The 56210-nt window shown below is 70.4% G+C and carries 55 protein-coding genes (2 of these 55 running past the window's edge); 27 read left to right on the forward strand and 28 right to left on the reverse strand.

Features of this window, described 5'->3' with window-relative positions:
* Positions 1-1878, reverse strand: partial view of a proline dehydrogenase family protein gene (locus JNB62_RS11950; RefSeq protein WP_223231110.1) — the beginning only. Its footprint begins 1953 nt before the window's first position; only the first 1878 of its 3831 coding nucleotides appear in the window; the start codon lies at positions 1876-1878; its stop codon lies beyond the left edge, outside the window.
* An 83-nt stretch (positions 1879-1961) separates the two neighbouring features.
* On the opposite strand from JNB62_RS11950, the gene JNB62_RS11955 reads away from it, so the two are divergent.
* Genes JNB62_RS11955 through JNB62_RS11970 form a run of 4 tightly spaced genes read left to right on the forward strand, consistent with a single transcriptional unit; the run spans position 1962 to position 4658 of the window.
* Positions 1962-2861 (forward strand): LysR substrate-binding domain-containing protein, encoded by a 900-nt coding sequence (locus tag JNB62_RS11955; RefSeq protein ID WP_220301109.1) that lies wholly within the window; start codon positions 1962-1964, stop codon positions 2859-2861.
* A 9-nt stretch (positions 2862-2870) separates the two neighbouring features.
* Positions 2871-3536: a hypothetical protein gene (locus JNB62_RS11960; RefSeq protein WP_220301110.1), complete on the forward strand. Its 666-nt coding sequence runs from the start codon at positions 2871-2873 to the stop codon at positions 3534-3536.
* Between the two features lie 4 nt (positions 3537-3540).
* Positions 3541-4149, forward strand: coding sequence for a hypothetical protein (locus JNB62_RS11965; protein WP_308291795.1), 609 nt, complete (start codon positions 3541-3543; stop codon positions 4147-4149).
* A complete protein-coding gene (locus tag JNB62_RS11970; protein WP_220301112.1) occupies positions 4146-4658 on the forward strand; it encodes a hypothetical protein in 513 nt (170 codons plus the stop codon). The genes JNB62_RS11965 and JNB62_RS11970 overlap by 4 nt, the downstream gene beginning before the upstream one ends.
* Here JNB62_RS11970 and JNB62_RS11975 read toward each other — a convergent pair.
* Positions 4562-5968: a hypothetical protein gene (locus tag JNB62_RS11975; RefSeq protein ID WP_220301113.1), complete on the reverse strand. Its 1407-nt coding sequence runs from the start codon at positions 5966-5968 to the stop codon at positions 4562-4564. The genes JNB62_RS11970 and JNB62_RS11975 overlap by 97 nt on opposite strands.
* Before the next feature lie 85 nt (positions 5969-6053).
* On the reverse strand, positions 6054-6668 hold the full coding sequence (locus tag JNB62_RS11980) for a hypothetical protein (RefSeq protein WP_220301114.1): 615 nt from the start codon (positions 6666-6668) through the stop codon (positions 6054-6056).
* Between the two features lie 216 nt (positions 6669-6884).
* Between JNB62_RS11980 and JNB62_RS11985 the strand changes: the two genes are divergently transcribed.
* Positions 6885-8837, forward strand: coding sequence for a bifunctional diguanylate cyclase/phosphodiesterase (locus JNB62_RS11985; protein ID WP_220301115.1), 1953 nt, complete (start codon positions 6885-6887; stop codon positions 8835-8837).
* Here the strand turns inward: JNB62_RS11985 and JNB62_RS11990 are convergent.
* On the reverse strand, positions 8829-9131 hold the full coding sequence (locus JNB62_RS11990; protein ID WP_220301116.1) for a DUF7882 family protein: 303 nt from the start codon (positions 9129-9131) through the stop codon (positions 8829-8831). The two genes, JNB62_RS11985 and JNB62_RS11990, sit on opposite strands and share 9 nt — an antisense overlap.
* Before the next feature lie 42 nt (positions 9132-9173).
* Here JNB62_RS11990 and JNB62_RS11995 point away from each other — a divergent pair, with 42 nt between their 5' ends.
* Positions 9174-9431, forward strand: coding sequence for a hypothetical protein (locus tag JNB62_RS11995; protein ID WP_220301117.1), 258 nt, complete (start codon positions 9174-9176; stop codon positions 9429-9431).
* 26 nt (positions 9432-9457) lie between these two features.
* Here JNB62_RS11995 and JNB62_RS12000 read toward each other — a convergent pair whose 3' ends face one another.
* Complete coding sequence (locus JNB62_RS12000) at positions 9458-10261, reverse strand: EAL domain-containing protein (protein ID WP_220301118.1); 804 nt, start codon at positions 10259-10261, stop codon at positions 9458-9460.
* Between the two features lie 126 nt (positions 10262-10387).
* Between JNB62_RS12000 and JNB62_RS12005 the strand changes: the two genes are divergently transcribed.
* Positions 10388-10729 carry a DUF7882 family protein gene (locus JNB62_RS12005; RefSeq protein WP_220301119.1) on the forward strand — a complete coding sequence of 114 codons (342 nt, stop codon included), beginning with the start codon at positions 10388-10390 and terminating at the stop codon, positions 10727-10729.
* Between the two features lie 63 nt (positions 10730-10792).
* Positions 10793-11104, forward strand: a complete 312-nt coding sequence (locus JNB62_RS12010) for a hypothetical protein (protein WP_220301120.1) — start codon at positions 10793-10795, stop codon at positions 11102-11104.
* A 16-nt stretch (positions 11105-11120) separates the two neighbouring features.
* On the opposite strand, the gene JNB62_RS12015 is transcribed toward JNB62_RS12010, so the two are convergent.
* The gene (locus JNB62_RS12015; RefSeq protein ID WP_220301121.1) at positions 11121-11681 is read right to left on the reverse strand and encodes an acyl-CoA thioesterase; all 561 of its coding nucleotides are present in this window, start codon (positions 11679-11681) and stop codon (positions 11121-11123) included.
* A 182-nt stretch (positions 11682-11863) separates the two neighbouring features.
* Between JNB62_RS12015 and JNB62_RS12020 the strand changes: the two genes are divergently transcribed.
* The 3 genes from JNB62_RS12020 (at position 11864) to JNB62_RS12030 (ending at position 13976) form a co-directional block, all read left to right on the forward strand.
* Positions 11864-12370: a GNAT family N-acetyltransferase gene (locus JNB62_RS12020; protein WP_220301122.1), complete on the forward strand. Its 507-nt coding sequence runs from the start codon at positions 11864-11866 to the stop codon at positions 12368-12370.
* Positions 12371-12485: 115 nt separating this feature from the next.
* A complete protein-coding gene (gene cofE / locus JNB62_RS12025; RefSeq protein ID WP_220301123.1) occupies positions 12486-13283 on the forward strand; it encodes a coenzyme F420-0:L-glutamate ligase in 798 nt (265 codons plus the stop codon).
* Positions 13284-13292: 9 nt separating this feature from the next.
* Positions 13293-13976 (forward strand): pentapeptide repeat-containing protein, encoded by a 684-nt coding sequence (locus JNB62_RS12030; RefSeq protein WP_220301124.1) that lies wholly within the window; start codon positions 13293-13295, stop codon positions 13974-13976.
* A gap of 4 nt (positions 13977-13980) precedes the next feature.
* On the opposite strand, the gene JNB62_RS12035 is transcribed toward JNB62_RS12030, so the two are convergent.
* The 3 genes from JNB62_RS12035 to JNB62_RS12045 form a co-directional block, all read right to left on the reverse strand.
* Positions 13981-15474, reverse strand: a complete 1494-nt coding sequence (locus JNB62_RS12035; protein WP_308291796.1) for a cytochrome b/b6 domain-containing protein — start codon at positions 15472-15474, stop codon at positions 13981-13983.
* A gap of 227 nt (positions 15475-15701) precedes the next feature.
* Positions 15702-16667: an electron transfer flavoprotein subunit alpha/FixB family protein gene (locus JNB62_RS12040; protein WP_220301126.1), complete on the reverse strand. Its 966-nt coding sequence runs from the start codon at positions 16665-16667 to the stop codon at positions 15702-15704.
* A gap of 9 nt (positions 16668-16676) precedes the next feature.
* Positions 16677-17453, reverse strand: a complete 777-nt coding sequence (locus JNB62_RS12045) for an electron transfer flavoprotein subunit beta/FixA family protein (protein WP_220301127.1) — start codon at positions 17451-17453, stop codon at positions 16677-16679.
* Positions 17454-17585: 132 nt separating this feature from the next.
* Between JNB62_RS12045 and JNB62_RS12050 the strand changes: the two genes are divergently transcribed.
* Positions 17586-18122 (forward strand): MarR family winged helix-turn-helix transcriptional regulator, encoded by a 537-nt coding sequence (locus JNB62_RS12050; RefSeq protein ID WP_220301128.1) that lies wholly within the window; start codon positions 17586-17588, stop codon positions 18120-18122.
* Positions 18123-18133: 11 nt separating this feature from the next.
* On the opposite strand, the gene JNB62_RS12055 is transcribed toward JNB62_RS12050, so the two are convergent.
* On the reverse strand, positions 18134-18910 hold the full coding sequence (locus JNB62_RS12055) for an enoyl-CoA hydratase (RefSeq protein WP_220301129.1): 777 nt from the start codon (positions 18908-18910) through the stop codon (positions 18134-18136).
* Positions 18911-19050: 140 nt separating this feature from the next.
* Here JNB62_RS12055 and JNB62_RS12060 point away from each other — a divergent pair, with 140 nt between their 5' ends.
* The 6 genes from JNB62_RS12060 (at position 19051) to JNB62_RS12085 (ending at position 23116) form a co-directional block, all read left to right on the forward strand.
* Complete coding sequence (locus JNB62_RS12060; protein ID WP_220301130.1) at positions 19051-19338, forward strand: WXG100 family type VII secretion target; 288 nt, start codon at positions 19051-19053, stop codon at positions 19336-19338.
* A gap of 75 nt (positions 19339-19413) precedes the next feature.
* A complete protein-coding gene (locus JNB62_RS12065) occupies positions 19414-19740 on the forward strand; it encodes a hypothetical protein (RefSeq protein WP_220301131.1) in 327 nt (108 codons plus the stop codon).
* Positions 19741-19748: 8 nt separating this feature from the next.
* Positions 19749-21104 (forward strand): hypothetical protein, encoded by a 1356-nt coding sequence (locus JNB62_RS12070; protein ID WP_220301132.1) that lies wholly within the window; start codon positions 19749-19751, stop codon positions 21102-21104.
* A 10-nt stretch (positions 21105-21114) separates the two neighbouring features.
* Positions 21115-21708: a hypothetical protein gene (locus tag JNB62_RS12075; protein ID WP_220301133.1), complete on the forward strand. Its 594-nt coding sequence runs from the start codon at positions 21115-21117 to the stop codon at positions 21706-21708.
* Positions 21705-22250 (forward strand): hypothetical protein, encoded by a 546-nt coding sequence (locus JNB62_RS12080; protein ID WP_220301134.1) that lies wholly within the window; start codon positions 21705-21707, stop codon positions 22248-22250. Before JNB62_RS12075 ends, JNB62_RS12080 begins: the two co-directional genes overlap by 4 nt.
* Positions 22247-23116, forward strand: a complete 870-nt coding sequence (locus JNB62_RS12085) for a hypothetical protein (RefSeq protein WP_220301135.1) — start codon at positions 22247-22249, stop codon at positions 23114-23116. The genes JNB62_RS12080 and JNB62_RS12085 overlap by 4 nt, the downstream gene beginning before the upstream one ends.
* A 36-nt stretch (positions 23117-23152) precedes the next feature.
* On the opposite strand, the gene mmsB is transcribed toward JNB62_RS12085, so the two are convergent.
* The 4 genes from mmsB to JNB62_RS12105 form a co-directional block, all read right to left on the reverse strand.
* A complete protein-coding gene (mmsB, locus tag JNB62_RS12090) occupies positions 23153-24052 on the reverse strand; it encodes a 3-hydroxyisobutyrate dehydrogenase (RefSeq protein ID WP_220301136.1) in 900 nt (299 codons plus the stop codon).
* 37 nt (positions 24053-24089) lie between these two features.
* Positions 24090-25280: an acyl-CoA dehydrogenase family protein gene (locus tag JNB62_RS12095; protein WP_220301137.1), complete on the reverse strand. Its 1191-nt coding sequence runs from the start codon at positions 25278-25280 to the stop codon at positions 24090-24092.
* A gap of 214 nt (positions 25281-25494) precedes the next feature.
* The gene (locus JNB62_RS12100; protein ID WP_220301138.1) at positions 25495-25866 is read right to left on the reverse strand and encodes a YciI family protein; all 372 of its coding nucleotides are present in this window, start codon (positions 25864-25866) and stop codon (positions 25495-25497) included.
* Positions 25867-25986: 120 nt separating this feature from the next.
* Positions 25987-26313 carry an L-rhamnose mutarotase gene (locus tag JNB62_RS12105; RefSeq protein ID WP_220301139.1) on the reverse strand — a complete coding sequence of 109 codons (327 nt, stop codon included), beginning with the start codon at positions 26311-26313 and terminating at the stop codon, positions 25987-25989.
* 135 nt (positions 26314-26448) lie between these two features.
* Between JNB62_RS12105 and JNB62_RS12110 the strand changes: the two genes are divergently transcribed.
* Entirely contained in the window at positions 26449-26628 is a 180-nt protein-coding gene (locus JNB62_RS12110; RefSeq protein ID WP_220301140.1) for a hypothetical protein, read from the forward strand.
* A 74-nt stretch (positions 26629-26702) separates the two neighbouring features.
* Here the strand turns inward: JNB62_RS12110 and pulA are convergent, their stop codons facing one another.
* Positions 26703-32477, reverse strand: coding sequence for a pullulanase-type alpha-1,6-glucosidase (pulA, locus tag JNB62_RS12115; protein ID WP_220301141.1), 5775 nt, complete (start codon positions 32475-32477; stop codon positions 26703-26705).
* Positions 32478-32728: 251 nt separating this feature from the next.
* Here pulA and JNB62_RS12120 point away from each other — a divergent pair, with 251 nt between their 5' ends.
* Together JNB62_RS12120 and JNB62_RS12125 are read left to right on the forward strand one after the other, a co-directional pair.
* Positions 32729-34324, forward strand: a complete 1596-nt coding sequence (locus JNB62_RS12120; protein ID WP_220301142.1) for a type I restriction-modification system subunit M — start codon at positions 32729-32731, stop codon at positions 34322-34324.
* Complete coding sequence (locus JNB62_RS12125; RefSeq protein ID WP_220301143.1) at positions 34321-35508, forward strand: restriction endonuclease subunit S; 1188 nt, start codon at positions 34321-34323, stop codon at positions 35506-35508. The genes JNB62_RS12120 and JNB62_RS12125 overlap by 4 nt, the downstream gene beginning before the upstream one ends.
* 105 nt (positions 35509-35613) lie before the next feature.
* On the opposite strand, the gene JNB62_RS12130 is transcribed toward JNB62_RS12125, so the two are convergent.
* Positions 35614-36495: an Ltp family lipoprotein gene (locus JNB62_RS12130; protein WP_220301144.1), complete on the reverse strand. Its 882-nt coding sequence runs from the start codon at positions 36493-36495 to the stop codon at positions 35614-35616.
* Positions 36496-36607: 112 nt separating this feature from the next.
* Positions 36608-38017, reverse strand: a complete 1410-nt coding sequence (locus JNB62_RS12135; RefSeq protein WP_220301145.1) for an HNH endonuclease signature motif containing protein — start codon at positions 38015-38017, stop codon at positions 36608-36610.
* Between the two features lie 319 nt (positions 38018-38336).
* On the opposite strand from JNB62_RS12135, the gene JNB62_RS19605 reads away from it, so the two are divergent.
* Positions 38337-41726: a DEAD/DEAH box helicase family protein gene (locus JNB62_RS19605; protein ID WP_220301146.1), complete on the forward strand. Its 3390-nt coding sequence runs from the start codon at positions 38337-38339 to the stop codon at positions 41724-41726.
* A gap of 77 nt (positions 41727-41803) precedes the next feature.
* On the opposite strand, the gene JNB62_RS12145 is transcribed toward JNB62_RS19605, so the two are convergent.
* Positions 41804-42787 carry a helix-turn-helix transcriptional regulator gene (locus JNB62_RS12145; RefSeq protein WP_220301147.1) on the reverse strand — a complete coding sequence of 328 codons (984 nt, stop codon included), beginning with the start codon at positions 42785-42787 and terminating at the stop codon, positions 41804-41806.
* Between the two features lie 109 nt (positions 42788-42896).
* On the opposite strand from JNB62_RS12145, the gene JNB62_RS12150 reads away from it, so the two are divergent.
* On the forward strand, positions 42897-43355 hold the full coding sequence (locus tag JNB62_RS12150; RefSeq protein ID WP_220301148.1) for a VOC family protein: 459 nt from the start codon (positions 42897-42899) through the stop codon (positions 43353-43355).
* A gap of 58 nt (positions 43356-43413) precedes the next feature.
* Here the strand turns inward: JNB62_RS12150 and JNB62_RS12155 are convergent, their stop codons facing one another.
* From JNB62_RS12155 to JNB62_RS12180, 6 genes are all read right to left on the reverse strand, one after another.
* A complete protein-coding gene (locus tag JNB62_RS12155; protein ID WP_220301149.1) occupies positions 43414-44592 on the reverse strand; it encodes a thiolase family protein in 1179 nt (392 codons plus the stop codon).
* Between the two features lie 22 nt (positions 44593-44614).
* Entirely contained in the window at positions 44615-45082 is a 468-nt protein-coding gene (locus tag JNB62_RS12160; protein ID WP_220301150.1) for a hotdog fold thioesterase, read from the reverse strand.
* On the reverse strand, positions 45079-46269 hold the full coding sequence (locus tag JNB62_RS12165) for a bifunctional 2-methylcitrate synthase/citrate synthase (RefSeq protein WP_220301151.1): 1191 nt from the start codon (positions 46267-46269) through the stop codon (positions 45079-45081). Before JNB62_RS12165 ends, JNB62_RS12160 begins: the two co-directional genes overlap by 4 nt.
* Positions 46270-46357: 88 nt before the next feature.
* The gene (gene prpB / locus JNB62_RS12170) at positions 46358-47260 is read right to left on the reverse strand and encodes a methylisocitrate lyase (RefSeq protein WP_220301152.1); all 903 of its coding nucleotides are present in this window, start codon (positions 47258-47260) and stop codon (positions 46358-46360) included.
* Between the two features lie 70 nt (positions 47261-47330).
* Complete coding sequence (locus JNB62_RS12175; RefSeq protein ID WP_220301153.1) at positions 47331-48851, reverse strand: MmgE/PrpD family protein; 1521 nt, start codon at positions 48849-48851, stop codon at positions 47331-47333.
* Complete coding sequence (locus JNB62_RS12180) at positions 48848-49495, reverse strand: GntR family transcriptional regulator (RefSeq protein ID WP_220301181.1); 648 nt, start codon at positions 49493-49495, stop codon at positions 48848-48850. Before JNB62_RS12180 ends, JNB62_RS12175 begins: the two co-directional genes overlap by 4 nt.
* Before the next feature lie 164 nt (positions 49496-49659).
* Between JNB62_RS12180 and JNB62_RS12185 the strand changes: the two genes are divergently transcribed.
* From JNB62_RS12185 to JNB62_RS12200, 4 genes are all read left to right on the forward strand, one after another.
* The gene (locus JNB62_RS12185) at positions 49660-50613 is read left to right on the forward strand and encodes an ABC transporter ATP-binding protein (protein ID WP_220301154.1); all 954 of its coding nucleotides are present in this window, start codon (positions 49660-49662) and stop codon (positions 50611-50613) included.
* Entirely contained in the window at positions 50610-52223 is a 1614-nt protein-coding gene (locus tag JNB62_RS12190; RefSeq protein ID WP_220301155.1) for an ABC transporter permease, read from the forward strand. Before JNB62_RS12185 ends, JNB62_RS12190 begins: the two co-directional genes overlap by 4 nt.
* Positions 52224-52243: 20 nt before the next feature.
* A complete protein-coding gene (locus tag JNB62_RS12195) occupies positions 52244-52720 on the forward strand; it encodes a GbsR/MarR family transcriptional regulator (RefSeq protein ID WP_220301156.1) in 477 nt (158 codons plus the stop codon).
* A gap of 220 nt (positions 52721-52940) precedes the next feature.
* Entirely contained in the window at positions 52941-53471 is a 531-nt protein-coding gene (locus tag JNB62_RS12200) for a ribonuclease H family protein (RefSeq protein WP_220301157.1), read from the forward strand.
* Between the two features lie 7 nt (positions 53472-53478).
* On the opposite strand, the gene JNB62_RS12205 is transcribed toward JNB62_RS12200, so the two are convergent.
* The 4 genes from JNB62_RS12205 to JNB62_RS12220 all read right to left on the reverse strand — a co-directional run.
* Positions 53479-53844, reverse strand: a complete 366-nt coding sequence (locus JNB62_RS12205; RefSeq protein ID WP_220301158.1) for a VOC family protein — start codon at positions 53842-53844, stop codon at positions 53479-53481.
* 81 nt (positions 53845-53925) lie between these two features.
* Entirely contained in the window at positions 53926-54405 is a 480-nt protein-coding gene (locus tag JNB62_RS12210; protein WP_220301159.1) for an NUDIX domain-containing protein, read from the reverse strand.
* A gap of 4 nt (positions 54406-54409) precedes the next feature.
* Entirely contained in the window at positions 54410-55423 is a 1014-nt protein-coding gene (locus JNB62_RS12215; protein WP_220301160.1) for an aldo/keto reductase family protein, read from the reverse strand.
* A gap of 67 nt (positions 55424-55490) precedes the next feature.
* A protein-coding gene (locus JNB62_RS12220; protein ID WP_222856017.1) for an ABC transporter ATP-binding protein crosses the window boundary here: on the reverse strand, positions 55491-56210 show its 3' portion. It continues 1401 nt past the right edge of the window; only the last 720 of its 2121 coding nucleotides appear in the window; its start codon lies off the right edge, out of view; its stop codon occupies positions 55491-55493.

Consider the following 56210-nt stretch of genomic DNA (forward strand, 5'->3'; position numbering starts at 1 on the left):
GATCGCCTGCAGGGCCGGCTCGTCGGTGACGCGGGCGGCGGCGATCGTCGCATCGCCGGCACGCGACGTCTCGATGCGCGACAGGATGCCGCGCGCCCATGCGCGGTTGCCGGGCAGAGCGGGGTCGCTGTCGGCCGTGTTGCGGAACCCCGGCGCCCCGGCCGCACGCGCGTCGGTCTGGCGCGGCGCGAACACCGCCGTCTCGACGAACGCCTCCGCACCGAACACCTGCTCGGGCACGGCCGGCTCCAGCGGGGCCGTGTCGGACGTCACGGCCGACCGCGCGATGCCCATCACGACCTGCGTGAGTCCGTCCTCGTCGGCCGCGGCACGACGCAGCCGGGCGCGGGTGCGCGGCGCCTCGTCGCCGACGCCCGCCTCGGAGCCCTCGAGCGCCGCGGCCTCGGCGACACGGTCCTGCTCGCGTCGTGGCCCGATCGCGAGCGCCGGGTCATCGGCGCGCTCGATCGACGCGACGAAGCGGTCGCGCTCGCGGGCGAACATCGCCGGGTCGTCGGCGAGGTCGAACGCGGCCGACAGGAAGTTGTCGCTCGACGCGTTCTCTTCCAGGCGCCGCACGAGGTAGCTGATCGCGACGTCGAACTCGTCGGGGCGCACGACCGGCACGTACAGCAGCACGTGCCCGACCTCGCGCGCGACGGCGGCGACCTGCCCCTGCGCCATGCCGAGCAGCATCTCGAACTCGACCTCGGCGCGCACGCCCGTGATTCCCGCGAGCAGCCACGCGTACGCGATGTCGAAGAGGTTGTGGCCGGCGACGCCGATCCGCACCGCGCGCGTGCGCGCCGGGTCGAGGGCGGCGCGCAGGCAGCGCACGTAGTTGGCGTCGGAGTCGAGCTTGGAGTCGTAGGTGGCGAGCGTCCACCCGTGCATGACGGCATCCACTCGCTCCATCGCGAGGTTCGCACCCTTCACGAGCCGCACCTTGATGCGCGCGCCGCCGGCGTCGACGCGCTCGAGCGCCCAAGCGGTGAGCCGGTCGAGGGCGGGCAGGGCGTCGGGAAGGTACGCCTGCAGCACGATGCCGGCCTCGAGCGTGCGCAGCCGCGGGTCCTCGAGGATGCGCGTGAACACCGCGATCGTCAGGTCGAGGTCGCGGTACTCCTCCATGTCGAGGTTGATGAACGTGCCATCGGCCGCGGCCGTCAGATACAGCGGGCGCAGGCGCTCGACGACCTTGTCGACGACCTCGTCGAACGCCCACATCGAGATGTGGCTGGCGATGGCCGACACCTTGACCGACACGTAGTCGACGTCGGGTCGCCGGATGAGCTCATGGATGCCGTCGAGCCGGCGCAGCGCCTCGTCCTCGCCGAGTACCGCCTCGCCGAGCAGGTTGAGGTTGAGCCGGGCATCGCCGCCGCGCAGCTGCTCGATGGCCGCGCCCAGCTTCTCGGGTCGCGCGTCGACCACGAGGTGCCCCACCATCTCCCGCAGCACGCGGCGGGCGATGGGCACGACGGGCGCCGGCAGCACGGGCGCCACGGCACCGCCCACGCGCACGGCCGAACGCAGGTACCACGGCAGGAACCCGGGCACGAGCGGTGCGACGCGGTTCAGATGGGATGCCGCGGCCGACAGGCTCTCGGGCCGCATGACGCCGTCGACGAAGCCGATCGTGAACGGCAGCCCGTTGGGGTCCTTCAGCACGCCGGCGAGACGCTCGGCGGCGGGGTCGGCCTGCACCTCGGCGCTCTCGCGCGTCCACCGCTGTGCCAGCGCGACGGCTTCGTCGACCAGGCGGCGCTCGGTCTCGGGATCCCTGCGCACTTCGCTCACTTGTTCGTTCACCTCTGCGTTCACGTGTGTCACTCCAGCCTGCACCTCTTCGTGCACGATCGGTTCGACCTGTGCCATGAGGTCAAGGGTGCGGCATCCATTCATTCATGAAAAGCGACCATCTATGATCTGTATCGTTCGATTCTGTCGATGGGATGCCGGTGTTCGAACTTCGCCGTCTCAGGCTGCTGCACGAACTCTCGTTGCGCGGCACGCTCGCGGCCGTCGCTGACGCCCTGTCGTACAGCCCGTCGACGATCTCGCAGCAGCTCGCCCTGCTCGAGAAGGAGGCGGGCGTCGCGCTGCTCGCCCCGGACGGCCGTCGCGTGCGACTCACCGAGCACGGCCGCGTGCTCGCCGCCCACGCCGCGCGTGCCCTCGACCTCGACGAGCGTGCCAGAGGCGAGCTGGAGTCGCTGGCGCCCGGCCTCGCGCCGGTGCGCGTCGCGGTGATGCAGACGGCGACGCTCGCGCTGCTCCCCACCGCGCTCGCGCTGCTCGGCGAGCGCGCACCCGGGCTGCGGGTCGAGCTCGTTCAGCTGCCGCCCGAGCGGGGCCTGTTCGAGCTGACGGCGCGCGGGGTCGACCTCGTGATCGCCGAGCAGTACCCCGGTCACACCCGCGCACACGTCGAGGGGCTCGAGCGCGAGGTGCTCGGCACGGATCCCATCCGCCTCGCCGTCGCCCCCGCGGACGCCGCGCGGACGCTCGCCGATCTGCGGGGGCGCGCGTGGGCCATGGAACCCGCAGGCACCGCGGCACGCGACTGGGCCGTGCAGCAGTGCCGGGCCGCCGGTTTCGAACCGGACGTGCGCTTCGAGCTCGCCGATCTGACCGCGCACGCCCGGCTGGTCGCGACAGGACACGCCGTCGCGGTGCTGCCCGATCTGCTGTGGGCCGGCGCCCCCGCGCCGGTGCGGCTGCTGGACCTGCCCCAGCATCCTGCCCGCGAGGTCTTCCTGGCGCTGCGCGACGCCTCGCGCGACCGTGCCGGCATCGCCGAGGTGCGCCGCGCGCTGCGCGACGCCTTCGCCGCCACGGGCCGCACGGCGGGCCCCTAGGCTGGGCTCGTGTCTGAGCAGCCTCGCGTCCGCCGTGCGCGCAAGAGCCGCTTCACGTGGATACGAGCGGCAGCCGATCGCGTGCCGACGGCCTGGTTCGCAGCGATCGGCACCGGCGTCTTCCTCGCTGCGACGGCTGCGTTCGGCGGGCTTGCGACGGCCGCCGAGCCGCCGCTGCCGCACCTCAGGAAGGGCACCGCGCACGTGAACGACATGCGGTCGCTCACGGTCGAGCGGGCTGTGCTCATCGACGAACTGCCGGGGTCGGGCACTGTCCCGGAAGACGACGAGCGCGTCCTGGCGATCGTCGTGGACGTCGAGAACAACTGGGACCGGCCGCTCTCCACGACCGACGATCTCAACGGGGTCGCGGCGTCGTTCAGCGTTGCGGGGCTGGACGAGCCGTCGTCGTCTGCGCGGATGGACGACGCGACGATCGGCCCGGTCCTGCAGCCCGGTGTCCCCGCGCAGCTCGTGTACACGTGGGCGGTCGCCGCGGACGACTACGCCGCGGGCGACAGACTGTCGGTCACGCTCAGCGACATGTCGCTGTACACGGCGTCCTTCGTCTCGAAGGGGACGTACTGGCAGGATCCGACTCCCTCTGCGACGCTCACGCTCGTGCTGAAGGACGTCGGAGCCGGTGTCGATGCGGAGGCCGGGGATGAAGGCTGACGCCGTGACCTCATCGACCGCACCCCATGAGGGTGCGCAGACCGCGGACGCCCCGGCCGTCCAGCGCCTGCCGACGTGGGCGACGTGGACGATCGGCATCGCCTGCATCGTCGCCGCCTGGTTCGTTGCTCTCGCGACACCCGGAGAGCACGACGCTCAGGCGCCCTTCGAGATACCGGCGGCCATCGGCGAGACGGCGACCGGCCGCAACCTCGTGGTGACGGTCACCGACGTTCGTCGCGCGTCCGAGGTGAACGCGGACGGCTGGACCGCGGAGGGCAACTGGCTGGTCGTGGACCTCGAGACGCAGGCCGTGCTCACCGAGGACCGGGCGTCTCTGAGCCACGCTGATCTCGTGGTCGATGGCAACCGGTTCACCGCGAGCGAGCGACCGGATTCACTGCTGCGTCAGCCCCTGGCGGTCGGCATCCCCCTCGCGGGCAGCCTCGCGTTCGAACTGCCCGAAGGCCTCGACACAGGGTCGGCGCGCCTCGAACTGGCGCTCGCGTCGGATCCGTCGCTCGACTCGATGATCGTGCTCTCCTTCGAGCTGGACGAGGTGCCGACAGAGTCGCAGACGGAGCTGCTCCCGACAGAGTGGGCGAACCCATGACCGGCTGGTGGCGCTCCAACGCGCTGGCTCTCGGCGCGCTCGTCGTGCTGGTGCCTGCGACGTACGCGGCGCTGACGTGGAACGAATGGTCGCCGGTGCTGCAGAACTCTGGCAGCCAGGCGATCACGCTGCAACCGGGCGACGAGGTCGAATATGCAGGCGCGACGATCGGCCCTGCATCGGCCGAGTTCACCGAGCTGCCCGACATGCCCGCGCACAGCCGTGTCGTGACGGTCACGCTGCACATCGACCCGGACGACCCGCCCATCGCATGTGACAAGCCGCAGCTGCGCGAACTGGGCGGCAGCGGGCGGACCTGGAACCTCCGCGAGGACCTCGGCCGAGACTGGAACCCGGACCTCAAGACCTTCTGCGATCGCGAGGTCGAGCAGCCCTACGAGCTGCTCATCGACTACCTGGTCCCCGACGACGCCTCGGGGCCGTTCGTCGTCGAACTGAAGTCCGTCGAGGGCTGGCCCCAGTTCGTGAGCGCCGTCGTCGAACCCTGACCCCCGTCGACGTCCGTCTCGGAGAGAGCAGATGCCGCGGCATCCTGATCTTCCGTCGCCTGTGCTTCGAGCGCCTCGGCCCGGCGCCCGCGCAGCCGCCCGATGACGCCGTCGTAGCCGCCCGCCACGAGGGCGATCCGCACGGGCTCGATGAGCACCGGTGCGATGAGGAAGATCAGCTGGTCGTTGATCATCCAGAACTCGTCGAGATCCTGGGGGCCGAACGCGCGGGGGACCACCATTTCAAGCGCACCCTGCAGCCACAGCAGCACGGTGTAGAGCAGCACGAAGCCGCCGATAAGCACCGGGCCGGCCCGCCACATGAGCACGAGCGCGTTGCCGATGGGCGTGAAGCGGCTGATGAGATCGCTCCACAGGTCGCCGATGCGGGCACGCAGTCGTGCGGGCAGCGACAGGTAGCGCGTGCGGATCCGGCGACCGACATCGCCACCGAGGCCTTCCGTCGACAGCGCCTGCGGCGCGACCGCCTGACCGTAGAGCACACCGGCGATGGTCAGCCATGCGACCGGGAGCAGGATGATGCCGCCCGCCTCCCCCAGCAGCCATTCCGCCGCGCCCCAGAGCCAGCCGAGCGGCACGAAGACCCCCTCGATGGCCGACCGCAGGTCGCCGAGCCACACCATGCCCTGCCGCGTCGCCACCCAGCCCGAGACCATCGCCACGATGTCGCCGATCACGACCGCGGCGAAGTACACCCACACGGCCTCCAGGTAGGCGGCGAAGATCCCGAACCACCGCGGCAGCCTGTCGCGATAGCGCTTGAGCAGCCAGCGCAGTGCGAACGCGACGATCACGATCGCGATGGTGATCGGCGTGACGGTGATGTCGCCGTTCAGCCCGTCACCACCCGCCTCCGGGCCACCGAAAGCCTCAGCGAGCCGCCGCCCCGTGCTCAGCTCCAGCACGCGTGACGAATACGCCTGCGCATCCTCGCGCAGGTACCCCCAGGCCGCGTAGAACGCGAAGAACGGAAGGATGCCGACCATGAGCGCGTCGACGAACTCACGGCGCCGCGCTCGGCCGTCGACCGGCAGGGGCGCGATCGCGCGCAGCTGACGCATGCCGTCGCGCAGCACCAGGAACATCGCGACGAGCGCGATGAGCCGCACCAGGATCGCAACGGGCAGCAGGAGCGATCCGGCGATCGCGCTGTACGAGCCGACCCACCCCGCGAACTCGATGACGCCGTAGCGCGCGAGGATCGCGCCGAGATACAGGGCGAGCAGCACCGGCCAGTGCCGCCAGAGCAGGCGGCCGGCGGTGCGCAGCACGTCGAGCACGTCGGTCACGCGCCTACGCTAGCGGGCGCGGCGGCCCGGTGTGCACGAGGGCGACGGCCGCGCCGCGGGGCCCCCGGCCGCGGCGCGGCCGGAATCAGGCGCGCTCGGAGCGCGTCGGCGGAACGTCGCGTCCGTCGACGCCGTCGGCGGTCGTCGTGTCGCGCGTGCGCGCGTCGACGGCGTCCGTGTCCCGGACGTCTCGAGCGTCGACGGTCTGCGCCGGCGCACCTGTGGCATCGTGCGCCGTCGTCGGAGCCGTCCCCGCCGTCGCGTCTCGCGCGGTCCTCGGCGCCTGCGCGGCCGTCTCGCCTGTCCGGCCGGAGTCGTCGACAAAGGGGTCCACCTCGTCGGCCTTGCGCAGGGTCTCGGCCTGTCGCCGGCGCAGCTCCTCCGCTTCGTTGCGGTGCTCGTCGATGGTCCCGGCGCGGCGTTCGGCGTCGATCGACGCCTCGGCGGCGCGGGCCTTGGCGGCTTCTGCGGCCGCCGCCGCTGCTGCGGCGTCGGCGCGGGCGCGGGCCGCGTCGGCCTCGTGCTCGCGGGCGGCCAGTTCCGTCTCGCGCGCGTCGGCGCGCAGCCTCTCCGCGCGGTCGTGCTGGTGCTCGCGGCGCCTCGTCCGGCGCCCTCGGGCCGTCAGCAGCAGTGCGACGACCACGATCACGAGCACGATCGCGATGCCGACGATGATCCAGATGAGAGTCGTCGTGTCCACGGCTCCTCCTCCCTCGGCGCCGGCGGGGGTGCCCGCGCCACCCAGATCAGCGAATCCCCCTTCGCACCCGCCGTACAACCCATTGCGTCGCGCTCGTGCTTGCGCTAGCCCCGCGGCGGCCTTTGCGGCCGTCCGGTGGCGCGTGCAGGAAGCGAGCGTAGGATGAACGGACTCGCCGGCGCAGTACTCCACCCGCCCGCTTCAGAAGGGCATGCGTTGACCGATCTCCCTCATCTCGCCTATGGCGGCGACCCGGCCCGCGACGAGGCCGAGCTGCTGCGGCTGCAGGAGTGCTCGACGGAGCCCATCCGCACGATCGGCCGCATCCAATCGCACGGTGCCCTGTTCGGCGTCGACGAGCAGACCGGACTCGTCGTCGTGGCCAGCGAGAACGTCGAGCACTGGCTCGGCCGCGATCTGCGGGAGGCCGGGAGCGAGACGCTGCTGTGGGCGCTCCGCGACGGCACGGCCGTCGACCCCGTCCGGGCAGAGTTCGAGGGTGCCGTCTACGACGTGATCCCGCATGCCGACACCACGCCGAGGCTGCTGGAGCTGGAGCCTGTCGTCCCGGGCATGGACTACGTGCGCACGGGCGTCGTCGGCGCCATCCAGAGGCTCGCCGGCGTCTCCGACCCGGACGACCTCCGCCGGCAGGCCGCCCGCGAGATCAAGGCGATCACCGGGTACGACCGGGTCATGTGCTACCACTTCCACGACGACGGCCACGGGCAGGTCGTCGCCGACGAGCGCGAGCCCGACATGGAGTCCTACTTCGGCCTCCACTTCCCGGCATCCGACATCCCGGTGCAGGCGCGCGCGCTCTACATCGAGAAGCGCTCACGGGTGATCGCCGACACGGAGGACCCCGGACTGGCTCTGCAGACGCTGCTGCCCGCAGACGCGCCCATCGACCTCGGTCCGACCGAGCTGCGCGCCTCGTCGCCCCATCACCTGCAGTTCATGCGCAACATGGGACAGGTCTCGACGGTGTCGTTCGGCATCGTGGTCGACGACCGCCTCGTCGGCATGTTCACGTGCGCGCACCGATCTCCGCGCCGCATCCCGGTGCTCCTCCGGCGCGCACTCGAAGTCCTCGCGACCCACGTCGCCACCCAGCTGGCCTCCGCCGAGCAGATCCGACGCCTTCGCCGCCAGCTCGAGGTGCGGGAGCGCCGGACCGCACTGACGGCGCCGATCTACGGACGATCGGATGTCGGCTCCGTGCTCATGGGCGGCGAACCGACCGTGCTCGACATCGTGCCGGCCGACGGCGCGCTCCTCCGGCTCGACGGCGCGGTCACCACGGTGGGGGTCGTTCCCCCGCCGGCGCGGCTCTTCGCCGTCGTCGACGAGCTCGGGCCGGGCCGCTATCTCTGGGAGGCGCTGCCCCTGGAGCACCCCGAGCTGGCGGTCGAGATCCCCGGGGTCACCGGCCTGCTCGTCGTGCCGCTCGGCGGTGACGGCGATGCGCTCGTCTTCGTGCGCAGCGAGGTCGCACACACCGTCGACTGGCTCGGCGAGCAGACCCCGGCCAACCGCGACACGCCGCTCTCACCACGGAGATCCTTCTCGGCCTGGACCGAGAGCGTCACCGGTCGCAGCCTGCCCTGGGGCGAGCACGCGCAGGACGCGTTCGACCTCGGTGAAGACATCCGCGCGGCGATCGTGGCCCGGACGCAGGCGGAGCTCGCCGAGCTGGCGCTGCGCGACGCCCTGACCGGGCTGCACAACCGGCGCTTCCTCGACGACCGGCTCGACGACCTGCTCCAGAGCTCCGAGAAGGCGGTCGCGGTGGTGTTCCTCGACCTCGACGACTTCAAACTCGTCAACGACACCTACGGACACGAGGTGGGCGACGGCGTGCTCGCGACGATCGGCCGGCGGCTGAGCGGGATCACGCGCGCGTCCGACGTCGCTGTGCGGCTGGGCGGGGACGAGTTCATCATCGTCTGCGTGGACGCGGGTCCGGCAGAAGCGGCCGCGGTGGCCGGGCGCGCACTCGGAGCGATCACCGAGCCGATCCTGGTGCGCGACATCGAGATCCGTGTCAAGGCGTCGGCCGGCGTCGTCGCGGCCCGGCGCGGCAGTTCGCCCGGCGAACTGCTGGATGCCGCCGACGCCGCGATGTACCGGGCGAAGCGCGACGGCGGCGGACGCGTCTCAGTGTGAGGGCAGCTCCGGCTCGGGGACGATGCGCAGCCCGCCGGAGGAGTTGGCGGTGTCGACGAGCTCGTGGAGCCACAGCCGGTTGATCTCGGGCATCGGCCCGTCGTACTCGAATCGCAGCTGGGTCACCGGCGAGATCCACACGGACTGGCGCAGTGACGTCTTCTGGTCGACGATCGAGAAGGAGAGGTTCTCGCGACGGCGAAGCTTCGCCAGGATCACGAGCTCGATGTGCGCCAGCGTACGGTCGTCGATCGTGAACGCCGCGGACGGCGAGCCGTAATGAAGTGTGCCCACCCCTTGATCCTACGCGGGGCGGGCCACGCTAACCTGGACAGCATGGCGATCGTGAACCGGCTCACCGTCGATGGACGCGACTACTTCCTCCCCGACCCGGTCACGGAGCTCAAGGGGAAGATCCTCGAGGCGATCAAGGCGGGTGGCGGGTACGTCAACGTCCCGCCGCTGCGGGGCGGTCCTGGCGTCGACATCCTCTTCTCTCCGGGGATGCCGGTGACATGGTCCCAGTTCGAGGTCGGGGACTCCGGGGCGCAGGCCGAGGAGCCTGCCGACGACTCGTCCGACTACGACCTCTGAGCGTCGCCCGGCTCGCTGAGCCGTCGTCAGACGGCTGACGGGCCGACGCGGCGAAGGACGCCGCTCATCGCATCCGCGCGCAACGGCATGCCCCAGAGGTATCCCTGCCCGCGATGACAGCCTCGCGCCACCGCACGCGCGAAGTCGGCGAGGCTCTCGATGCCCTCCGCGACGACGCGCCAGCCGTGGCTCGCGCTGCTCTCGACCACCGTCGCGACCGCGTCGTCGGCTGCGGCATCCACCCTCTGCGTGAGGGAACGGTCGATCTTCACCTCGTCGATGGGCAGCGAGTCCAGCATCACCACCGTCGTGTCGCCGGCGGCGAAGTCGTCGACCGAGATCGTGACACCCGCCGCGTGCAGCGACTCGATCGCCGACAGCATCGGGGCGCGCAGCTGCGGCAGCGGCGCCTCCGTGATCTCGACGGTCAGCGCCGCCGGATCGAGGTCCAGTTCGTCCAGGCGATGCATGATCGCGTCGGCGTAGCGCGACGAGAAGTGCGCCGGCGACACGTTGACGGCGAACGCGATGTCGTGGCCGTCGCGACGCCACACTCCGATCTGCTCCGCCGCCTGCGAGAACACGTACCCGTCGACCTCGTCGAGGAATCCGGCGCGCTCGGCGAGCGGGATGAAGACATCGGGCGGAATCGCCCCCGCCTCGGGGTGCTGCCAGCGGCACAGCGCTTCGACCGACACCGGGGCCAGCGCGAGGGCGTCCTCCCGCAGGCCGACCGCACCCAGGTCGTACTGGCCCTGATAGGCGACCGAGAGCTCGCCGCCGGCCACCGCCGTTCGCAGATCGGCGGTGAGCCGGAGGGAACTGAGCATGGGACCACATTCGACGAGACGCGGTCCCCGCGCAACACCAGACAGAAACGCTCGGGATTTGTATAATGCACCGCGCTGCGAGCGAACGTGGCACACCGGATCGCCGGGAGGCTACTGTAGAGGACGATGGGCACGCTCACCTACGACTCCCGCATCACGGCATCCTTCGATGACCGCATCCTGGCGCACCTGCAGTCCGTCATCTGGTCGAAGCTGCGCCGTGGCGAATCGTTCCCGTTCACGTGGACCGATCCGATGCGCAGCGGACTCGGTCGCGCCTCGATCTGGCTGAGCCCCAGCGTCTCGCTGTCGTTCGAGTACTTCGGCGGCCGCCAGCCCCGGCTGAACCCCGCCTGGATCGAAGCGCTGACGAAGGCGGCGAACTCGCCCGCCGGGCTGACGCTGGTGCCCGAGCCCGACGGGCCGGCAGGACCGAGCGGCCCCGGCGCGCCCGCGGGCGCGCGATAGTCGTCCGCGGGCCGATCTGTCAAGGCCCGCCCGTCGGGCCGAGCGCCGACCTACCGTCGACGCATGAGCCAGCACGCCCACGACACCGACCCCGGATGGACCGTCCGCTGGACGAGTCCCGAGCGTGGCGAGTGGACCGCCGACGTGCACGGCATGGTCGTCGGAGAGGTCCATCGTGACGCCGACCGCTACATCGCGACGCGTGGCAGCCGGACGCTCGGCCGATACCACTCCCTCGACGCGGCACTCGACGCCGTCGACCACCGAAGCCTCACGACACCCGAGCCCAACCGCCTCTGGACGCTCCTGCTCACGATGATCAACGTCGGCATCGTGGCGGCGATCGCGCTGGTCGCAACGATGATGCTCCGCTGAGCGGTCGGGCCGGCCCTCAATCCCAGACGCTGGGCGCGGCGGCCCGCGTGGACGGCAGGGCCGCGCCGTCGGCCCAGTCCGCGACCCAGTCGGGCAGCGGGGGCAGGTCGTCGGGGCGGCCCAGGGCGGCGAAGAGCTCTTCGGTGTTCACGACTCCCCCGCTCTTGCGCAGGAACCGCGCACGCACGATCATCTCGGCGTACACCTCGCCGTTCACGACGGCCCGATGGATCTGGTAGACGGCCTTGTCGTCGTGCCCGTAGAGACGGGACTCGACGGTGAAGCGCTGCCACAGCTGGAGCGACTTGCGGAAGGTCACCGTCTCACTGGCCACGACGGCGTACCAGTCCCGCTCGTTCATGGCGTCCCACAGTCCCGTGCGGATGAGCAGGTCGAACCGGCCGAGGTCGAACAGCGACGCGTACCGCCCGTTGTTCATGTGCATCAGCAGGTCGATGTCGGTGGGCAGCGTGGTCAGCCGGATGCGCCCCACGGTCCGCGGCGGGATCGGGCCTCTGCGCCGGAGCATCGCCTTGGCCCGCAGGATCGTCAGAAGGGTCCGCCACCACACATTCACGAGGTGCGATCGTAGCGATCCTCGTCCTCGAAGCCGATTCGATTGACGATTCCCACAACGGCGGTGGTGGCATCCCTCGCGTTCCGCGGACGGCACGCCTCGCGGCATCCACTCGTCACGCGGCGTTCACCGCGCGTTCGCGCGATTTCACGTCTCGCGGCGAGCCGCGTAGAGTCTCGCCCATGGAAGCCGAAACCCAGACCGACATCGTCGTCCGTCCGGTGCGCGACGTCGACGCCGAGGCCCTCGGGCGCGTCCACGCGACGTGCTGGCACGAGACTTACGACCACCTGATCAGCAAGGCCGCGCTCGAAGCGGTCTCGCCCAAGCGCCTCGCCGAGCTGTGGACCCACTGGGCGGTGCAGGGTCCCGAGTTCAAGATGTTCGCCGCGCTCGTGAACGGCGAGATCGTGGGGTTCGCCGGCTCGGGTCCGGCGCGCGACAAGGACGCTCCGCGGTTCCGCGAGCTGTACTTCATCTACCTGCTCGACGCCTACCACGGCACCGGCATCGGCCAGAAGCTCTTCGACGCGGTCGTCGAGCCCGCCGAGGGCCTGTACCTGTGGGTCGCCGACGACAACCCCCGCGCGCACCGCTTCTACGTGCGCAACGGGTTCACGCTGGACGGCGCGTCGCACACCGAGCCGTTCCTCGGCGAGACGCTCACCGAGGTGCGCTTCACGCGCTGACCCACCGCTCACGAGGGGGCGTGGCCGGTTCGCCGGGCACGCCCCCTCGGTGTCTCGTCGAGGGATGCCGCACGCCCTGGCCGCGCGGCGCCACCGGTTCCGCGAGACTGGTGGCATGCCCCCTCGCACTGCGCTCACCGTCTGGCCCCTCGAAGGCATCCCCGAGGTCCTGGCGGGCACCGATCTCGTCTCCGTCATCGCCGACGCGGCCGGCGGCGACCTGCAGGACGGCGACATCCTCGTCGTGACCTCGAAGATCGTGTCGAAGGCCGAGGGGCGGTTCGTCGTCGCCGACGACCGCGAGGACGCCATCACGTCCGAGACCGTCCGGGTGGTGGCATCCCGCACCACACCGTCGGGCTTCACCACCCGCATCGTCGAGAACCGGCTCGGCATGGTGTCGGCGGCCGCGGGCGTCGACGCGTCGAACACCCCCGAGGGCACCGTGCTGCTGCTTCCGGTGGATCCGGACGCCTCCGCCCGGGCGATCGCCGGCGGTCTGCGCGAGCGGCTCGGCGTGCAGGTGGGCGTCATCGTGTCGGACACGCTCGGACGCGCATGGCGCGAGGGGCAGACCGACCATGCGATCGGCGCCGGCGGCGTCGACGTGTTCGAGGACCTCCGCGGCGGGACCGACGCCGAGGGCCGTCCGCTCGTCGTCACGATGCCGTGCGTCGGCGACGAGCTGGCCGCCGCGGCCGATCTCGTGAAGGGCAAGGCCGCCCGTCTCCCCGTCGCGGTTGTGCGGGGCCGCGCCGACCTCGTCGGCCCCCTCGACCTTCCGGGTGCGCGGTCGATCGTGCGTCCGCTCGAGCGCGACATGTTCCGTCTCGGCGCCGACGAAGCATATGCCGAGGGGTTCGCGGCGGGACTGGCGTCCGCGGCCGAAGGCGGTGTCGGCGCCGCGGACTAGGGTGCAGAAGTGGCGATTCGCACCAGGGGCCCGCGCAAGGGCGGCACGCAGGCTCCGTCGTTCGACTTCGACGAAGCGGTCGTGCTGGCCGACCTGACGCCGGGCGACGCCGAGACGTTCGACGTGTTCGAGGGAGTCGCATACGCGGGGGTCGCCCGCGAGACGTGGGCGCTCGAGGACGGAGACACCGTCGAGGCGTGCCGGTTCGAGGGCCTCGAGCTCGACACCTGGTCGCTGCGCGGGGCCCACGTCGTCGAGAGCGCCATCGCCGCAGCGAACGTCCCCGCCGTCTCGGCCGCCCGCAGCGGCTGGCGCGATGTCGAGGTGCGCGACAGCCGGTTCGGCTCGGTCGAGGCGTACGACGCATCCTGGCGGGGCATCCGCTTCACACGCTGCCGGCTCGGGTACGTCAACCTGCGCGCGGCCGAGCTGCTCGACGTCGCGTTCGTCGACTGCACGATCGACGAGATCGATCTGATGGATGCCTCGGCCCGCCGCGTCGCCTTCGACGGCAGCCGCATCGCCATGCTGAACGCCGCCGGCGCCCGCCTGACGGACGTCGACCTGCGCGGCGCCGACCTCGGTCAGGTCATCGGGATGGAGGGCCTGCGGGGCGCGACGATCTCATCCGAGCAGCTGCAGCTCATGGCGCCGGCGCTGGCCGCCCTCGCCGGCATCGCCGTCGAGGACTGACGCGTCAGCGTCCGGAGACCTTGCCGAACAGGCGGGCGATGGGGGCGAGCACGAGTGGCCGGGCGGCGATCCAGGCGGCGGCGATGACGAGCATCGACAACGCGAAGATCCAGAACCCGACCCAGTTGACCGCGTCCTGGCCGCCATACATGTGGTTCAGGTTGCGCAGCGCCCCGGTCGCGAACACCAGCACCACGTGCACGAAGATGAACAGCACGAAGTACAGCATCACGGGGAAGTGCACCGCACGCGCCCACTCGACCGGGTACGCCTTGTTGAGCCCGGCTGCGTTCTTGGGCCAGACGCCCGACATGCGCACGCCGGTGATGGCCGCCAGCGGCGCGGCGAGGAACACGGTGGCGAAGTAGGCCAGCTGCTGCAGCGAGTTGTAGTTCACCCACCCGTTCTCGGTCGGCCAGTCCAGCGACACGTACTGCAGGGCCGCCGACAGCGCGTTGGGGAACACCTCCCACGACGTCGGCACGATCCGCATCCACTGGCCGGTGATGAACAGCAGCACGACGAAGATCACGCCGTTGACGAGCCACAGGATGTCGAGCGACTGGTGGAACCACAGGCTCAGGCTGATCTTGCGCTTGGCGTTGGTGCGCGGCGACCAGAACACGGTGGGCCGTTTCTCGGTGCGCACCGTGAGTCCGGTGCGGATGATCAGCACCATCAGGAAGACGTTGAAGAAGTGCTGCCAGCCCAGCCACGCCGGGAAGCCCACCGGGGCACCCTCGGGCAGGTGGTACTCGCCGGGGAACCGGGCGAGGAAGTCCACGCCCCACGACGTCGACAGCAGCCACCGCACGGCGAGCACGGCCATCGCGGCCGCGTACAGCAGCGCGGCACCGCCCACGATCACCGCGCCGACCCATTGGCCGCGCGTGAACGGACCGTACCGCTTCGGCTCCGCCGCCCGGGCAGGCGGGGTCTTCGCGGCCTGACCCTCCCACACGGTGCGCGGGTAGGGCAGCGGCTGCGACAGCGGCACCCCGGTCGCGGTGGCGCGGACCGCAGGAGCTGTGGATGCCGCACCCTCCGGCGCGGGCACGGCCGGCGCGTCCGCGGCCGGCGTGGCGGCCGCGGTGGCGGCCCCGGACGGTGTGGTGGCCGCGGCTGCCGCGGTCGCGGCGGTGCCGGCTGCGGCCGGGGAGGGCGCGGCGGAAGGCGCGAAGCCCGCGGGCGGCCACGGCTCGCCCCCGGGCACGCGAGGCAGTCCGCGACGCAGCGCCTTCGCGTCGGCGGCGGCCTCGGGTGGCGCACTCGGCGCGTTCACACCGGAGGATGCCGCGGTCTGCGACACCTGAGTCGCAGGGATCGCCGGCTCGGGTGTCGCAATCGGCGCGATCACGCCCGCCGAACCGCCGTCCTGCGCCACGTGAACCGTGGGAGCAGTGGATGCCGGCGGCCACGGCTCGCCGCCCGGCACCCGCGGCAGGCCACGACGGATGGCGCGACCCGCTGTGGCTGCCGCGGCGGCGGAAGCGGCCACCGAGGATCCCGTCGGCACAGGCGTTTCGTCTCGCGAGTCACTCGCTCGCTCAACGACCGGAGCCTCGGCTGCAACCGGCGCGGCAACCGAATCGACGACCGGCACTTCCGCCTGGACGGCCGCCGCATCCGCGGCGACCGGCGCGACACCCGCGGGCGGCCACGGCTCGCCGCCCGGCGTGCGCGGCAGTCCCCGCCGCAGAGTCCCCCCGAACGTCGCCATGCCGGTTACGCCTTCTTCGCCTCGAGCGCGGCGATCAGCTGCGGCACCACCTGGAACAGGTCTCCCACGACGCCGAAGTCGGCGATCTCGAAGATCGGCGCGTCGGCGTCCTTGTTGATCGCGACGATCGTCTTGGCCGTCTGCATGCCGGCCTTGTGCTGGATCGCTCCCGAGATGCCGATCGCGACATACAGCTGCGGAGACACCGAGACGCCGGTCTGCCCCACCTGGTACGTCTGCGGCACGTAGCCGGCGTCCACCGCGGCACGCGAAGCACCCACGGCGGCGCCCAGCACGTCGGCCAACTGCTCGACGAGGGCGAACTTCTCACCGGAACCGAGCCCACGGCCGCCCGAGATCACCTTCGCCGCCCCGCGCAGCTCCGGACGCGACGACGACACCACAGCTTCGTCGACCGACACCACGCTCGCGGCGCGACGCCCGGAGGGACGCACCTCCAGCGTCTCAGCCTCGACACCCGAGACCGCCTCGGCCCTGGCATCCACGGACCCCTGCCGGATCGTGATCACCGGCGCACCCCACGTCACCGCGGAGTCCACGTTGTACGCGCCGCCGTACACGGAGTGGTGCGCGACCACGCCCTCCGCATCGCGCGAGACACCCACGGCGTCCACGGCGAGACCGGCGCGGTTGCGGGCGGCGAAGCGGCCGGCGACATCGCGGCCCTCGATCGAGTTCGAGACCAGCACGGCATCGGGGCGCACCAGGTCGGCGGCCGACGTCAACGCGTCCACCCGGCCCGAGCCCAGTCCCTCGCCGGGCGCGGCGACCAGCACCGCGGCGGCTCCGAGGGCCGCGGCGTCCTGCGCCAGCGCCTCATCGCCCACGATCAGCGCGACCGGCGTGCCCACCTGGGCCGCCGCGCCGAGGACCTCGGCGGCGGACTTGGCCAGCCCGCCCGACGGCCTCGTGTCGAGCAGCACGAGGATCGAGTCATCTGCAAACGTCATGGCGGTCCCTCACGCGAGCCGGTTCTGGATGAGGAACTCCGCGAGCTTCTCGCCCGCGTCACCCTCGTCGACGATCTTCACCCCCGCCGCACGCGGCGGCTTCTCACTCAGGCCGATCACGATCGACCGCGACGCGTCGGGGTCATGCGCGTCCACGTCGAGGTCTGCCAGCGAGAGCGTCTCGAACGGCTTCTTCTTCGCCGCCATGATCCCCTTGAAGTTCGGGAACCGGGCGTCGGGCAGCGCCTCGGTGATGGACACGACCGCCGGGAGGGATGCCGTCACGCTCATCGTCGCGCCATCCGATGCCCGCGTGCCCGAGACCTCCGTCTCACCGATCTCGACGCTGCTCAGGTACGTCGCCGACGGCACATCGAGGATCTCGGCGACCATCGCCGGGATCACACCGCCCGAGCCGTCCGTGGACTGGTTGCCGGCGATCACGAGGTCGAAGCCGGTGCGCTGCAGCGCGGCGGCCAGCACCTCCGCGGTCAGTCCGAGGTCAGCGCCCAGCAGCGCATCGTCGACCACCTGCACGGCCGAGGCGGCGCCCATCGCGAGGCCCTTGCGCACCGTCGCCGACGCCGACTCCGGCGTCATCGACAGCACAACGACCTCGGTGCCCGGAGTCTTGTCGGCATACGACAGCGCCACCTCGAGCGCCCGCTCCCCGATCTCGTCGAGCACCGTCTCGCTCGCCGCACGATCGGCCAGGCCGGTCTCGAGCGACAGCTTGCGATCCCCGTACGTATCCGGGACTTCCTTGACCAGGACGACGATCTTCATGTCGATCTCCTCACGCTACGCAAGAGTCTAGGGGCAGACGGCCACGACGTCACACTGAGTGTCACCGCGCATGACACTCAGTGCCATCCCACGCGTCGGCCATCGCCGGTACGGTGGAGGCAGGAGGTTGCGATGGCAGCACCGAAGCGGCTCGCGGTGGACCCGATCGCCGAGGCCAAACGCCAGTGGATCGCCCACGGCTGGGAGCCCGCGGCCGCGGGCATGACCGCGGTCACGTCGATCATCCGCGCGCAGCAGCTGCTGTTCGCCCGCATCGACGCGACCCTCAAGCCGTTCGGTCTGTCGTTCGCCCGCTACGAGATGCTGCGGCTGCTGGGGTTCACGCGAGAGGGACGGATGCCGATGGCCAGTGCCATCGCCCGCCTCCAGGTGCACCCCACGAGCGTCACGAACACCGTCGACCGGCTGACGCGCGACGGGCTGCTCTCGCGAGAACCGCACCCGGATGACGGACGCGCCGCGATGCTCGTGCTGACCGACAGCGGCCGCGAGCTCGTCGAGCGCGCGACCGCCGCCCTCAACACGGAGGTCTTCGAGAGCCCCGGCCTGAGCGAGGACGACACGACCGAGCTGGTCCGCATCATCGCGCGATTCCGCAAGGACTCGGGAGACTTCACCGAGCCGCGCCCGCAGCCCGAGCCGCTCTGAGGCGGCGGAGGTCATCGCCCCCGGAAGTCCGGCGTGCGCTTCTCGCGGAACGCGGCCATGCCCTCCTTCTGGTCCTCGGTGTCGAAGAGGCTCGCGAACACGTGCTTCTCCAGGCGCAGACCCTCCGCCAGCGACGACTCCAGCGCGCCGTCGAGCACCGCCTTGGCCGCGTACAGCGCCGGGAGCCCCTTGGCGGCGATCGCCTCGGCGGCCTTCTGCGCCTCGGCCAGCAGGTCGGCCGCGGGCACGACGCGCGACGCGAGCCCGGAGCGCTCGGCTTCGGCGGCATCCATCATCCGTCCGGTGAGGATGAGGTCGGCCGCCTTGTAGTAGCCGACGGCGCGCACGAGGCGCTGCGAACCGCCCATCCCGGGGATCACGCCGAGGGTGATCTCGGGCTGCCCGAACTTCGCGGTGTCGGCGGCGAGGATGATGTCGCACATCATGGCGAGCTCACATCCGCCGCCGAGCGCGTAGCCCGCCACGGCGGCGATCACCGGCGTGCGGACGGCGGCGAACTGCGTCCAGCCGCCGAAGTGGTCGCCCATCAGCATGTCGAGCCCCGACTTGGACTCCATCTCTTTGATGTCGGCGCCGGCGGCGAACGCGCGCTCCGACCCGGTGACGACGATCGCGCCGATCCCCTCGTCGGAATCGAAGGCGGATGCCGCGGCCACCACCTCCCGGCAGACCTGCGTGTTCAGCGCGTTGAGCGCCTCGGGGCGGTTGAGCGTGATCCATCCCACGCGCCCCCGCGTCTCGACCAGGATCGTCTCGTATTCGGTCATGAGTCCTCCTCGACATGCCTGCATCCGATGATGCCTGGTTCTCGACATGGGGAATGGTCCCCATGTCGATCCTCCGTCCGGATTGGCTAGCCTGCTTTCGGGCCTGATCGGGTCCGCTGGTTTGAGTAAAGGGACGGATCATGGCTGATTTCAAGGCTTCTTATGGCGAGATGGAGTCGATGGCGGGCAAGCTCGACTCGGGTCGTGAAGAGATCGGTGACGTGCTGCGTCGCCTCAAGAGCGACGTGGACCGCCTGCTCGGTGACGACTTCAAGACGCAGCACGCGTCGGGCAAGTTCGGTGAGGGGTACACCGAGCTGACGACGGGTCTGGAGAAGGCCATCGAGGGCATCTCCGACATGGGCGAGTCGCTGCGCAAGATGATGCAGGCGATCAAGGACACCGACCAGGCCCTCGCCGGCAACTGACGCCGTTTCTTCGAGTGGATGCCGGCGGCCCAGGCCGCCGGCATCCACTCGCCATCATCACGCTGAGGAGCGCTCATGGCCGACGTCTACGTCAAGGTCGATCACCTGAACCGGCTGAACGGCTCGCTGAAGCAGATCATCGTCGAGTTCGAGGACGCCGAGAAGAACACGGACCGTCTGCAGGACCTCATCGGCCGTCCCGACGGGCGCTCCGGCCTGCGTGACAAGACCCACGACTTCGAGGGCGGCTGGGACGACCGGCGCAATGCCCTCATCGAGAAGCTCAAGGCCGTGCAGGCGGCCGTCGAGGCCACCTGCAAGGGCTGGCAGGACTTCGACCTGGAGCTCTCCCGCAGCCTCGCCCTGGAGGAATCCGCGGGCGACACCCTTCCGACGCGCTAGGAGAACCGGTGGAGATCCGCACCAACAAAAATCATCGCGTCCACGTCATCGAGGGCGACGCGTCGGGCATCATCGCGCGCGGCCAGCTGATCGAAGACCTGGGCGAGCAGATGATCGGCGCAGCCGGCGTGCTGCGCGAGATCGGCGACGGCGCGACGGAAGAGAAGGGTCGCTCGATCGAGAAGATCCGCGACGAGGTCGGCGACACGCACAAGGAGCTCAAGCTCGCCGGCGAGCGCTACAAGCCGACCGGCACCGCCATGAAGGAGTACGGTTCGACGCTGAGCACCGTGCAGGCGGCGCTGCGGTCGCTCGTCACCGAGATCGAGAACGCCAAGACGCAGCTCGACAGCAAGGTCGAGACGGCTCAGACCGCGCAGCAGGCCGCCGACGCGTCCGCCGACTACGACGCGGACGACACCGCGGCGCGCGGCGCCCATCAGGCCGACGCCTGGCAGGCGCGCGACGCCGGAATCGCGGCCGACAACGCCCGCATCCACCTCAACGGGCTGCTGGACGACTTCGACACGCAGTGGGACACGTGGGACGAGGCCTACGACCTGGCGCTCGGACGCATCAACAGCGCGACCCACGGCAACATCACCGATGACTGGACCGACAACCTCGCCGGCGTCGCCGAGGTCGTCGTCGACGTCCTCTCGGTCGTCGGCTTCGTGGTGGCGATCGCCGCCATCGTGATCGGCGGCCCCATCCTCATGATCGTGGGCGCGGTGATCGGCGCGATCGCGCTCATCGCGACGGCGTTCCTCTACTTCAAGGGGAGGGCGGGGCTGGACGACCTGATCTGGGCGGTCGTCGGAGTACTGCCGTTCGGCAAGCTCGGCAAGCTCTTCAAAGCCGGCGAGCGCATGCAGGCCCTGCAGATCTTCAAGGGCCCGTTCGCCGACATCGCCGAGGGCATCGGCTCGCTGCGCTCCGTGCGGGGCGCCGTGAGCGGAATCGCCAGCGGCACCGGCAACGGTCTCGGCAGCGTCGCGCGCTCGGGTCTCGCCTCGCGCATCGCCGACACCTTCTCGGGGATCCGCTGGGGCGACATCGCCTCGCGGTCGACGGCGATCAACAACCTCACGCGCGGCGGGATGGGCAGCTGGGCGGCGAACACGCTCAGCGATCTCGGCCAGTTCACGAGCCACCACCAGAACGTCGTGCGGACGGTCGCCGGCGACATGCTCGACAACCTCTCCAGCGTGGGCAACATCACCCTCGCCGAGCGCATCGTGAACGTCGGCGACGTGAGCGTGCGCACGTACGGCTCGGGCGACGACGCGTTCGGCGTGGTGACGGAGCTCTTCTCGGGCTCCGACGAGAACGTCGATTCCTGGCGCGCGCAGCTCGCAGGCTAGCGTTGACGTGATGTCCCACCTTCCTGAAGGCGTTCCGCCGTTCCGCTTCCTCCTGCCTGCGGGCTGGGAGGAGGTGCCGGCGGACCGCTCCGGGGTGGATCTGCTGATCCGCCGTGCGTCCGACAAGCTGCGGGCCCAGCACCGCCCCGATCTCGACGCCGAGATGCGCACGCTGCTCGAGGTCGCGTATCGCAAGATGCAGCAGGGACGCGCGTTCGCGCTCTACCTGCAGACCTCGGCCGACGAGATGCCGCTGCCCATGTCGATCACGGCGTCCGTGGTCTCGGGGCAGCTCGGCGGCACTCTCGACCGGCAGGTCGCGGGGCTGTTCCGCGAGCGCGACGCCCAGTTCCTGCGCGACGACCGCACGATCGTGCGGTGGGAGACGCCGGCGACCGTGCGGACCGGCACCGACCCCGGAACGGCGTACATCGTCGACTACCTGGTGCCGATCCCCGGTTCGGGCCGTCGTTCGGCAGTGCAGCTGACGACCGTCATCCCGGTGCCCGACTCGGATTCCGAGACGAATGCCGTGGTGTCGGCTCTCGTCGAGCTGAGCGACGTGATGGTCAGCACCTTCACCTGGAAGCCCTCCGACTCGTGACGAACTACCGCATCGACTACGACGAAGACGTGTGGGTCCCCGTTCCCGAGGGCGACGACGCGGATTGGCCCGCGACTCTCGTCGCGCACGTCGAGCGCCGCACCGGCACGCTGTCGCCGGAACGCGCCGCCGACGTCATCGCGTTCGCAGAGGCGTGCCGCGCGGCGCGCACCGAGCAGACGGGCACGCTCCTGGCCTTCTGCCCGCTCGCGATGCTGCCCGTCACCGGTCTGCTCGCCGTCCGCGTCGAAGAGGTCGAGCAGCCTCTCGACCTCACGATCGCCGCTGTCGACGACGACGCCGCGATGCTCACGCCGGCCCTCGAAGAGGTCGACGGCGGCTGGTGGGGCAGCGGCCGTCGCGCCGCCGTCATCGTGGCATCCACCGAACCGGGCATCGTCGCAGGGCGCTTCAACTACGCGTTCCAGCGCGACGGCGTCGCGCTCCTGGCGACCGCCGTCGCCGACAGCGTTCCGTTCGCGACCGCCATGCTGCCGTACGCCGACAGGCTGGTGTCGCACGTCGTCCTGGAGGACTCATGACCGGCATCCTCGATCGCGCCGTGAGCGCCGCCTCGACCGTGCAGTGGACCCCGGGGCTGTCGCCGCGGCACACCGCGCGTCGGATCCAGGACGCGGCGCTGCGCGTCGTCGACCCGCGCGCTCTGCAGCGTCTGGAGCTGATCGACCGCGAGTTCGACCGCACCGCCGCCGAGCTCGAACGCACGGGCGCAGCGGCCGCCGCGTCGGCGCCGAAGGTCCGCCGCATCACGCCCTTCCCCGACGTCCTGGCGATGTTCGCCGCCGGGTTCGGCGGCGGTCTCGCCGTCGGCGCCGGCCGCGTGGTCTCGCGCACCCCGGCGGGCGAGATGGCCGTCGTCGGGCCGTCGGTGCTCGTGCTGGCGATCGTCGCGGTCGTGCTGCTGTGCGTGGGCGAGGTGTTCGCCCGCCGCGAGAAGTCGACATCGACCAACCGCGCCATCTTCCTGTGGTTCACCGTCTTCCTCTCGCTCGTCGCGGCGGTGGGAGTGAGCGTGCGCCTCGCGATCGAGGAGTTCACCGGGTACGGCGTGGCCGCCGTGGTCGCCATGGCGGTCGTGTTCGTCCTCGCCCTCGCGCTCGCGATCGGCGCCACCCGTCGCCGGCAGCCGGACGACGGCGACGAGCACGCCCCGCGCGTGCGTGCGGGCTCGCGCGAGCGCAACGAGCTGATCAGCGCCGGCGAGACCGCGCGGGACCGCGCGCACGACGTCCTCGACGCTCTCGACGACGAGGCCCGCACGGCGTTCACCGAGGCGTACGCCGCCGGCCTGGCGGCGGCATCCGGCCGCGACGTTCCGGCGCGCTCGACCATCAAGCGCCTGCAGTCCCTCGAATGGGCCGCGGCACGCTACGACCTCGCCGGCTGAGACCGGCGCGGTCACCGCGCCCCCGCGCTCCCGGCGTCAGGCGCTGTCGGCGCGGATGGTGTTGATGATGCCTGAGAAGTCCTGCCCGGCTCCCTCGCCGGCCGCGAAGTCACGGTAGATCTCGCGTGCGAGCATGCCCATGCGGGCCTCGACGCCGGTCGCCTGGATCGCGTGCTCGGCGAGCCCCAGGTCTTTGTTCATGAGGGCGCCGGCGAACCCGGGCTGATAGTCCCGGTTCGCAGGGCTCGTGGGGACCGGACCCGGGACGGGGCAGTTCGTCGTGAGCGCCCAGCACTGCCCCGACGCGTTCGAGGCGACGTCGAACAGCGCCTGGTGCGACAGCCCGAGCCGCTCCCCCAGGACGAACGCCTCGGCGACGGCGATCTGCGACACCGCGAGGATCATGTTGTTGCACACCTTGGCCGCCTGCCCCAGGCCGGCACCGCCGCAGTGCACCACGCGACGGCCCATGGCCTGCAGCAGCGGCTCGGCGGCGGCGAAGTCGTCGTCCCGCCCGCCCACCATGAAGGCGAGCGTCGCGTTCTCGGCACCCACGACGCCACCCGACACGGGCGCGTCGAGCGACCGGTGCCCCGCCGCCTCGGCGAGCGCGTGCGCGGCGCGGGCCTCGTCGACGGCGATGGTCGAGCAGTCGATGAACAGGGCGTGGGATGCCGCCACGTCGAGCAGGCCCGGCGCACCGCCCGTGCCGCGATAGGCGTCGAGCACCTGCGCCCCGGTCTGGAACATCGTGATGACGATGTCGGCGGTGGTGGCGGCATCCACTCCCGATCCGGCGGTCGCAAGGCCGGCCTCGGCGGCGGCCGAGACGGCGGCGGGAGCGACGTCGAAGCCGACGACGTCGTGGCCCGAGGCGGCGAGGTTCTTCGCCATGGGCAGGCCCATGTGGCCGAGCCCCAGGAATGCGATCTTCATGTCGACCTTCTTCGTCGCTGGTCCGTCGGTGCGGGCGTCAGGCGCCGAGCAGCTGACGGCCGATGATCACGCGCATGATCTCGTTGGTGCCTTCGAGGATCTGGTGCACGCGCAGGTCGCGCACCACCTTCTCGATGCCGTAGTCGTGAAGGTACCCGTACCCGCCGTGCATCTGCAGCGCCTGGTTCGCGACCGCGAAGCCGGCGTCGGTCGCGAAGCGCTTGGCCATCGCGCACTGCATGGGCGCGTCGGGCGCCTTCGCGTCGAGCGCCCCCGCCGCGTCGCGCACGAGCGCGCGAGCGGCGCGCAGCTCGGTGGCCATGTCGGCCAGTGCGAACACGACGGCCTGCTTCTCGGCCAGCGGCTCGCCGAAGGTGAAGCGCTCGTGCACATAGGCGGTGGTGCGGTCGAGCGCCCACTGCGCGCCGCCGAGCGAGCACGCGGCGATGTTGATGCGGCCGCCGTCGAGTGCCGACATCGCGATCTTGAAGCCCTGGCCGAGCTCGCCCAGGACGCTCGAGGCGGGCACGCGCACCTCGTCGAGGATCACCTGGCGCGTGGGCTGGGCGTTCCAGCCCATCTTGTGCTCGAGGGCGCCGAACGAGAGCCCGGCCGTGTCGGCCGGCACCAGGAAGGCGGTGATGCCCCGTGCTCCGGCATCCGCGTCGGTGCGCGCCATGACGATGTACACGGCGGCCTCGCCGCCGCCCGAGATGAACTGCTTGACGCCGGTGAGGACGTACTCGTCGCCCGACCGGATGGCGCTGGTGGCGATGGCCGCGGCGTCCGATCCGGCGCCCGGTTCGGTGAGGCAGTAGCTTCCGAAGCCCGTCATCGCGGTGAGGGCGGGCAGCCACGTGCGCCGCTGGGTTTCGTCGCCGTAGGTGTCGATCATCCACGCGACCATGTTGTGGATCGAGATGTACGCGGCGATCGCGGGGTCGCCCTGCGCCAGCTCTTCGAAGATCGCGGCGGCGTCCGACCGCGACAGGCCGGTGCCCCCGACGTCCTCGCGGACGTAGATGCCGCCGAGGCCCAGGTCGCCGGCGCGGTGCAGCGTCTCGCGGGGGAAGTACGAGGTCGCGTCCCATTCCAGCGCGTGCGGTTCGAGCTCGTGCTGCGCGAAGTCGCGCACCGCGTCGAGGATCGCGGCACGCTCCTCTTCCGTGAGGCTCGGGACGGCGGGGGCGGACGTCGTGTGGCTGGCGGGGGCGATCGTGGTCACCATTGCTCCTTCTCGATCCGGAATAGCCCTTGTGGGGCATCCTGATCAGCGCGATCGTGCCGACGTTGGCACACTGGTGATTTTACATGGACGTCCTTGTATCTGCTCGGAATTCCAGAGATCGGCCGGTGCTCACGGGCACAGGCTCATGCAAACGGGCGCATCCCGACGGCTCAGCCGTGGAATGCGCCCGTTCGAGGGTGCGGGATGCCGGGGCTCAGACCTGCGCCGACGCCTCTGCCTGGGCCTCGGCGCCGCTGTCGGGCCACTGCATGAACGGTCGCAGCTCCAACTGGCCGTTGCGGGCCATGGGATGCCGCGAGGCGATCTCGATCGCCTCGTCGAGGTCTTCCACCTCGAGGATGTCGAAGCCGCAGATCACCTCGGCGGTCTCGACGAACGGACCGCGCGTGGTGAGCACCTTGCCGCCGCGCACCTTCACGACCGTCGACTCGGCCTGCGGGGCGAGCACCTCGCCGATGATGCGCTTGCCGCTGGCGTCGAGCGGGTCGACCCACAGGTCGATGTCGGACTCGTCGACCTCGGTGTCGGGCTCGAGCGAGGTGACGACGAACATCATGTACTTCATGTCGGATCCTTCCGGTGCGGACGGGCCGGCGCCCGCCTCACTCGGGTCGTCGCGCGGCGCCGCCGGGCATCGACATTTGCTCTCAAGATTCTCTGATGAGGGATGCTGCGCACCGGCCGGTCAGCCGCGCTGCTCGCTGAGTCGCCAGACCTGCGGCAGCACCATGCCCTCGGGCGACGGGCCGTCGAGCACGAAGTGGTCGACGTGCTGCCCGATGTGCGCCTGCCACGCCGCGTCGGCGGGGTCGTCCTCCAGCGCCCGCATGGCCGCCGCGAAGTCGTCGCAGTCGACAACGTGGAAGAGGTGCGACCCCGAGCGCCAGATCGTCCAGTCGTGGATGCCGATCCTCGCGAAGCTGGCCGCGAGGTCGTCGGGGATCCGCCGGTGCTCGCGATCGTAGGAGCTCTCATGACCGTCCTTGACGATCGAGTGCAGCGCGACTCTCATCCTTGGGCCTCCGCGGGTGTGTGCGAACCGGCTCCACGGTAGCCCATGCCGTCGGGCCGGAATCATCCGCAAGGCGGAGGCGCATGAGACCACGGGCGGACGCGCCCCGACCCGCCCGCTCCGTAGCGTCGAAGCATGGTCACCACCACGTCTCCGGTCCGGCTCCCCCGTCATCGCGAGCTGTCGCCGACGGCGGCCGCGCTGCTGACGATCGGCGGCAACATCCTCGTGCTCGCGATCATCGGCCTGGCCATCGCGGGCGTGGGCGTCGCCGCCGTCGCGGTGTTCGGCGCACAGCTGCTCGGCTCGCTCTGACCTGCGCCGGGCACCGCGAGAGGATACGCTCCCGCCGCAACGGCGTGCGGAGACATATCCTCTCGCGGGTTCGGTCAGTGCTTCTTCTGGGGCTCCACCAGGACCACGGCGGTGCGGGCGGGGACGGTGATCGTTCCGGTGGCGGCATCCCATGTGGTCCTCTTCACGACGGGGTCGGTACCCTTCGCGAGCGCCGGCGTCAGGGCGAACGAGCGTCCCTTCAGTGACGAGACCGTCTGGGTGACGGGCTCGGTGCCGGCGTTGAACACGACCAGCGCACCCTTGAGGTTCGGATCCACGTCCTTGCCGACGAGATCGTCGATGAGCATCACGACCACGCCGGGTGCGGCATCCGGTCCGCTGTCGGGGAACGTGACCTTCTGCTCGATCAGCTCCGCCGAGCCGAGCCGCAGCAGCCCCACCTCGTCGCGCACGCGCAGGAGGTCGAGAGCGGATGCCTCGGCCGTGGCGATATCGGACGCCTGAGGCTTGTTGGCGGGGTCGGCCAGCAGCGGCTGCATGATGCCCCAGTTGTCGTCGTTGTCGGCGGCCATGGGCAGGCCGGAGCCGAACGTCGACTCCTGGCCCGTCCAGTCGATGCGGTTGAACCAGTCGCCCGAGTTGTAGCTGTTGCGATCCAGCGACTTCGAGCGGAGCAGCTCGGTGCCGGCGTGCCAGAACGACGGCGTCTGCGCGTACGTCGTGGTCGCGAGCTCGAGCGTGTTCATGCGCACGCGGTCGGCCATGGTGGTGTCCGCGGGGAGCTTCAGCATCGACAGGTCGAACAGCGTCTCGTTGTCGTGCGCGTCGACGTACGTGATGATCTCGTCGGGCTGGTCGGCGTAGCCGGCCGGCGCGCCGCGGTAGTCGAGCTCGTCGCCTGCTTTCACGGCACCCGTGTGATCGGTCAGCCTGTAGTCGCGCAGGTTGCCCGCGAGACCGAGCTTGACCAGGTCGGTCTGGTGCGCGAGGTCGGCGAGCGCTTCTTCGGTCGTGCCGTTGATGGGCGCCCCATTGGGGTCGGTGCCCAGTCCCGTCCCGAAGCCCTGCTGCTGGACCGTCTCGCCGGCGACCGGGCTGCCGCCGTGCACGGCGTCGCGCAGCCGGTCGCTGAACGTTCCGATGCCGGTGCCGCCGAGCTGCCCCTGCGTGGCCTGCTCGAAGAGGGCGTTGTTCGCGACCTCGCCGAAGTTCCAGCCCTCGCCGTACAGGTAGATGGCCTTGCCGTCGACGCCGTCCTTCTTCAGCGTGAGCTTGTCGAGCGCGGCGCGGATCTCGAGCATGTTCTGCTTCGAGTGGTGGCCCATGAGGTCGAAGCGGAAGCCGTCCACCTTGTACTCGCGAGCCCACAGGACGACGGAGTCGACCATGAGCTTCTGCGCGACCTCGTGCTCGGTGGCCACGTTCTGGCAGCACGTCGAGGTCTCGACGTTGCCGGCGGCGTTGAGACGCTGGTAGTAGCCGGGCACGACCTGGTCGAGCACCGACGTGGCGGCCTGACCCGACGCGGAGGTGTGGTTGAACACCTGGTCGAGCACGACCTGCAGGCCCATTCCGTGCAGCGCCCCGACCATCTCGCGGAACTCCGACACGCGCGCGCCGCCCTCGGGGTCGAGCGCGTACGAGCCCTCGGGAACCGAATAGTGGTACGGGTCGTAGCCCCAGTTGAAGCCGTCGGTGTCGGCGACGGCGGCGACGCATGCCTGCTGCTGATCGCTGTCGGCCGGCAGCGATGCGAGGTCGCACGCCGGCGTCTGCTGCTGCGAGCGGTCCTCCTCGATCGTGGCGATGTCGAACGTCGGCAGAAGGTGCACCGTGTTGATGCCGGCGGACGACAGCTGACGCAGCTGCTTCGTGCCCGCGCTGTCGAGCGTGAACGCCTTGTAGGTGCCGCGATCGGCCTCGGGGACGGTCTCGTCCGAGATCGAGAAGTCGCGCACGTGCAGCTCGTAGATCGCACGGTCGACGGGGCGTGCGATCTCGGGCGCCTTCGTCTTCTCCCACGCCTTGGGGCGCCACTGCTTGTCGTCGAGGTCGACGGCGACCGAGCGCTCGGAGTTGACCGTGAGCGCGACCGAGTACGGGTCGGTGACGTCGTTCGTCTCGATCTCGCCCGTGGTCGGGGCGTAGACGACGGCCTCCCACAGGTACTCGTCGCCGGCGAGCTTCTTGTCGCCCGTGACGGTCCAGATCCCGGATGCCGCGTCCCAGCGCGCCTCGTGACGCACCGGTTCACCGTCCGTGCCGGCGTCCCACGTGAGCAGGGCCGCGGACTGCGCGGTCGGCGCCCACAGTCGGAACGTCGGCTTGCCGTTCTTCGCGAACGTCACCCCGAGGGCGGCGTCTTCGACGGCGTCCGCGTAGAGGTCGTCGAGCACGCCCGGGATCTGCACGCCCGTGAAGGCCGTGAGAGCGCCGGCCGCGCCGCGCTGGGCCACCATGAGCTGGCCCTTCAGCAGGTCGGCTGCCGCATCACGATCGACGTCGACGCGGAGAGCGACATATCCGGCGAGGGCCGGGAACCGCTCCTTCTGATCGTCGGTGAGCCCGCCGTCGATCCGAGTCAGCGCGATCGGCTCGGAGTCGCCGGTGACCTCTCGCTCGGCGGAGACGCCGAGTGCGGCATCCTTCGACCCGTACAGCTGCCACGCGGCGCCGTCGGCCGGCGCACCGAGGTCGGCGGGCCACGCGATGGTGTGGGCGTCGATCCAGTGCGCACGCAGCTCTCCGGTGCCGGCCAGCGGCGGGTCGCTCGCCTTCACCGTGAGCACATGCGTCTCGAGCGTGTAGCGGAAGGTCACGACCTTGCCCGCGGTCGCGCTGAACGTGATGTTCGCGCCGCCCGGGGCGCCGCCGGCGCCGTAGTTCTCGCTCCAGGAGCGGCCATGGGCGACCTTGACCTCGTACGAGCCGGTGGGAAGGTCGTCGGTCGTGAACTGGAACACGCCGTCGCCGTCGCGGTCGAACATCATGGTCGCGAGGCAGTCGGGCATCCAGTCGCCGGCGCAGCCGAGCTCGCTCTGCAGCGAACCGGGCAGCGTGATGACGGGACCGTCGGCGGTGGAGCGGATGTTCTTCGTGCGCGGGTCGAAGAAGAACTCGATCGGCCCGCCCGCGTGCACGAGGGTGATGTTGCCGCCGTTCTGGACGCCGCCGAGGCCGTAGTTCTCGTCCCACTTCTTCTCGGTGGCGATCTTGTACTCGTACGTGCCGGCCTCGAGGTCGGGCAGCGCGAGCGTCCAGATGCCGTCGCCCTTGGTCATCTGCACGGCGTCGCAGTCGGGCTGCCAGTCGCCAGGGCACCCGGCGGCGGCGTTGAAGCTGCCGGGCACGCTCACGGCGCCGTACTCGGTCGGCGTCTGCGGCTCCTCTTCGACCGGTTCCTCGGGCGTCTCGTCGATGCCGGTGCTGACCTTGTTGCCGACCGACGCATAGGTCGAGGCGGCGGCGTGGTGACCGGCGGCGTCCGTGGTGACGGCACGGTACTCGACCAGCGTGCCGGTCGCGAGGCCGTCGACGGTGTGGAAGACGCCGGGCGCGGTGTCTTCGGCCGTGCCGAGGGCGTGCCACTCGTCGGAGCCCACGACGCGCCACGCGAAGCTTGTCTCCTGCCACGTCGTGTCGTCCACCTCGGCGCTCACGGCGGCGGTGCCGCTGACGCCCGCGCCGGCGGCCGGGACCGTCACCGTGACCGGCGTCGCCTCGGCGGGCGCGGTGACGCTCTCGTCGGCGCGGTAGACCACGGCTGAGAGCGCCGGAACCGTCACGGAGGTCGCGGAGGCGGCATCCGTCGAGATACCCGTGGACGTGCCGTACACCGGGGAGTACGACGCGTTCGCGGTGAGGGTCGTGAGGTTCACGGCCTTGTCGGCCGTGGTGTTGTTGAGGGCGACCAGGTACTCGACCTTGTCGTCGCGGTCGACGCGCGAGAAGGCGTAAACGCCCGCGCCGTTGTCGGCGTAGCGCTCGATCTGCGCGCCGGTGACGAGCGTCGGGTGGGCCTCGCGCAGCGCCGCCAGGTCGGCGATGCGCTGGTAGACGGGCGCCGACGTGTCGTAGCGGTCGACGGATCCGGCAGTCTCGCCGGTGATGAGGCTCTGGTTCTGGTACGACGCCACCTGGGTCGCGAACAGCGACTGGCGGGCGTCCTTGTCGCTGCCCGTGCCGACGAAGCCCTGCTCGTCGCCGTAGTAGACGACGGGCTGGCCGCGGCCGAGGAACATCAGGTCGTGGGCGAGCAGGTCGCGCTGCAGCGCGTTGTCGGCGTCCTTGAGGAAGTAGCCGACGCGGCCCATGTCGTGGTTGCCGAGGAAGGTCGGCAGCGCCGTCGCCGACGAGTCGGGCGTGGTGTAGCGGTCGTCTCCGGCGTACAGGTTCTGCAGCGTCCTGGTGTTGCCGCCGTTCGCGAAGCTCACCGCCGACGACTGGAACGTGAAGTCGAGCACGCTCGACATGTCGGTGTCACGGACGTACGGCGACAGCTTGGCGGGGTCGGCGTCGTACACCTCGCCGAACATGAAGAAGTCGGGCTTGCCGTGCGCGTGCGCGTAGTCGAGCACGCGCGTGGTCCACTGCTGCCAGAACTCGAAGTTCACGTGCTTGGCGGTGTCGATGCGGAAGCCGTCGATGCCGAGGTCGATCCATGTGTTGTAGACGTCCACGAAGCCGTCGACGACGGTCGGGCTCTCGGTCATGAGGTCGTCCAGGCCGTCGAAGTCGCCGTATGTGACGGACTCCCCGGCCCACGTCGAGTTGCCGCGGTTGTGGTACAGCGTGGGGTCGTTGAGCCAGGCCGGCACCTTGAGATCGGCGTCGGCGTCGGCGATCACCGGCGTGTACGGGAAGGACGTGGCCGGATCCAGCGCCGGGAACGTGTCGGTGCCCGCATACGTGTGCGGGTCGAAGACCACGCCGTCCGCGTCGGTGTAGGGCGAGGTTGCCTGGTCGATGTAGCCGTACTGCTGCTCGGCGTAGTCGATGACGTCGGCGGTGTGGTTGGCGATGATGTCGAAGTAGACCTTGATGCCCTTGGCGTGCGCCTCGTCGATGAGCGCCTTCAGCTCGGCGTTCGTGCCCAGGTGCGGGTCGATCTGCGTGAAGTCGGTGATCCAGTAGCCGTGGTAGCCGGCGCTGGCGTTCGCGCCCTCGCCCTGCACGGGCTTGTTCTTGAAGCTGGGCGTGAGCCAGATCGCGGTCGTGCCGAGCCCGTCGATGTAGTCGAGGTTCTGGCGAAGGCCTGCGATGTCGCCGCCGTTGTAGAAGCCCTTGTCTGTCGGGTCGAACCCGGTGGCGAGTCGATCGCCGGTCAGTCCGCCCTGATCGTTGGAGGGGTCGCCGTCGGCGAACCGATCGGTCATGACGAAGTAGAACTGCTCCTGGCTGCCGGGCTCGCGCACCGGCGGCGCGACGAGCGCGTCGTCGTCGGCGGTGTAGCCGACGCGCAGGCTCTTGGCCTCGACACCCACGCGCTTGGTGTTGTCGTCGAAGACGAAACGCAGCGTCGCAGGACCGGCGATCGTCAGCGGGATGTTGTCACCCCCGCCGTTGAGACCGTACGACTCGTCCCATGCGTCGGTCACGGCGACCTTGTACTCGTACGATCCCGCGGGCACCTCGAACTCGGCGGCGTAGACCCCCGCGGTGTCGGTGGCCGCGAGGTCGGTCGCCGCGCACTCGGGCTGCCAGTCGGCCGAGCAGCCGAGCTCGGACTGCAGGCTACCCACGAGCGCGAATGTGCGTTCGGCAGCGGCGGCCGGAGCGATGGCGACTGCTCCCCCGGTGACGATGAGGGCGGCGGCCGCGAGAGTCGCGGCGACGGTGCGTGCTCGGGGACTTGTCGGCTGTGACATCGAGGCTCCTGGATGGGGCGAAGGCACGACGACGTGCCGGTGAGCTGTGCGCCGACAGTAACAGCGGCGAGCGGCTGATTGCAAGCGCTTACATCGTGAGAACCCTTTCATCGAGTGGATGCCGCGGCCGCCGGCATCCACTCTTCCGAGGTTCCCGCAACCGCTTGCAGTTGAGCCGCGGCGCCTCGGCGAGAGGCGTCACCTCGCCGCTGGACTAGCGTGGGAATGTTGCACGCGCGAGGGGAGACGGTGTGGTCACGGGTCCGCTGAAGGGGCAGGTCGACAAGGTCTGGGACGCGTTCTGGTCGGGCGGCATCGCCAACCCGGTCGAGGTGATCGAGCAGATCACGTATCTGCTGTTCATCAAGCGTCTCGACGAGCTGCACACCAAGGCCGAGAAGCAGGCGGCACGCTTCGGCGACGCGATCGATGACCCGATCTTTCCGGACGGATACGACAGCGACCTCCCGGGCCGGCGCCCGTACCGCGACCTGCGCTGGAGCGTCTTCACGAACTACGCGCCGGCCGAGATGTTCGAGATCGTGTCGGAACACGTCTTCCCGTGGCTGCGGCAGCTCGGCACCGAGGGCTCGAGCTATGCGCGCAACATGCGTGACGCGCGCTTCACGATCCCGACGCCGGCGCTCCTGACCAAGGTGGTCGACCTGCTCGCCGACATTCCCATGGATGATCGCGACACCAAGGGCGACATCTACGAGTACATGCTCATGAAGCTGTCGACCAGCGGCACGAACGGCCAGTTCCGCACCGCGCGGCACATCATCCAGCTCATGGTCGACATGCAGCAGCCGCGGCCCGACGACCGCATCATCGACCCTGCGGTGGGCACGGCCGGGTTCCTGGTCGCCGCCGAGGAATACGTGCGCGCGCATCACCCGGAGATCTGGACGGATGCCGCCACACGGGCGCACTTCAACGGACCGATGTTCACCGGGTACGACTCGGATGCGTCGATGGCCCGCATCGCCAGCATGAACATGCTGCTGCACGGCGTCGAGAACCCGACGATCGAGCGCGCGGATTCGCTGTCGGAGGGGCATCCCGGCCTTGACGAGTACACGCTCGTGCTCGCCAATCCCCCCTTCGCCGGGTCACTCGACGACGAGACGGTGTCGAAGGACCTGCAGAAGGTCGTGAAGACCCGCAAGACCGAGCTGCTCTTCTTGGTCTTGATGATCCGGATGCTGCGCAATGGCGGCCGCGCGGCGGTCATCGTTCCCGAGGGCGTGCTGTTCGGGTCGTCGAACGCGCACAAGGCCGTGCGCAAGCTGCTCGTCGACGACCACAAGCTGGACGCGGTGATCAAGCTCCCGTCGGGAACCTTCAAGCCCTACACCGGTGTGTCCACAGCGATCCTGCTGTTCACGAAGACGTCGTCGGGCGGCACGGACCACGTGTGGTTCTACGACGTGCGCGCCGACGGCATGACCCTCGACGACAAACGGACGCCCATCGAGGCGAACGACCTGCCCGACGTGCTGGCGAGGTGGCGTTCGGTCGTCTCTTCCCCGACCCCGGTCGCTGAGCCTGTCGAAGCGGCCCAGCCCGCCGAGCCTGTCGAAGCGTCCCAGTCGGTCGCTGAGCTTGTCGAGGTCGCTGAGCTTGTCGAAGCGTCCGAGTACACCCGTCCCCGCACGGCTCAGTCATTCATGGTTCCGCGTCAAGAGATCGTCGACAACGGCTACGACCTGAGCCTCAACCGGTACAAGGAGATCGAGGTCGAGGAGGTCGAGCACCGTTCACCGCTGGAGATCCTCGACGAGCTGGACGCCCTCGAGGTCGAGATCCAGGACGGCCTGAAGCGCCTGCGGGAGATGCTCGCGTGACCTGGGAGACAGTGCGCGTCTCCGACGCCGCCGAGCAGATTCGAGGGGTTACATATTCGAAGGGCGAAGCTTCAAATACGGCGGCGCCGGACAGAGTCGCGCTCCTAAGAGCCGGCAACATCACCGACTCCGGCGTGGATCTGAACGACTTGACATACGTACCCGCCCACCGGGTCGCTGAGCGCCAGCGACTTCGCGTCGGCGACGTGCTCATCGCCGCTTCGAGCGGCAGTCTGAGCGTCGTGGGAAAGGCGGCCTACATCCACTCCTCACCGAATGCAACGTTTGGTGCGTTCTGCAAGGTCCTGCGTCCCGGCCCCGGCGTCGATCCCGCGTACTTCGCGCACTACTTCCGCACGGCCGAGTATCGGCGCTACATCTCGTCGGTCGCAGCTGGGGCGAACATCAATAACCTGCGGTCGGAGGACCTCGACCGCATCGAGATCCCGCTCCCACCTCTCCCCGAGCAGCGCCGCATCGCGGCGATCCTCGACGAGGCCGAGGACATCCGGGCCCAGACCAGCCGCATGACGTCGTTGTTCGCTGAGGTGCCTCGGGCCAGATTCCAGGCCTACGACCAGACCGAATGGCGCCCGATGAAGGTCGGTGACGTTGCTGAACTGCAGGGCGGGCTGACCATCAACGCGCGCCGCGCCTCATTCCCGCTCTCAGTTGGTTATCTGCGCGTCGCCAATGTCTTCCGCGGATCCATCGATCTGGGCGAGGTGAAAGAACTGGGTGTGACGGATGCAGAACTGGTCCGCACGCAGCTGCGTACAGGAGATGTCCTAGTAGTCGAGGGTCATGGCAACGTCGACGAAGTCGGTCGCGCGGCACTGGTCGACTCACTCCCGGACGCACCACTCACCCATCAGAATCATCTCTTCCGGCTCCGACCGAAGCTCGACGTCACGACGGGACGGTTCCTGGAACTCAGCGTCAACGCGCCGGCCGCTCGTGAGCACCTCAGGCGCGTCGCGAACACGACGTCGGGTCTGAACACACTTAATGCCACCAGCGTGCGCAATTTGCCTATCCGAATCGCACCGGTCGACGTCCAGCGCGAGATCGACGCCGAGTTCGCAGAGATCATGCTGTCCCTGCAGGCGACGAAACAGAAGGAGTCTGCGCTCAACGCCCTCTTCGCCTCCCTCCAGCACCGCGCGTTCCGGGGCGAGCTCTGACTACACCACCTCGGGTGGCGCGTGTGCACCCGCTCCGGGTGGACGTGCGAGCAGCACCCCGGCGACGCCGGGCGGCCGCCGCCGGTGCGACGGCCGCCCTGGCCCTCAGTAGCCGACGGCGGCGAGGCCGAACTGGATCTCGGCGTCGGTGAAGCCCTCGTAGGCGAGCTGGTCGTACAGACCCTGGCGCGAGAACGAGGAGTACTCGAGGTAGGACGCGGCCGATTCCGCGCACTCCGCGTTCCAGTCGGCGCCCGCGTTGTCGGCGCCGAAGGTGGCATCTTCGGTGGAGTAGCCCTCGTACTCGAGCTGGCCGATCAGACCCGTGCGCGAGAAACCGGAATAGGCGAGGTAAGACCGCGCCTCGTCGATCGCGTTCTGCTGCGCCAGCGTGTACACCGGCTTGGGTGCCTCCGCCGTGATGAATACGGCGGTACCGGCATCCGCCTGGCGTCCTTCGCTGATCGTCTGCGTCAGCACGATCCAGTCGTCACCGGTGTCGACCGGCATGTCGATGGTGAATCCGGCGGCCTCGACCGCCGCGCGCGCCTCCGCGACGGTGTGGCCGACCAGGCCCGGCATCGCCTCGCGGTCATCGACGGGAGCCGCCGCCGGCGGGTCGACCTCGCGCGCCGGTGACGTCGCGGTCGGCGTGACTTCCGTGCGGGCGGCGTCGTCGCGGCCGACGCTGAGGCTGCCCACGATGACGCTGATCACCAGGAGCACTCCGAAGGCGATGAGCGCCCACAGCCACCACTTCAGCGGCGGCATACGGAACCCGGTCGAGACCGCGACGGCGCCACCGCCGCCGACCGCGACCGTCTGCTCGGGCGCCCCAGCCCCGACAGCCACGCCATCGGGCGACGGCACCGCCACGTGTTCGGTCCACTGCGCGCCGTCCCAGTAGCGCTGCCCGCCCGCGTTGTGCGGGTCGGGGTACCACCCTGCGGGCGGCAGCTGCGGAGCGGTGTTGTTGTTCTCGGACATGACAGAACCTTCTGGTCATTCGAGGCGCACACCCCAGGCGTGCGCCACCGGCCGATGGCCAGTAGAACAGGACACACCCGACCTCCGACATTGCGCCGGCGACGGCCTCCGCTCAGGTCCGCAGAACCATGCGTTCACGTCGAACGGTGGGTGACTTGGTGGCGGGTCGCCAGCGGGCTTGGGCGTCCCACCAGGACGGGCCGCGCAGGTGCGGGATGCCGTCGATCATGCGGATCTGCCAGCCGCCGGTGTCGATGGTGCGGTGGTGGAACCAGCACAGCAGCACGCCGTTGTCGGTGTGCGTCGGGCCACCGCGGGAGTGCTCATGCACGTGGTGGATCTCGCACCATTGCGGCGGTACATCGCACCCCGGGATAAGGCATCCGCCGTCGCGGAGGGTGATCGCGCGGCGCTGGTGGTGGGTGAACACCCGCTCCAGGGTCCTGATCGAGGTGATCCGCCCGCCAGCGCCGAGCACGACGCGTTGCACGGCACCCGAGCACGCAACCCGCCGCGCCGCGGCGATCGAGATGGGCTCGGGGTCCCCGGGCAGGTGCGCATACCCAAGGCCGGTGGCGAGGTCCTGTTCCCGCACCTGCACCACCAGGGTCGGGGCGGCGCCGCCGAGCATCGGAAGGTCTCCGGATGCCGCGGCCGCCTGCAGCAGCACGGCCAGCGCGTCATGGCGCTTCTGCGCGGCCGTGCGCGTGTCGGCGGCGGCATCGAACGGGGCATCTGTCACGACGGGGTCGGTGAAGCACGGACCCGGCGCCGGAGCACCGTCGACGCGCGGGTTCACCACGCTCTCCACGCACAGCTGCAACTGCGCCGCCACCTCGGGCAGCAGGCCGCCCCGCACCGGGACCAGCCCGTCCGCCCCACGCCGCCCGATGGTCAGTCCGCGCTTGCGCAACGCCCGCGCCTCCACCGGCTCCGCACCATCCGGGTCCAGGTACGCCGCCCACACCTGCGCCATCGCCCGCAGCTCATCGGCGGAAACCGGGCCCGCTGTGTCGCCCCGCGCTGCGGCGGCCAACTCGACATCTGCGGCCAGCAGACCCTCTCGACCGATGAGACTCCCGCGGAACACCGAGGCGACCGCCACCAGCCCGTCGAGCCCCGACTCGCCCGCGATCAGAGCCTCGCGCATGGCCGGGAACTCCGCCGGCAGCACCTCGCCCGTCGACGGCGCGGTCGACTGACGCACCGCCTTCGCCGCCGTGACCACGTCGCCCGCCGTCCGGCCCGGCACCCGGGTGGCGCGCTGCACGAGTTCGGCCAGGTTGCGGCATCCATACCGCGTCGTCAGCCGGTCGGGGTGTGGAACCTGCTCGTCCCGCTCGACGATCACCGCGGATGCCTCCACGAGCACGCACTCCGCGAGGCGCCGCACACGGCCCGCCGCCGCGAGGACAGCCAGCACCTGCGCATCACCGGCACCTCGCAACTCGTCGGCGGCTCGACCGGCCACCTCCGCCAACGCATCGCCGAGCCCGGTGAGGGCGTCGGCGAGGGTTGTCATGGGTTCATTCTTCCGAGGGGTTCCGACGTTCGAATACCCAGATCCAGACCTGTTTCCGGACTGTGGATAACCTCGTTTCCGCTGTCGGAGACGGGGCTTCTGGAGGAAGGGGGCCGACGCACGTGCGGTGAAACTCGCGGTTCGTCCCAGCGACGGCTCGCGACGTTTCGTCTCGCTCGTACCTCGCTCGCTCAACGACCGGACGACGACAAGGACCTCGCTCGCGCAACGACCGCACTCCGCGCCGAACGCCTGATGTCGCCGCGTTTCGCTAGCATGGCGCGAGAGCAGGGGCCGAGCCTGCCGCCGGGAGCCGTTCGTGGGGAACTTCGACTTCGTCCGGGATCGCTGGCCGAAGATCTGGGAGGCCGCATCCCGCGCCGAGTCGTACCTGCGCAGCGACCCGCGTGCGGCCGCGTACTACACGCGACTGGCCGGTGAGATCTTCACGGACTGGGTCTACCAGGCCGAGTCACTGCCCCGCCCGTACGACACGTCGTTCGCCAACCTCACCGCACAAGGCGCTTTCAAGAGCGCGGTCGGTCAGAGCGTCACCGGCGGCCTGCGCATCGTCCGCACCGTCGGCAACGACGCCGTGCACAAGGAGGATCCGCTCCCGATCGGCCGCGCCCGCGGGTCGCTAGAGCAGTTCCACACGGTGTGCCTATGGCTCGACCACTGCTACGGAGATCCGGATGCCGCACCGCCGGCCCGTTTCGACTTCGATGCCGTGCCACCCGCACCCGCCACGATCGTGCGGCATGCGCGCGCGGCGCTGGAGAAGATGCAGGCGGAGTTCGACGAGACGCGGCATGCGCTGGCCGAAGAGCGCGAACGCAACGCGGCGCTGAAAGCGGAGGTCGAGGCGCTGCATGCCGCAGCGACGGCGGCCAAGCAGGCGAACGCGACCGCGAACGCCGAGCGCGGCATCCCGGATCCCACCCTCGCCACCGAGGCGGCGACGCGACGCGACCTCATCGACCTCTCGCTGCGTGAGGCGGGCTGGCTGCTCACCGACAGCCGTGACCGGGAGTGGCCGGTCACCGGCATCCCGTCGGCCTCGGGAACGGGCAAGGTCGACTACGTGCTCTGGGGCGACGACGGCCGGCCGCTCGGCGTGGTGGAGGCCAAGCGCACCACCAAGAGCGCGAAGGAGGGGCGCCTCCAGGCCGAGATCTACGCCGACGCCCTGGAGCGCGACTTCGGCCAGCGCCCTCTGATCTACTACACGAACGGGTTCGAGACCTGGCTGTGGGACGACCGCCGCTACGCGCCGCGCGCCGTCGCGGGTTTCATGACGAAGGACCAGCTCGCCCTGGCGATCGAGCGGCGCCGCACGCTCCGCCCGCTCGCGACGATCCCGATCGATCGCACCATCGTGGAGCGGACGTATCAGCTGCGTGCCATCCGCGCCGTCAGCGAGGCGTTCGAACAGAAGCGCCGGCGCGCGCTGCTGGTGATGGCCACCGGCACCGGCAAGACGCGCACCGTCATCGCCCTCGTCGACGTGCTGCAGAAGGCGAACTGGGTCAAGCGCGTGCTGTTCCTCGCCGATCGCACGGCGCTCGTCAACCAGGCAGTCGGAGCGTTCAAGGCGCATCTTGCCGACAGCGCCCCGGTGAATCTGGTCACCGACCGCGCGAGCGAGGGCCGGGTCTACGTCTCGACCTACCAGACCGTCATGGGACTCATCGACGCCGGCGAAGATGCGCTGCGGCGGTTCGGCCCGGGGTACTTCGACCTCATCGTCGTGGACGAGGCGCACCGCTCGATCTACAACCGCTACGGCGAGATCTTCGAGTACTTCGACGCGCTCGTCGTGGGGCTCACCGCGACGCCGCGCGCGGATGTCGACCACAACACCTACCGGCTCTTCGAACTCGACGACGGTGTTCCGACCGACGCCTTTGAGCTCGACGACGCGATCGCCGGTGGATTCCTCGTGCCGCCGGTCGCGCGACCGATCGACCTCGGCTTCATGACCCGCGGCATCCGCTACGACGAGCTGAGCGAGGCCGACCGCGAGCGGTGGGACGAACTCGAATGGCAGGACGGCGAGATCCCGGATGCCGTCGACGCGGCGGCGATGAACCGCTGGCTGTTCAACGCCGACACCGTCGACAAGGTCCTCGAGGTCCTGTTCCGCGAGGCCCGCTACGTCGGCGGCGGCGATGTGCTCGGCAAGACGATCGTGTTCGCGAAGAACCAGCGTCACGCCGAGTTCATCGAGGAGCGCCTCGATGCGCAGTTCCCCGAGAAGAGCGGACAGCTCGCCCGCGTGATCACCTACGCGTCCGGCCCCTACGCGCAGACGCTCATCGACGACTTCTCAACCCCGGGCAAGAGCCCCCAGATCGCCATCTCGGTCGACATGCTCGACACCGGCATCGACATCCCCGACGTCGTCAACCTCGTCTTCTTCAAACCCGTGGGGTCCCACACCAAGTTCTGGCAGATGGTCGGGCGCGGCACGCGACTGCGCCCCGACCTGTACGGCCCCGGCGACGACAAGCGCGACTTCGTCATCTTCGACGTGTGCGGCAACCTCGACTTCTTCAACGAGCAGCTGCCCGAGGCATCCACTCCCCGCTCGCCATCACTGTCGGAACGCACCTTCCGGCTGCGCACGCGGCTCCTGGCCGGATTGCAGGGATCGGACGAGCCGGATGCCGTCGCCCTGCGATCCGCGCTGGCCGCGCGTCTTCATGCCGCCGTCGCGGGCATGAATCGCGACAACTTCCTCGTGCGAGCGCGGCTGCGCGCCGTCGAGCGATTCGCCTCGGCCGCTGCCTGGGACGACCTCAGCGCGGGCGACCTGGACGCCGCCGCCGAACTGGCCGGGCTGCCGTCGGCGGCCGAACGCGACACCGATGAGGCCGCCAAGCGGTTCGACGCACTCGTGCTGCAGGCACAGGTGGCTGTCGCCGAAGGCGGCGGCGTCTCCGCCGGTGTCGCAACGCGGATCGTCGACGTCGCGCGGGCGCTCGGCGATCAGCGCAGCATCCCCGCCGTCGCGGCGCAGTCCGCGCTGCTGGATGCCGTCGTCGACCCCGAATGGTGGCAGCACGTCGACATCGGCATGCTCGAGCGCGTCCGCGTGAAGCTGCGCGACCTGGTGCGCCTGATCGGCAGAGAAGGCCAGGCGATCGTGTACACGGACTTCGAGGACACCCTCGACGGTGTCCGCGAGATCCCGCTCGCGCGCGTGGTCCCCGGCCTCAACCGGCGCGCCTTCCGCGAGAAGCTGTACGGCTTCCTCGACGGACGGTCCGACGTGGCGCTGCACAAGCTGCGCACCGGGCGCGAGCTCACCGAGGTGGACCTCGCCCAGCTCGAAGACCTGCTCACCACGGCGGGAGGGGTGGATGCCGCACAACTGCGCCAAGAGGCCACCGGCGTAGGCGGGCTCGGTCGCCTGGTGCGATCGATCGTCGGGATGGAGCGGTCGGCTGTCGAGGAGGCTCTCGCAGACTTCGTCTCAGCACCCGGGTTCACGCACCGCCAGCACGCGTTCGTCGACCTCGTCGTCCAGCAGCTGACGATCGCGGGTTACCTCGACCCGCGCCGTCTGTACGAGGATCCGTTCGACGGCGTGGCACCCGAAGGCCCCGATGAGCTCTTCACCGACGCGCAGGTCACCGACCTCATCGCCCGCATCCGCCGGGTCGATGAGAGCGCCGACCCGGTGCCGGGTCAAGCGACGGCGTAGCGCTCCCGCCTGGCTCTGACGACGGCGAGGCACGCGGCGTCCGAGGGGACCGGGGCCGACCGTGGCGGTCCACTGCTTCAGTGCACGCGGCCTGCCCGGCCGCTCAGCTCCGCGAAGGCCTCGCGCAGCTCGGCGGGCTCGACGTCGGCGAGGTCGGCCTCGTACGCGGCGAAGCGCGCCGCGAGGGCTCCCCACGACCACGACCCCAGGGTCACCCGCGTGCTGCCGGGGGCCAGCGCGTGCGCCGTCCCGTCGCCGACGAACGGCGCCACGGCGTCGAGCGACCGGCTCAGGGTCGCCGTGCCGTGGAACGGCCACGCGTCGACGCCGTCGTGGGAGCCCTTGAAGCGCGCCGCGACGAAGCGGCCGGGCGAGCCGCCGGGCACGGGACGCGGCGAGAACCGGCGACCGGTGTGGGTGCGAGGCGTGAGGCGGTCCACGCGGTAGGTGCGCCAGTCGCCCGCGTCGGATGAGTAGCCGAGCAGGTACCAGCGCCCGCCGTGCAGGACGAGGTGGTGGGGCTCGGTCCGGCGTGCGGGGCGATCCGCGGTCGTGCCGCCGGGAGACGCGTAGTCGAAGCGCAGCTCGGTGCTCGCGCGGATGGCCTCCGAGACCTGCAGCAGCACGGCGGGATCGGCGTCGGCGTCTCGCCGATCGCCGCCATGCGTTCCGGCGGGCGCGAGGCTCTCGACGCGGTGACGCAGGTGCGCCGGGAGGAGCTGCTGAACCGTGCTCAGGGCGCGAGCCGCGTCGTCCTCGATGCCTGCGCCGAGCGACCCCGCGGTGCGCAGCGCCAGGGTGATGGCGACGACCTGGTCGTCGTCGAACATGAGCGGAGGGAGCCGTGTGCCGACGCCGAGCCGGTAGCCGCCGTCCGGTCCCCGCGTGGCGTCGATGGCGTAGTCGAGTTCGCGGAGCCGATCGATGTCGCGCCGGACGGTGCGCTCGCTCACCTCGAGGCGCTCCGCGAGGACGCGCGCCGGCCAGTCGCGCCGCGTCTGCAGGAGCGAGAGGAGGGCGAGCATCCGCCGGGAGGTCGAAGGACCGGACGAGATCGGCATGTCGTCATCCTCTCAGGAGTAGCGGACGTTCCCTGGCCGGAACTGTCGGGACACTGGCATCCACACCGCACAACGGCCGACCGAGTCGGCGCGATCCACAGGAGGACTCATGTCTGCCACCCCCGTTCCCCACCTCAACTTCCACGGCGCCGCCCGCGCGGCCCTCGAGTTCTACGCGGCCGCGTTCGGCGGCCAGGCCGTCATCCGCACGTACGCCGAGTTCGGGATGCCGGACGACGTGCCGGGCGCGCACGACGTCGTCTACGGTCAGGTCTTCGGCGGCGACGGCTTCACGCTGATGGCCTACGACGTGCCCGGAGCGCCCGGCGCCGCCGCTCTGCCGGGATCGGCGCGCCGCGAGAACGGCACGACCGTCACCGACCAGTCGTTCTTCCTCGCGCTGAATGCCGCGTCGATGGACGAGGCGCAGGAGTACTGGGACGCGCTCGCCGACGGCGCGTCCGTCGTGGAGCCGCTTGCGGCGTCCGCGTGGTCGCCCGGCTTCGGAATGCTCACCGACCGTTTCGGCGTCACGTGGGCGATCAGCGTGGTCGCACCGCAGGGATGACGCGCCGCGGGGCGGTCCGGGCACGCCGGACCGCCCCGCGCACGGAGCTCGGCTCGGGCTACAGCCGCTCGATGATCGTCGCGTTCGCCATGCCGCCGCCCTCGCACATCGTCTGCAGGCCATAGCGGCCGCCGGTGGCCTCGAGGTGGGCGACCAGCGTGCCCAGCAGCCGCGTTCCCGACGCGCCGACGGCGTGCCCGAGAGCGATGGCGCCGCCCCACGGGTTCAGCTTGTCGGGGTCTGCGTCGAGCTCGCGCTGCCACGCGAGCGGCACCGACGCGAACGCCTCGTTGACCTCGTACGCGTCGAGGTCGTCGAGCGACAGGCCGCTGCGCTCCAGGATGCGCCGCGTGGCGGGGATCGGCCCGGTCAGCATCATCATCGGGTCGTCGCCCACGACGGCGAACGAGTGGAACCGCGCACGCGGCGTGAGCCCCAGTTCGGCCGCCTTCTCTTCGCTCATGATGAGGGCGGCGGATGCCGCATCCGTGAGCGGCGACGAATTGCCCGCGGTGATGCGCCAGTCGAGGTCGGGGAAGCGCTCGGCGAGCGCGTCCGTGCGGAAGGCCGGACCGAGACCCGCGAGAGCCTCCGCGGTCGTGCCGGGCCGGACCGTCTCGTCGAAGGCGACGGCTTCGCCGTCGCCGCCGAGGACCGGGATCACCTGGGTGTCGAAGCGGCCTCGGGTCCAGGCATCCGCCGCTCTTCGATGCGACTCGGCCGAGAAGGCGTCGAGCTCTTCGCGGCTGAACCCCCATCGCTGCGCGATGAGCTCGGCCGACACGCCCTGGTTGACGAGGCCGTCGGGGTAGCGCCGCGACACGCCCTGTGACACCGTGCCGCCGTGGGCCGACGAGCCGAGGGGGACGCGGCTCATCGACTCGACGCCGGCGGCGATGACGATGTCGTACGCGCCGGCGATGACGCCCTGCGCCGCGAAGTGCGCCGCCTGCTGGCTGGACCCGCACTGGCGGTCGATCGTCACGGCGGGCACCGACTCGGCGAACCCGGCGGCGAGCACCGCCTGGCGCGCGATGTTGAGGGACTGGTCGGCGACCTGGCTGACGCACCCCATCAGCACGTCGTCGATCCGGGTGGACTCCAGCCCGCTGCGTTCGAGCAGGGCCGTGAGCACGCCGGCGGCGAGATCCACGGGGTGCACGCCGCTCAGTGCTCCCCCGGGCTTGCCCCGCCCCGACGGGGTTCGGACGACGTCGACGATGACCGCGCTGCGCATGAGAATGCCTCCTGGTCCGAGCCTACGTCCGCACGATCGTACGGGCGTCGGGCGTCGCGTACGTGCTGCGCTGCTCGATGACGGCGAGCGTGCACCGCGAGATGCACACCAGGCGCGAGGCGTCGTCGACGATGCGGATCTCCCACACGTGGGCGCGGCGACCGATGTTCGCGGGGGTCACCGTCGCCGTCACCCAGCCCGACGAGATCGGGCGGATGTGGTTGGCGTTGATCTCCTGGCCGACGACGTGGAACCGCTCGCGGTCGACGGCCAGATAGCCCGCCCACGACGCGAGGGTCTCGGCGAGCGCCACGGAGGCGCCGCCGTGCAGCACGCCCGCCGGCTGCACGGTGCGCCGATCGACCGGCATCCGTCCCACCAGCGCGTCGTCGCGGATCTCGACGATCTCGATGCCGAGGTTCTCGATCAGCGTGCCGCCGGCCATCGCCGTGAGGTCGACGCCGGCGACATCGCCGAACCAGAGCGTCATCCGGCCGCTTCTTCTGGACGATCGGCGACGGCGAGCGCCGCGGTGTCGGCGACGTAGCCGTCGATGTGACGCTCGTCGGGGCCGTTGTACTCCGACAGGGGACGGATGAGCGCGTTCGAGGCGAGCTGCTCCATGATGTGCGCGGTCCAGCCGGTGACGCGCGCCGCCACGAACAGCGGCGTGAAGGTCAGCGTGTCGAACCCGATCAGGTTGTACGCGGGCCCCGACGGGTAGTCGAGGTTCGGGTAGATGCCCTTGCGCGCGACGAACTCGGACTCGAGGGCGTCGTAGAGCGCGGCGACCTCGGGACGGTCGTAGTGCTCGACGAGCGTGTCGAGCGCGGCCTTCATGGTGGGCACGCGCGAGTCGCCGCGCTTGTACACGCGGTGGCCGAAGCCCATGATCTTGCGCTTCTCGGCGAGGGCCTGGTCGAGCCATGCCGACACGTTCTCGGCCGAGCCGATCTCGTCGAAGATGTGCAGCACGGCCTCGTTGGCGCCGCCGTGCAGCGGCCCCTTGAGGGCGCCGACCGCGCCGACGACCGCCGAGTACAGGTCGCTGAGCGTGGAGGCGATGACGCGCGCGGTGAACGTCGAGGCGTTGAACGAATGCTCGGCGTACAGGATCATCGAGCGGTTGAAGGCGTCGACGACCACCTCGTCGGCCTCTTCGCCGAACGTCATCCACAGGAAGTTGGCCGCGTAGTCGAGGTCGTCACGGGGCGCGACGGGCTCGAGCCCCCGCCGGCGGCGCTGGCCGTAGGAGACGATCGCGGGCAGCACCGCGAACAGGCGGATGCTGCGCTCGAGGTTCTGCTCGGCGCTGCCGCTGGCGTCGAGCACCGATCCGGTGCCGGCGAGGTCGCGCGCGCCGATGAGGCTCACCGCGGTGCGCACCTCGTCCATCGGGTGGGCGTCCAGCGGCACGAGATCGATCGCGGTGCGGACGTCGTCGGGGATCGCGCGATGCGCCCGCTCGGTCAGCCGCAGCTGCGCGAGCTGCTCGTCGTCGGGCAGCTCGCCGTTCCACAGCAGGTAGGCGACCGCCTCGAACGGCTGCGTGGCCGCGAGCTCCTGCACCGGGTAGCCGCGGTACAGCAGCGAGTTCGTCTCGGGGTTGACCTTCGAGATCGCCGTGTAGTCCACGACGACGCCGGCGAGGCCCTTCTTGATGTCGGGTTCGGTCATGATTGCTCCTTTGCATGCTCCCGGTCGTTGAGCGAGGAGCGAAGCGACGAGACGAAAAGCGTTGCGACGTTTCGTCGCTTCGCTCGGCTCAACGACCGGGCACGGTGAAGTTGAAGACGCTGGTGTCGAAGTGGTTGTACTGCTCGTAGTCGATCAGGTCGTAGAGGTCGGCGCGATGCTGCATCTCGCCGAGCTTCGACGTGAGGTGGCCGTCCTCGACGAGCGTATCGAGAGCGCGGGATGCCGCACCCATCGCGATCCGCAGCAGCGAGACCGGCCAGATGACGATGTTGACGCCGACGTCGCGCAGCTGGTCGACGCTGAAGAGTTCGGACTTGCCGAACTCGGTCATATTGGCGAGGATCGGCACGTCCACGGCCTTGCGCACCGCCTCGAACTCGTCGAGCGTGCGCATGGCCTCGGGGAAGATCGCGTCGGCCCCCGCATCCACGAGCGCCTGCGCACGCCGGATGGCGGCATCCAATCCCTCCACGGCACGGATGTCGGTGCGGGCCATGATGAGGAAGTCCGGGTCGCGCCGCGCGTCGGCCGCGGCGCGGATGCGCTTGATCGCGGTGTCTTCGTCGACGACGGCCTTGCCGTCGAGGTGGCCGCAGCGCTTGGGGTTGATCTGGTCCTCGATGTGCGTGCCGGCGATCCCGGCGTCTTCGAGGGTCTGGATCGTGCGGGCGACGTTCATCGGCTCGCCGAAGCCGGTGTCGGCGTCGATGATCGCCGGCAGGTCGGTCATGCGCGCGATCTGCTGACCGCGCGCGGCGACCTCGGTGAGCGTGGTGAGCCCGATGTCGGGCAGCCCCAGGTCGGCCGACAGCACGGCGCCCGAGATGTAGACGCCCTCGAAGCCCTTGCGCTCGATGAGCCGGGCCGACAGCGGGTTGAACGCGCCCGGGAAGCGCAGCAGCTCGCCGCTCGCGAGACGCTCGCGGAACAGCCGCCGCTTCTCGTGCGCGGGCACGGTGGAGTACAGCATCAGAGGCTCCTCGTCGGCTCGGGGCGTTTCGTCTCGCTCGTTCCTCGCTCGCTCAACGACCGGCTGATCATCAGAACAGCCCCTTCGGCGCCGGTGCGCCGGCAAGCACGCCGAAGTCGGCGACGATCGTCAGTTGCTGCACCTCTTCGGCGCTGAGGTCGGGAAGGCGCTGCGCGAGGTCGAGGAATCGCTCGATCTCGTCGGCGGCGAGCACGGGCTCGGCGAGCAGCCGGAACTTGCGCACGTAGTCCTCGCGAGCGAACGGCCGCGCGCCGAGCGGGTGGGCGTCGGCCACCGCGATCTCGTCCTCGATCACGGTGCCGTCCTTCAGCGTGATCACCGCGCGGCCGCCGAACGCCTTCTCGTTCGGGTCGTCGGAGTGGTAGCGGCGCGTCCACTCCGGGTCCTCGGCGGTCGTGATCCTGTGCCACAGCTCGACCGTGTCGGGCCGGCCGGCGCGCGACGGCAGGTACGAGTCGACGTGGTGCCAGCCGCCGTCCTGCAGGGCGACGGCGAAGATGTACGGGATCGAGTGGTCGAGCGTCTCGCGCGAGGCGAGCGGGTCGTACTTCTGCGGATCGTTCGCGCCCGAGCCGATGACGTAGTGCGTGTGGTGCGACGTGTGCAGCACGATCGACTCGACGTCGGCGGGGTCGAAGGATGCCTCGTTGTGCAGCCTGCGGGCCAGGTCGATCCACGCCTGCGCCTGGTACTCGGCCGAGTGCTCCTTCGTGTACGAGTCGAGGATGCCGCGCTTGGGCTCGCCGGCGGCGGGCAGCGGCACCTCGTACGACGCATCGGGGCCGTCGAGCAGCCACGCGATGACGCCGTCCTCGCCTTCGTAGATCGGGGACGGAGACGTCTCGCCCCGCATCGCCCGGTCGACGGCCTCGACCGCCATCTTGCCGGCGAAGGCCGGGGCGTGCGCCTTCCACGTCGAGATCTCGCCCTTGCGGGACTGCCGCGTGGCCGTAGTGGTGTGCAGCGCCTGCCCGATGGCCTGGTAGATCGTCTCGACGTCGAGGCCGAGCAGCGTCCCGATGCCGGCGGCGGCCGACGGGCCGAGGTGGGCGACGTGGTCGATCTTGTGCTTGTGCAGGCTGATGGCCCGCACGAGGTCGATCTGGATCTCGTATCCGGTCGCGAGGCCGCGGACCAGGGCATGTCCGTCCGCGCCCACATGCTGGGCGACCGCGAGGATCGGCGGGATGTTGTCGCCCGGGTGCGAGTACTCGGCCGCCAGGAACGTGTCGTGGTAGTCCAGCTCGCGCACCGCGACGCCGTTCGCCCACGCCGCCCACTCGGGGCTCGTCCTGCGGTCCAGCGCGCAGCCGAACACGGTCGCGCCCGTGCCGCCCACCGACACGGCGTGGTCGAGCGCCTGCTGACGCGCGGCGCTGACGGGTGCGCGGGTGAGGGATGCCGCGGCCACCGCCGCGTTGTCGATGACGCGGTTGATGATCATGTCGACGACGTCGGCGTCGACCTCGACGGGATCGGCGGCGATCTCGGCGAGGTGCCAGGCGAGCTGCCCCTCGCGGGCCAGGTTCTCGTCGCTGCGGTGCACGCGGAGATGGTGGGTGACGGTCATGACGCGCCTTTCCGGTCGAGTTCGAGGGCGCCGAGGATGCTCTCGAGCGCGTTGTGCAGATGGACGTGGGTGGCGTGGGCGGCCAGGTCGGCGTCGCGCGCCGCGATGGCCGCCGCGATGAGACGGTGTTCCGAGACGGATGCCGCCAGCCGGGCCGGATTGTCGCGCGCGAGCCTGCGCACCCGGACGAGGTGCGTGCGCACCGTGCGCAGCGCGGCGGTGAGGTAGTCGTTGGCGACCGCCGCGTCGAGCATCGCGTCGAAGCGCGCGATGAGCCCGTAGTACCCGTCGGCGCCGTGGGCGGTGCCGAGATCGACGCGCGCGAAGTCGTGGGCCAGGGCGGCGAAGGCCGCGGCATCCCCCCGCTCAGCGGCGAGACGGGCGGCCGATTCCTCGAGCGCCCGGCGCACCTCGAAGATCTCGCGGATGTCACCGGCGTCGATCGCGGTGACCACGGTGACACGCGGCGACTGCTGCGCGACGAGCCCATCGGCGGCGAGACGCCCCAGCGCCTCGCGCAGCGGCGTGCGCGAGACTCCGAGGCGCGCCGCCTGATCGACCTCGCCGAGGACGGTGCCGGGGCCCAGCACGCCGGACTGGATCTCGTCGAGGAGGGTCGCGTAGGCGCGGTCGCTGGCGCGCATGCGCATCACCTCCTCGTCCGACATCCTGACCAGTGTATACATAAACCAGCTGAGGGAGCCAGAGAGTCACCGTTCGACCACTCACCGTATACAACGCAAGCGCGCGCGTGAGGATAGCGTGAGGAATATTCACAAATTTGTGAAACCGGCGTAGCGTCGCGACCATGTCCACAGTCATCCGCACCAGCGGCCTCACCAAGCACTACGGCCGCGTCCACGCCCTCGACGGTCTCGATCTGAGCGTCGACCAGGGCCAGATCCACGGGTTCCTCGGGCCCAACGGCGCCGGCAAGTCCACCACCATCCGCATCCTGCTCGGGCTCGCCCGCGCAACCGGCGGTGAGGCATCGGTGTTCGGCCAGGATCCGTGGAACGACAGCGTGGCGCTGCACCGCCGCATCGCCTACGTCCCGGGCGACGTCAGCGTGTGGCCCAACCTCTCGGGCGGCGAGGCCATCGACTTCCTCTCGCGCCTGCGCGGAACCGGCAGGCGCGACGCCGCGTACCGCGCCGAGCGTCAGCGGCTCATGGAGGCGTTCCAGTTCGACCCGCGCAAGAAGGGACGCTCGTACTCGAAGGGCAACCGGCAGAAGGTCGCACTCATCGCCGCGTTCGCCGTGCCCGCCGACCTGTACATCCTCGACGAGCCGACGAGCGGCCTCGACCCGCTCATGGAGGTGATGTTCCGTCGCGAGATCGCGAGGGTGAGGGATGCCGGTGCCACGGTGCTGCTCTCCAGCCACATCCTCTCCGAGGTCGAGCAGCTGTGCGACCGGGTGTCGATCATCCGCGCCGGCCGCATCGTCGAGTCCGGCACGCTCGCCGAGCTGCGCCACCTCACGCGCACCGAGATCTCGTTCGAGGGGACGGACGCCGCGGCGGCCGCCGGCATCGCCGGCGCCCACGACGTCGTGGCCGAGGAGGGACGCGTGAAGTTCACGGTCGACAGCGACGCCGTGGCATCCACTCTCCCCGCCCTCGCCCAGCGCAACGCGGCGGGGCTGCGGATCGCGCCGCCCTCGCTCGAAGAGCTGTTCCTCCGTCACTACGGCGACGAGCTCGCCTCCGACGAGGCCGCGCAGGACGCCGCGCACGAGACCGCGGGGGCGTCGCGATGACCGTTCCCGCGCTGCTGCGCCAGCGGCTGCGCCGCGACTGGCTGCAGCTGACGCTGTGGATCCTGGGCACGGCGGCCCTCGCCGCGTCGGCGGTCAGCGGCGTCGAGCAGTCCTACGGCACACTGCAGGACCGGCAGGAGGTGCTCGTCGCGGTGATGGCGAACCCCGTCATCATGCTGTTCCGCGGCCTCCCGTCGGGCGCTGAGCGCGAAGCGTTCACGCTGTTCCTGATCCTGCCGTTCCTCGCGATGATGGCCGCGTTCATGTCGTCGTTCCTCGCGGTGCGGCACACGCGCGCCGAGGAGGAGCTCGGACGCGCCGAGCTCATCGCCGCGACGCCGGCCGCCCGCACGGCGCCGACGATCGCGACGATCCTTCACGGCGTGCTGGCCGACGTCGTCCTGGCGGTGCTGGTGATCGCGGTCTATGCCGGCTCCGGCTTCGACCCCGCCGGCTCCGTCGTCGCGGGGGTGGCGGCGGGTTCCGTCGGCATCGTGTTCCTCGGGGTCGCCCTCGTCGCCGCACAGCTCATGCGCACCTCGCGGGGCGCGAACTCGCTGTCGGTGTGGGTGCTGATCATCACGTTCCTGCTGTCGGGCATCGGCAACGCGCTCGGCACGCCGTCGGACGACCTGCAGCGCATCGAGAGCTCGTGGCTCACGTGGCTGTCGCCCTTCGGCTGGGCCGAGAACTCCCGTCCGTTCGCGGACGACGCATGGTGGCCGGTGCTGCTGTGCCTGGGCACCGGCGTGGTGCTCACGGCGCTCGCCCTGGTGCTGCAGCCGCTGCGCGACGTCGGCGAGAGCTTCATCGCGCAGCGTCCGGGACGCCTGTTCGCCCACGCGTCACTGTCGGCGCCGATCGGGCTCGTATGGCGCCTCAGCCGCGGCTCGCTCCTCGGCTGGTGCGTCGGCGGCCTGCTCACGGGCCTGCTCTCGACGAGCCTCGCCTCCGTGATCACCGACCTCGGCACCGACATCCCGGCGCTGCAGAACGTGCTGTCGGCGCTCTCCGACAACGGCAGCCTGGCGGCGGGCATGGTCGTCATCTTCTTCTTGATCGTGGGGGTGCTGGCCGCGTGCGCCGCCGTGCAGACGGTCTCGCGAGCCCGCCAGGAAGAGACCCACGGCACCGCCGAGCTCGTCCTCGCCGAGCCCGTCGGACGCGTGCGGTGGCTGGGCGGCTACCTCGTCATCGCGTTCGCGGGAGTCCTCGGGGTGTGCGCATCCGGCCTGCTCGGCGCGTGGCTCGGCTCCCTCCGGAACGGCGATTCCGAGCTCGTGCGCGATGCGGTCCTGGCCGGCTTCGGGCAGGCGATCGCGGCATCCGTCTTCCTCGCGATCACCGCGTTCGTGTTCGTCGTCGCGCCGCGGGCGACGATCGCGCTGGCGTGGATCCTCGTGCTGGGCGGACTGACACTCGGCCTGTTCGGCGCGCTGTTCGGACTGCCGGATGCCGTCGTCAACCTCTCGCCGTTCACGTCGGCTCCGACGGTCGACGCCGGGGACCTCGACATGAAGGGCGGCTGGTGGCTGCTCGGGGCCGCGGTCGTGCTCACGGGCGGGGCGCTCGTGCTCATGCGGCGACGGCAGCTGGCCACGAACGGATAGCCTCGACGGAGGGGGTGCGGATGTCAGCGGAGCACGCGGGAGTCGAGGCGGCGGAGCAGTCCGCCGCGATGCTCGCTGCCGTGGGCATGCCCCGTATGCCGGCGCGCGTCATGATGGCGCTCGCCGGCGCCCCCGACGACGGCTACACCGCCGCCGACCTCGCCGAGCGACTCGGCGTGTCGGCGGCGGCCGTGTCGGGTGCCGTGCGCTACCTCGTGTCGCTGCGCCTGATCCACCGTCGATCGCGGCCCGGCGACCGCCGCGACCGGTACGACCTCACCGAGGACGCCTGGACCGGCATGATCGCCGCCAATGCGCCGCTGTACGCCAACCTCGCCGCCTATCTCGACCGGATCGCCGACGAGAATCCGGCGCCCGCCTCCGCCGCGAGGGCGCATGACATCGCCGACTTCCTGCGGTACCTCGCGGTGAGGATGCCGCAGCTCGCGGACGAGTGGCATGCCCAGCGCCACGGGTCCGAGGCCGAGCCGGCCTGAGCCGTCCGGCGACGACAGCGGCCGCCGGCATCCACCCGCCCTCCCCCGCTGCCGAAGACCGACGCTCCCGGTTCGTTCGCGCTGTCGAAACCGTCATTCGCTGTCGAACAAGTCAGGCGCGGTTGCCGATTCCGACAGCGCGGAGCATCCCGAGTCCCTGCAGCCGCCTTCTCGGGGGAACGCGCCGGGACGGTCGCCGCGGGCCGGTAGCCTTGCCCGAGTGACAGACGCGCCCCGCTACATCGTTGCCACCGACGGAGCCTGCAAGGGCAACCCCGGACCGACCGGCTGGGCGTGGGTCGGCGAGGACGGGCACTGGGCGGCCGGCGCGATCCCCGTGGGGACGAACAACATCGGCGAGCTGACCGGGCTGCTCAAGGCCATCGAGGACCACGCCGACGTCGCGAACCTCGTCGTGCAGGCCGACTCGAAGTACGCGATCGACACGTACACGAAGTGGATGGACGGTCACCGCCGCCGGGGCTGGAAGACCTCGACGGGCGCTCCGACCAAGAACGTCGACATCCTGGAGCAGCTGATCCGGGCGCGCGATGCCCGTCGGGCCGCCGGGCTCCCCGACGTCGTGCTCGAGCACGTGCGCGGCCACTCCGGCCACGTGCTCAACGCGTGGGCCGATGAGCGTGCGGTGCGGGCGTCCGAGCACGCGGCGAAGGGCGTCGCGAGCGCGTGGTCGTCGCTCGGCGCCCAGGACCGCATCGACGTGTCGGCGCGCCCGAAGAACGGGCGCTGACCGCCGATCAGCCCGCGTCGGTGCTGCCCTCGTACAGGCCGATGGCGTTGCCGTCGGGGTCTTCGATCACCGCCCACCAGCTGGTCGGCGAGATCTCGCTCTTCTCCATCAGCACCGTGCCGCCGGCGTCCTTCGCCTTCGCCACGGTCTCGTCGATGGAGTCGACCTCGACGTACGAGCGAGGCTGCGTGAAGCCGTCGTCGCGGGGAGCGAGTCCTCCGCCCGAGATCTTGTTGGGCGCCTGCCACATGGGATAGCCCTCGTAGCCGGGCACCTCGGCGATCTGCCAGCCGAAGAGGCCGGAGTAGAACGCGCCGGCCCTCTCGAAGTCGCTGACCGGGATGTCGATGTGGGTGATGTCGCCGTGAGCCATGGTGGATCCTCTCGTGCGTCTCCGACCCGGTCAGTCTCCGCCTCACCCGGGAGTCGCACAAGGGAGCCCGTCGCGACGGCGTCAGGCCTCCGCGACGCGGCGCAGATGGTCCTCCAGAGCATCGACGGCGGGGCGCTGACCCTTCACGAGGCGCTCTCGGGCAGCGTCCGGAGCCGTCCACTCGACGCGGTCCACCTCGGGGAACCGCACGGTGCGCCCGGACCGCGGCGGCCACTCGAGGTCGAACTCGCCGAACTCGAGGCCCTCGAGCGACAGATCCGTCCCGTCCGCGACGAACACCGTGACGCGCTTTCCCGACGAGTAGGCGAACGTGCCGAGCTCCGCGTACGGCGGCTCCGGCGGGTCGATGCCGAGCTCTTCGCGGAACTCGCGCCTCGCGGCATCCAGGGCGTCCTCTTCTCCCTCGAGGAACTCGCCCTTCGGGACCGACCATGCACCGGCATCCTTGCTCGCCCAGAACGGCCCACCCATATGCGCGATGAGCACCTCGAGGTCGGGAGAGAGCCGGTAGAGCAGGATGCCGGCGCTGGTCGTCACCATGGCGTCAGACCAGTCGCGCCTTCGGCGACACCGTGTAGGTGTCTTCGGCGTCGCTGTAGACGACGTCGCCGAGCGCCGTGTCGATCGCGGCGAGCGTGTCGGCGTCGAGCACGACGCCCGAGGCCTTGACCGTCTCGGCCAGCTGCTCGGGACGGGATGCCCCGACCAGCGCCGACGCCACGTTCTTGTTCTGCAGCACCCACGCGATCGCGAGCTGCGGCATCGACAGTCCCGCCTGCTCGGCGATGGGCTTCAGGCGCTGGACGGCCTCGAGCACCTCGTCGCGCAGGAACGACTTGATGAAGTTCGCACCGCTCTTCTCGTCGGTCGCGCGCGAGCCGTCGGGCAGGGGCTGGCCGGGCAGGTACTTGCCCGACAGCACGCCCTGCGCCATCGGGGACCACACGATCTGCGAGATGCCGAGCTCTTCGGACGCGGGCACGACCTTGCCCTCGATGACGCGCCACAGCGCGGAGTACTGCGGCTGGTTCGAGATGAGCTGCACGCCGTAGCTCTTGGCGAGCGCGTGACCTTCGCGCAGCTGCTCGGCCGTCCACTCCGAGACGCCGATGTACAGCGCCTTGCCCTGGCGGACGACGTCGGCGAACGCCTGGAAGGTCTCTTCCAGCGGCGTCTCGTAGTCGAAGCGGTGGGCCTGGTACAGGTCGACGTAGTCGGTGCCGAGGCGCTTGAGCGACCCGTTGATCGACTCGAAGATGTGCTTGCGGCTGAGGCCGGTGTCGTTCGGTCCCTTGGGGCCTGTCGGGAAGTACACCTTCGTGAAGATCTCGAGCGACTCGCGCCGCTGGCCTTCGAGGGCCTTGCCGAGCACGACCTCGGCCGCGGTGTTGGCGTAGGTGTCGGCCGTGTCGAACGTGGTGATGCCGGCGTCGAGTGCTGCGTGGACGGTCGCGATCGCTGCGGAGTCGTCGACCTGCGAGCCGTGCGTGACCCAGTTGCCGTACGTGATCTCGCTGACCTTGAGACCGCTGTTTCCGAGATATCGGTAGTTGACCATGAGAAAACGCTACCCGTCCCGGCGGACATGCCGGGACGGGTAGCGCGTTCGACGAGATGCCGATATGTCAGGCGACCGGTGCCGTCTCGCCTTCGGACGCGTCCTCGGCGGTTTCACCGGATTCGGCGTCGACGGTCAGCGCCCGCGCCTCCTCGTCCAGGTCGGTCGCGGCCTGCTGGAACTGCGAGTTGTAGAGGCGGTAGTACGCACCCTCGGCCGCGATGAGCTCGTCGTGCGTGCCCTGCTCGACGATGCCGCCGTTCTCCATCACGAGGATGAGGTCGGCGTCGCGGATGGTCGAGAGGCGGTGCGCGATGACGAACGACGTGCGTCCCTCGCGCAGCGCGGCCATCGCGTGCTGCAGCAGCAGCTCGGTGCGCGTGTCGACCGACGAGGTGGCCTCGTCGAGGATCAGCACCGAAGGCTGGGCCACGAACGCGCGCGCGATCGTGATGAGTTGCTTCTCGCCGGCCGAGATGTTCGACGCGTCCTCGTCGAGGAGCGTGTCGTATCCGTCGGGCAGCGAGTGGACGAACCGGTCGACGTACGTCGCCCGCGCGGCCGCGAGGATCTCGTCGTCGGTGGCGTCGGCGCGGCCGTAGCGGATGTTCTCGCGGATCGTGCCCGCGAACAGCCACGGGTCCTGCAGCACCATGCCGGTCTTGGCGCGGATGTCGCGGCGCGTGAGCGTCGCGATGTCCTGGCCGTTCAGCAGGATGCGCCCGCCGTCGAGCTCGTAGAACCGCATGATGAGGTTCACCAGGGTCGTCTTGCCGGCACCGGTCGG

The sequence above is a fragment of the Microbacterium jejuense genome, assembly GCF_019511665.1.
Classification (GTDB): Bacteria; Actinomycetota; Actinomycetes; order Actinomycetales; family Microbacteriaceae; genus Microbacterium; species Microbacterium jejuense_A.

Coding starts and splice junctions, on each gene's coding strand:
- JNB62_RS11970 (WP_220301112.1), top strand. CDS start 4,146: ATGACCGGCTGGTGGCGCTCCAACGCGCTGGCTCTCGGCGCGCTCGTC.
- JNB62_RS11995 (WP_220301117.1), top strand. CDS start 9,174: ATGGCGATCGTGAACCGGCTCACCGTCGATGGACGCGACTACTTCCTC.
- JNB62_RS12000 (WP_220301118.1), bottom strand. CDS start 10,261: ATGCTCAGTTCCCTCCGGCTCACCGCCGATCTGCGAACGGCGGTGGCC.
- JNB62_RS12005 (WP_220301119.1), top strand. CDS start 10,388: ATGGGCACGCTCACCTACGACTCCCGCATCACGGCATCCTTCGATGAC.
- JNB62_RS12010 (WP_220301120.1), top strand. CDS start 10,793: ATGAGCCAGCACGCCCACGACACCGACCCCGGATGGACCGTCCGCTGG.
- JNB62_RS12020 (WP_220301122.1), top strand. CDS start 11,864: ATGGAAGCCGAAACCCAGACCGACATCGTCGTCCGTCCGGTGCGCGAC.
- cofE (WP_220301123.1), top strand. CDS start 12,486: ATGCCCCCTCGCACTGCGCTCACCGTCTGGCCCCTCGAAGGCATCCCC.
- JNB62_RS12040 (WP_220301126.1), bottom strand. CDS start 16,667: ATGACGTTTGCAGATGACTCGATCCTCGTGCTGCTCGACACGAGGCCG.
- JNB62_RS12045 (WP_220301127.1), bottom strand. CDS start 17,453: ATGAAGATCGTCGTCCTGGTCAAGGAAGTCCCGGATACGTACGGGGAT.
- JNB62_RS12050 (WP_220301128.1), top strand. CDS start 17,586: ATGGCAGCACCGAAGCGGCTCGCGGTGGACCCGATCGCCGAGGCCAAA.
- JNB62_RS12055 (WP_220301129.1), bottom strand. CDS start 18,910: ATGACCGAATACGAGACGATCCTGGTCGAGACGCGGGGGCGCGTGGGA.
- JNB62_RS12060 (WP_220301130.1), top strand. CDS start 19,051: ATGGCTGATTTCAAGGCTTCTTATGGCGAGATGGAGTCGATGGCGGGC.
- JNB62_RS12065 (WP_220301131.1), top strand. CDS start 19,414: ATGGCCGACGTCTACGTCAAGGTCGATCACCTGAACCGGCTGAACGGC.
- JNB62_RS12075 (WP_220301133.1), top strand. CDS start 21,115: ATGTCCCACCTTCCTGAAGGCGTTCCGCCGTTCCGCTTCCTCCTGCCT.
- JNB62_RS12085 (WP_220301135.1), top strand. CDS start 22,247: ATGACCGGCATCCTCGATCGCGCCGTGAGCGCCGCCTCGACCGTGCAG.
- mmsB (WP_220301136.1), bottom strand. CDS start 24,052: ATGAAGATCGCATTCCTGGGGCTCGGCCACATGGGCCTGCCCATGGCG.
- JNB62_RS12095 (WP_220301137.1), bottom strand. CDS start 25,280: ATGGTGACCACGATCGCCCCCGCCAGCCACACGACGTCCGCCCCCGCC.
- JNB62_RS12100 (WP_220301138.1), bottom strand. CDS start 25,866: ATGAAGTACATGATGTTCGTCGTCACCTCGCTCGAGCCCGACACCGAG.
- JNB62_RS12105 (WP_220301139.1), bottom strand. CDS start 26,313: ATGAGAGTCGCGCTGCACTCGATCGTCAAGGACGGTCATGAGAGCTCC.
- JNB62_RS12110 (WP_220301140.1), top strand. CDS start 26,449: ATGGTCACCACCACGTCTCCGGTCCGGCTCCCCCGTCATCGCGAGCTG.
- pulA (WP_220301141.1), bottom strand. CDS start 32,477: ATGTCACAGCCGACAAGTCCCCGAGCACGCACCGTCGCCGCGACTCTC.
- JNB62_RS12130 (WP_220301144.1), bottom strand. CDS start 36,495: ATGTCCGAGAACAACAACACCGCTCCGCAGCTGCCGCCCGCAGGGTGG.
- JNB62_RS12135 (WP_220301145.1), bottom strand. CDS start 38,017: ATGACAACCCTCGCCGACGCCCTCACCGGGCTCGGCGATGCGTTGGCG.
- JNB62_RS12145 (WP_220301147.1), bottom strand. CDS start 42,787: ATGCCGATCTCGTCCGGTCCTTCGACCTCCCGGCGGATGCTCGCCCTC.
- JNB62_RS12150 (WP_220301148.1), top strand. CDS start 42,897: ATGTCTGCCACCCCCGTTCCCCACCTCAACTTCCACGGCGCCGCCCGC.
- JNB62_RS12155 (WP_220301149.1), bottom strand. CDS start 44,592: ATGCGCAGCGCGGTCATCGTCGACGTCGTCCGAACCCCGTCGGGGCGG.
- JNB62_RS12160 (WP_220301150.1), bottom strand. CDS start 45,082: ATGACGCTCTGGTTCGGCGATGTCGCCGGCGTCGACCTCACGGCGATG.
- JNB62_RS12165 (WP_220301151.1), bottom strand. CDS start 46,269: ATGACCGAACCCGACATCAAGAAGGGCCTCGCCGGCGTCGTCGTGGAC.
- prpB (WP_220301152.1), bottom strand. CDS start 47,260: ATGCTGTACTCCACCGTGCCCGCGCACGAGAAGCGGCGGCTGTTCCGC.
- JNB62_RS12175 (WP_220301153.1), bottom strand. CDS start 48,851: ATGACCGTCACCCACCATCTCCGCGTGCACCGCAGCGACGAGAACCTG.
- JNB62_RS12180 (WP_220301181.1), bottom strand. CDS start 49,495: ATGCGCGCCAGCGACCGCGCCTACGCGACCCTCCTCGACGAGATCCAG.
- JNB62_RS12185 (WP_220301154.1), top strand. CDS start 49,660: ATGTCCACAGTCATCCGCACCAGCGGCCTCACCAAGCACTACGGCCGC.
- JNB62_RS12190 (WP_220301155.1), top strand. CDS start 50,610: ATGACCGTTCCCGCGCTGCTGCGCCAGCGGCTGCGCCGCGACTGGCTG.
- JNB62_RS12195 (WP_220301156.1), top strand. CDS start 52,244: ATGTCAGCGGAGCACGCGGGAGTCGAGGCGGCGGAGCAGTCCGCCGCG.
- JNB62_RS12205 (WP_220301158.1), bottom strand. CDS start 53,844: ATGGCTCACGGCGACATCACCCACATCGACATCCCGGTCAGCGACTTC.
- JNB62_RS12210 (WP_220301159.1), bottom strand. CDS start 54,405: ATGGTGACGACCAGCGCCGGCATCCTGCTCTACCGGCTCTCTCCCGAC.
- JNB62_RS12215 (WP_220301160.1), bottom strand. CDS start 55,423: ATGGTCAACTACCGATATCTCGGAAACAGCGGTCTCAAGGTCAGCGAG.